General features: G+C 68.8%; 55 protein-coding genes (1 of these 55 running past the window's edge). 33 read left to right on the forward strand and 22 right to left on the reverse strand.

Features of this window, described 5'->3' with window-relative positions:
- The 8 genes in view from ABFT43_RS02845 to ABFT43_RS02880 are tightly spaced (at most 50 nt apart) and all read left to right on the forward strand, a layout consistent with a single transcriptional unit that may run on beyond the window.
- A protein-coding gene (locus ABFT43_RS02845) for a redox-sensing transcriptional repressor Rex (protein ID WP_347958877.1) crosses the window boundary here: on the forward strand, positions 1-544 show its 3' portion. It extends 296 nt beyond the left edge of the window; 544 of the gene's 840 nt are visible here — the last part of the coding sequence; its start codon lies beyond the left edge, outside the window; its stop codon occupies positions 542-544.
- Positions 541-1,914: a glutamyl-tRNA reductase gene (locus ABFT43_RS02850; RefSeq protein ID WP_347958878.1), complete on the forward strand. Its 1,374-nt coding sequence runs from the start codon at positions 541-543 to the stop codon at positions 1,912-1,914. Before ABFT43_RS02845 ends, ABFT43_RS02850 begins: the two co-directional genes overlap by 4 nt.
- Complete coding sequence (gene hemC, locus ABFT43_RS02855; protein WP_347958879.1) at positions 1,911-2,852, forward strand: hydroxymethylbilane synthase; 942 nt, start codon at positions 1,911-1,913, stop codon at positions 2,850-2,852. The genes ABFT43_RS02850 and hemC overlap by 4 nt, the downstream gene beginning before the upstream one ends.
- Positions 2,853-2,902: 50 nt before the next feature.
- Complete coding sequence (locus ABFT43_RS02860) at positions 2,903-4,570, forward strand: bifunctional uroporphyrinogen-III C-methyltransferase/uroporphyrinogen-III synthase (RefSeq protein ID WP_347958880.1); 1,668 nt, start codon at positions 2,903-2,905, stop codon at positions 4,568-4,570.
- A 14-nt stretch (positions 4,571-4,584) separates the two neighbouring features.
- Positions 4,585-5,562 carry a porphobilinogen synthase gene (hemB, locus tag ABFT43_RS02865; protein ID WP_347958881.1) on the forward strand — a complete coding sequence of 326 codons (978 nt, stop codon included), beginning with the start codon at positions 4,585-4,587 and terminating at the stop codon, positions 5,560-5,562.
- Between the two features lie 10 nt (positions 5,563-5,572).
- Entirely contained in the window at positions 5,573-6,634 is a 1,062-nt protein-coding gene (locus ABFT43_RS02870; RefSeq protein WP_347958882.1) for a hypothetical protein, read from the forward strand.
- The gene (locus ABFT43_RS02875; RefSeq protein ID WP_347958883.1) at positions 6,631-7,077 is read left to right on the forward strand and encodes a hypothetical protein; all 447 of its coding nucleotides are present in this window, start codon (positions 6,631-6,633) and stop codon (positions 7,075-7,077) included. The genes ABFT43_RS02870 and ABFT43_RS02875 overlap by 4 nt, the downstream gene beginning before the upstream one ends.
- Positions 7,078-7,111: 34 nt before the next feature.
- Positions 7,112-7,726, forward strand: coding sequence for a DUF3093 domain-containing protein (locus ABFT43_RS02880; RefSeq protein ID WP_347958884.1), 615 nt, complete (start codon positions 7,112-7,114; stop codon positions 7,724-7,726).
- On the opposite strand, the gene ABFT43_RS02885 is transcribed toward ABFT43_RS02880, so the two are convergent.
- From ABFT43_RS02885 to ABFT43_RS02895, 3 genes are all read right to left on the reverse strand, one after another.
- Positions 7,708-8,388 carry a hypothetical protein gene (locus ABFT43_RS02885; protein ID WP_347958885.1) on the reverse strand — a complete coding sequence of 227 codons (681 nt, stop codon included), beginning with the start codon at positions 8,386-8,388 and terminating at the stop codon, positions 7,708-7,710. The genes ABFT43_RS02880 and ABFT43_RS02885 overlap by 19 nt on opposite strands.
- A 137-nt stretch (positions 8,389-8,525) precedes the next feature.
- Positions 8,526-9,440 carry a manganese catalase gene (locus tag ABFT43_RS02890; RefSeq protein WP_347959255.1) on the reverse strand — a complete coding sequence of 305 codons (915 nt, stop codon included), beginning with the start codon at positions 9,438-9,440 and terminating at the stop codon, positions 8,526-8,528.
- A gap of 213 nt (positions 9,441-9,653) precedes the next feature.
- A complete protein-coding gene (locus ABFT43_RS02895; protein ID WP_347958886.1) occupies positions 9,654-11,708 on the reverse strand; it encodes an acyl-CoA dehydrogenase family protein in 2,055 nt (684 codons plus the stop codon).
- A 220-nt stretch (positions 11,709-11,928) separates the two neighbouring features.
- Between ABFT43_RS02895 and ABFT43_RS02900 the strand changes: the two genes are divergently transcribed.
- Both ABFT43_RS02900 and ABFT43_RS02905 read left to right on the forward strand, forming a co-directional pair.
- Positions 11,929-13,608, forward strand: a complete 1,680-nt coding sequence (locus tag ABFT43_RS02900; protein WP_347958887.1) for an AMP-binding protein — start codon at positions 11,929-11,931, stop codon at positions 13,606-13,608.
- Positions 13,586-13,783 (forward strand): hypothetical protein, encoded by a 198-nt coding sequence (locus ABFT43_RS02905; RefSeq protein WP_347958888.1) that lies wholly within the window; start codon positions 13,586-13,588, stop codon positions 13,781-13,783. Before ABFT43_RS02900 ends, ABFT43_RS02905 begins: the two co-directional genes overlap by 23 nt.
- A gap of 128 nt (positions 13,784-13,911) precedes the next feature.
- Here the strand turns inward: ABFT43_RS02905 and ABFT43_RS02910 are convergent, their stop codons facing one another.
- The gene (locus ABFT43_RS02910) at positions 13,912-14,445 is read right to left on the reverse strand and encodes a hypothetical protein (protein WP_347958889.1); all 534 of its coding nucleotides are present in this window, start codon (positions 14,443-14,445) and stop codon (positions 13,912-13,914) included.
- Positions 14,436-14,918 (reverse strand): hypothetical protein, encoded by a 483-nt coding sequence (locus ABFT43_RS02915; RefSeq protein ID WP_347958890.1) that lies wholly within the window; start codon positions 14,916-14,918, stop codon positions 14,436-14,438. The genes ABFT43_RS02910 and ABFT43_RS02915 overlap by 10 nt, the downstream gene beginning before the upstream one ends.
- Before the next feature lie 196 nt (positions 14,919-15,114).
- Between ABFT43_RS02915 and ABFT43_RS02920 the strand changes: the two genes are divergently transcribed.
- Positions 15,115-15,792 (forward strand): TetR family transcriptional regulator, encoded by a 678-nt coding sequence (locus ABFT43_RS02920; protein WP_347958891.1) that lies wholly within the window; start codon positions 15,115-15,117, stop codon positions 15,790-15,792.
- Positions 15,793-15,952: 160 nt separating this feature from the next.
- Positions 15,953-17,116: an acyl-CoA dehydrogenase gene (locus ABFT43_RS02925; RefSeq protein WP_347958892.1), complete on the forward strand. Its 1,164-nt coding sequence runs from the start codon at positions 15,953-15,955 to the stop codon at positions 17,114-17,116.
- 209 nt (positions 17,117-17,325) lie between these two features.
- Here ABFT43_RS02925 and ABFT43_RS02930 read toward each other — a convergent pair whose 3' ends face one another.
- The 3 genes from ABFT43_RS02930 to ABFT43_RS02940 all read right to left on the reverse strand — a co-directional run bounded on the left by ABFT43_RS02930 (position 17,326) and on the right by ABFT43_RS02940 (position 20,209).
- Positions 17,326-17,547 carry a hypothetical protein gene (locus tag ABFT43_RS02930; protein ID WP_347958893.1) on the reverse strand — a complete coding sequence of 74 codons (222 nt, stop codon included), beginning with the start codon at positions 17,545-17,547 and terminating at the stop codon, positions 17,326-17,328.
- A gap of 451 nt (positions 17,548-17,998) precedes the next feature.
- Positions 17,999-18,601 carry a YdcF family protein gene (locus ABFT43_RS02935; RefSeq protein ID WP_347958894.1) on the reverse strand — a complete coding sequence of 201 codons (603 nt, stop codon included), beginning with the start codon at positions 18,599-18,601 and terminating at the stop codon, positions 17,999-18,001.
- Between the two features lie 123 nt (positions 18,602-18,724).
- Positions 18,725-20,209: an NAD-dependent succinate-semialdehyde dehydrogenase gene (locus ABFT43_RS02940; protein WP_347958895.1), complete on the reverse strand. Its 1,485-nt coding sequence runs from the start codon at positions 20,207-20,209 to the stop codon at positions 18,725-18,727.
- 169 nt (positions 20,210-20,378) lie between these two features.
- On the opposite strand from ABFT43_RS02940, the gene ABFT43_RS02945 reads away from it, so the two are divergent.
- The 7 genes from ABFT43_RS02945 (at position 20,379) to ccsB (ending at position 27,532) form a co-directional block, all read left to right on the forward strand.
- Entirely contained in the window at positions 20,379-21,251 is an 873-nt protein-coding gene (locus ABFT43_RS02945) for an SGNH/GDSL hydrolase family protein (protein ID WP_347958896.1), read from the forward strand.
- 98 nt (positions 21,252-21,349) lie between these two features.
- Positions 21,350-22,696 (forward strand): glutamate-1-semialdehyde 2,1-aminomutase, encoded by a 1,347-nt coding sequence (gene hemL / locus ABFT43_RS02950; RefSeq protein WP_347958897.1) that lies wholly within the window; start codon positions 21,350-21,352, stop codon positions 22,694-22,696.
- Positions 22,696-23,322: a histidine phosphatase family protein gene (locus tag ABFT43_RS02955; RefSeq protein ID WP_347958898.1), complete on the forward strand. Its 627-nt coding sequence runs from the start codon at positions 22,696-22,698 to the stop codon at positions 23,320-23,322. Before hemL ends, ABFT43_RS02955 begins: the two co-directional genes overlap by 1 nt.
- 22 nt (positions 23,323-23,344) lie before the next feature.
- Positions 23,345-23,941: a TlpA family protein disulfide reductase gene (locus ABFT43_RS02960; protein ID WP_347958899.1), complete on the forward strand. Its 597-nt coding sequence runs from the start codon at positions 23,345-23,347 to the stop codon at positions 23,939-23,941.
- On the forward strand, positions 23,941-24,744 hold the full coding sequence (locus ABFT43_RS02965) for a cytochrome c biogenesis CcdA family protein (protein WP_347958900.1): 804 nt from the start codon (positions 23,941-23,943) through the stop codon (positions 24,742-24,744). Before ABFT43_RS02960 ends, ABFT43_RS02965 begins: the two co-directional genes overlap by 1 nt.
- Positions 24,745-24,758: 14 nt before the next feature.
- Positions 24,759-26,489 carry a cytochrome c biogenesis protein ResB gene (gene resB / locus ABFT43_RS02970; protein WP_347958901.1) on the forward strand — a complete coding sequence of 577 codons (1,731 nt, stop codon included), beginning with the start codon at positions 24,759-24,761 and terminating at the stop codon, positions 26,487-26,489.
- 20 nt (positions 26,490-26,509) lie between these two features.
- Positions 26,510-27,532 (forward strand): c-type cytochrome biogenesis protein CcsB, encoded by a 1,023-nt coding sequence (gene ccsB, locus ABFT43_RS02975; protein WP_347958902.1) that lies wholly within the window; start codon positions 26,510-26,512, stop codon positions 27,530-27,532.
- Between the two features lie 122 nt (positions 27,533-27,654).
- Here the strand turns inward: ccsB and ABFT43_RS02980 are convergent, their stop codons facing one another.
- The 3 genes from ABFT43_RS02980 to ABFT43_RS02990 form a co-directional block, all read right to left on the reverse strand.
- Entirely contained in the window at positions 27,655-28,185 is a 531-nt protein-coding gene (locus tag ABFT43_RS02980; protein ID WP_347959256.1) for a helix-turn-helix domain-containing protein, read from the reverse strand.
- Between the two features lie 181 nt (positions 28,186-28,366).
- Positions 28,367-28,582 carry a hypothetical protein gene (locus ABFT43_RS02985; RefSeq protein WP_347958903.1) on the reverse strand — a complete coding sequence of 72 codons (216 nt, stop codon included), beginning with the start codon at positions 28,580-28,582 and terminating at the stop codon, positions 28,367-28,369.
- Between the two features lie 254 nt (positions 28,583-28,836).
- Positions 28,837-29,061, reverse strand: coding sequence for a BldC family transcriptional regulator (locus tag ABFT43_RS02990; protein ID WP_347958904.1), 225 nt, complete (start codon positions 29,059-29,061; stop codon positions 28,837-28,839).
- A gap of 190 nt (positions 29,062-29,251) precedes the next feature.
- Between ABFT43_RS02990 and ABFT43_RS02995 the strand changes: the two genes are divergently transcribed.
- The 6 genes from ABFT43_RS02995 to ABFT43_RS03020 all read left to right on the forward strand — a co-directional run bounded on the left by ABFT43_RS02995 (position 29,252) and on the right by ABFT43_RS03020 (position 35,758).
- A complete protein-coding gene (locus ABFT43_RS02995; RefSeq protein WP_457590087.1) occupies positions 29,252-29,596 on the forward strand; it encodes a DUF4229 domain-containing protein in 345 nt (114 codons plus the stop codon).
- A gap of 22 nt (positions 29,597-29,618) precedes the next feature.
- Positions 29,619-30,740 carry an L-cysteine desulfhydrase Cds1 gene (gene cds1 / locus ABFT43_RS03000; protein ID WP_347958905.1) on the forward strand — a complete coding sequence of 374 codons (1,122 nt, stop codon included), beginning with the start codon at positions 29,619-29,621 and terminating at the stop codon, positions 30,738-30,740.
- Positions 30,741-30,794: 54 nt separating this feature from the next.
- Positions 30,795-31,487, forward strand: a complete 693-nt coding sequence (locus ABFT43_RS03005; protein WP_457590088.1) for an ABC transporter ATP-binding protein — start codon at positions 30,795-30,797, stop codon at positions 31,485-31,487.
- On the forward strand, positions 31,484-34,066 hold the full coding sequence (locus tag ABFT43_RS03010) for an ABC transporter permease (protein WP_457590089.1): 2,583 nt from the start codon (positions 31,484-31,486) through the stop codon (positions 34,064-34,066). The genes ABFT43_RS03005 and ABFT43_RS03010 overlap by 4 nt, the downstream gene beginning before the upstream one ends.
- 515 nt (positions 34,067-34,581) lie before the next feature.
- Positions 34,582-34,866, forward strand: a complete 285-nt coding sequence (locus ABFT43_RS03015; protein WP_347958906.1) for a helix-turn-helix domain-containing protein — start codon at positions 34,582-34,584, stop codon at positions 34,864-34,866.
- The gene (locus tag ABFT43_RS03020; RefSeq protein WP_347958907.1) at positions 34,859-35,758 is read left to right on the forward strand and encodes a Clp protease N-terminal domain-containing protein; all 900 of its coding nucleotides are present in this window, start codon (positions 34,859-34,861) and stop codon (positions 35,756-35,758) included. Before ABFT43_RS03015 ends, ABFT43_RS03020 begins: the two co-directional genes overlap by 8 nt.
- A gap of 85 nt (positions 35,759-35,843) precedes the next feature.
- On the opposite strand, the gene ABFT43_RS03025 is transcribed toward ABFT43_RS03020, so the two are convergent.
- The 6 genes from ABFT43_RS03025 to ABFT43_RS03050 all read right to left on the reverse strand — a co-directional run bounded on the left by ABFT43_RS03025 (position 35,844) and on the right by ABFT43_RS03050 (position 40,810).
- Positions 35,844-36,719 (reverse strand): 1,4-dihydroxy-2-naphthoate polyprenyltransferase, encoded by an 876-nt coding sequence (locus ABFT43_RS03025; protein WP_347958908.1) that lies wholly within the window; start codon positions 36,717-36,719, stop codon positions 35,844-35,846.
- A 518-nt stretch (positions 36,720-37,237) separates the two neighbouring features.
- Complete coding sequence (gene menE, locus ABFT43_RS03030; protein ID WP_347958909.1) at positions 37,238-38,353, reverse strand: o-succinylbenzoate--CoA ligase; 1,116 nt, start codon at positions 38,351-38,353, stop codon at positions 37,238-37,240.
- 41 nt (positions 38,354-38,394) lie between these two features.
- Positions 38,395-38,718 carry a DUF3349 domain-containing protein gene (locus ABFT43_RS03035; protein WP_347959260.1) on the reverse strand — a complete coding sequence of 108 codons (324 nt, stop codon included), beginning with the start codon at positions 38,716-38,718 and terminating at the stop codon, positions 38,395-38,397.
- A 130-nt stretch (positions 38,719-38,848) separates the two neighbouring features.
- Positions 38,849-39,154, reverse strand: a complete 306-nt coding sequence (locus ABFT43_RS03040; protein WP_347958910.1) for a DUF3349 domain-containing protein — start codon at positions 39,152-39,154, stop codon at positions 38,849-38,851.
- Between the two features lie 57 nt (positions 39,155-39,211).
- Entirely contained in the window at positions 39,212-39,496 is a 285-nt protein-coding gene (locus ABFT43_RS03045; protein ID WP_347958911.1) for a hypothetical protein, read from the reverse strand.
- A gap of 39 nt (positions 39,497-39,535) precedes the next feature.
- Positions 39,536-40,810: an inorganic phosphate transporter gene (locus tag ABFT43_RS03050; RefSeq protein WP_347958912.1), complete on the reverse strand. Its 1,275-nt coding sequence runs from the start codon at positions 40,808-40,810 to the stop codon at positions 39,536-39,538.
- Between the two features lie 242 nt (positions 40,811-41,052).
- Between ABFT43_RS03050 and ABFT43_RS03055 the strand changes: the two genes are divergently transcribed.
- Positions 41,053-42,117: an LLM class F420-dependent oxidoreductase gene (locus tag ABFT43_RS03055; protein ID WP_347958913.1), complete on the forward strand. Its 1,065-nt coding sequence runs from the start codon at positions 41,053-41,055 to the stop codon at positions 42,115-42,117.
- 41 nt (positions 42,118-42,158) lie between these two features.
- On the opposite strand, the gene ABFT43_RS03060 is transcribed toward ABFT43_RS03055, so the two are convergent.
- Together ABFT43_RS03060 and ABFT43_RS03065 are read right to left on the reverse strand one after the other, a co-directional pair.
- Entirely contained in the window at positions 42,159-42,713 is a 555-nt protein-coding gene (locus tag ABFT43_RS03060; RefSeq protein WP_347958914.1) for a YdcF family protein, read from the reverse strand.
- Positions 42,710-44,101: an O-antigen ligase family protein gene (locus ABFT43_RS03065; protein ID WP_347958915.1), complete on the reverse strand. Its 1,392-nt coding sequence runs from the start codon at positions 44,099-44,101 to the stop codon at positions 42,710-42,712. The genes ABFT43_RS03060 and ABFT43_RS03065 overlap by 4 nt, the downstream gene beginning before the upstream one ends.
- Positions 44,102-44,376: 275 nt before the next feature.
- Between ABFT43_RS03065 and ABFT43_RS03070 the strand changes: the two genes are divergently transcribed.
- Genes ABFT43_RS03070 through ABFT43_RS03100 form a run of 7 tightly spaced genes read left to right on the forward strand, consistent with a single transcriptional unit; the run spans position 44,377 to position 52,619 of the window.
- Entirely contained in the window at positions 44,377-45,879 is a 1,503-nt protein-coding gene (locus ABFT43_RS03070; protein ID WP_347958916.1) for a Wzz/FepE/Etk N-terminal domain-containing protein, read from the forward strand.
- Positions 45,876-47,162, forward strand: a complete 1,287-nt coding sequence (locus ABFT43_RS03075; protein ID WP_347958917.1) for an alpha/beta hydrolase — start codon at positions 45,876-45,878, stop codon at positions 47,160-47,162. The genes ABFT43_RS03070 and ABFT43_RS03075 overlap by 4 nt, the downstream gene beginning before the upstream one ends.
- On the forward strand, positions 47,159-47,944 hold the full coding sequence (locus ABFT43_RS03080; RefSeq protein WP_347958918.1) for a YveK family protein: 786 nt from the start codon (positions 47,159-47,161) through the stop codon (positions 47,942-47,944). Before ABFT43_RS03075 ends, ABFT43_RS03080 begins: the two co-directional genes overlap by 4 nt.
- Before the next feature lie 11 nt (positions 47,945-47,955).
- Positions 47,956-49,209 carry a lipase family protein gene (locus ABFT43_RS03085; protein WP_347958919.1) on the forward strand — a complete coding sequence of 418 codons (1,254 nt, stop codon included), beginning with the start codon at positions 47,956-47,958 and terminating at the stop codon, positions 49,207-49,209.
- Positions 49,206-50,489: an acyltransferase family protein gene (locus ABFT43_RS03090; protein WP_347958920.1), complete on the forward strand. Its 1,284-nt coding sequence runs from the start codon at positions 49,206-49,208 to the stop codon at positions 50,487-50,489. Before ABFT43_RS03085 ends, ABFT43_RS03090 begins: the two co-directional genes overlap by 4 nt.
- Positions 50,486-51,712 carry an alpha/beta hydrolase family protein gene (locus tag ABFT43_RS03095; protein WP_347958921.1) on the forward strand — a complete coding sequence of 409 codons (1,227 nt, stop codon included), beginning with the start codon at positions 50,486-50,488 and terminating at the stop codon, positions 51,710-51,712. Before ABFT43_RS03090 ends, ABFT43_RS03095 begins: the two co-directional genes overlap by 4 nt.
- Positions 51,713-51,728: 16 nt before the next feature.
- Complete coding sequence (locus ABFT43_RS03100; protein ID WP_347958922.1) at positions 51,729-52,619, forward strand: sialate O-acetylesterase; 891 nt, start codon at positions 51,729-51,731, stop codon at positions 52,617-52,619.
- A gap of 158 nt (positions 52,620-52,777) precedes the next feature.
- On the opposite strand, the gene ABFT43_RS03105 is transcribed toward ABFT43_RS03100, so the two are convergent.
- From ABFT43_RS03105 to ABFT43_RS03115, 3 genes are read right to left on the reverse strand one after another with little or no spacing between them, the layout of a single operon-like run.
- Positions 52,778-54,295, reverse strand: coding sequence for a sugar transferase (locus ABFT43_RS03105; protein WP_347958923.1), 1,518 nt, complete (start codon positions 54,293-54,295; stop codon positions 52,778-52,780).
- On the reverse strand, positions 54,292-55,281 hold the full coding sequence (locus ABFT43_RS03110; protein ID WP_347958924.1) for a GDP-mannose 4,6-dehydratase: 990 nt from the start codon (positions 55,279-55,281) through the stop codon (positions 54,292-54,294). The genes ABFT43_RS03105 and ABFT43_RS03110 overlap by 4 nt, the downstream gene beginning before the upstream one ends.
- A complete protein-coding gene (locus ABFT43_RS03115) occupies positions 55,278-56,273 on the reverse strand; it encodes a GDP-mannose 4,6-dehydratase (RefSeq protein ID WP_347958925.1) in 996 nt (331 codons plus the stop codon). Before ABFT43_RS03115 ends, ABFT43_RS03110 begins: the two co-directional genes overlap by 4 nt.
- Between the last annotated feature and the right edge of the window lie 220 nt (positions 56,274-56,493).

Genomic DNA, 56,493 nt, shown 5'->3' on the forward strand with positions numbered 1-56,493 from the left:
GACGCTGCACACGGACAGCGTCCACACCGTCGCGCTGGCCGGGGCCGGGCAACTCGGACACGCCCTGCTCGCGCACACCGGGTTCGGTCGCGGTTTCCAGGTGGCCGCGATGTTCGACGCCGATCCCGCCCTGGTCGGGACATCTCTCCAGGTCGGGGGGCCGGTCATCGCCCCATTGTCCGACATCGCGAAGGTCTGCGGGCGGATGCGCCCGGCGGTCGAGATCGGGGTGGTGGCCACCTCCGACGAGGACGCCCGCGACGCGTTCGACGCCTTCGTCGCGGCCGGTGTGCGACAGGTGCTCAACGTCACGCCCGTGTCCTTGACGGCAGAGGCGGATGTCGTCGTCAGACAAGTTGATCTAGCCTTGGAGCTACAGGTGTTGACGTTTCAGGCCTCCCGCGGCGCCACGCAAGCTGCGCAGACTGCACGCAACGCCCTCGAGATCTCCTCACGCGACGACGTCTCCGCGCCGCCTCGCGAGGTGAAGGCGGCCGACGGGCGCCAGGGAAACGCAATGGGTGAAGAAACGGTGACAGCGTGAGTGTTCTGTTGTTCGGGGTATCGCACCGAAGTGCGCCGGTGGAGGTGCTGGAGCGGTTGGCGGTCTCCGACCATGACCGTCCGAAGCTCGTCGACCGGCTGCTGTCATCGCGGGCGATCTCCGAGGCCATGGTCGTCTCGACCTGCAACCGCGTCGAGATCTATGCCGTCGTCGACGCGTTCCATCCGGCGCTGGAGGCGGTCGGGGAGGTCCTCGGCGACCACTCGGGGATGACCGTCAACGACATGACCCGCTTCGCCTACGTGCGCTACTCCGAGGCGGCGGTCGAGCACCTGTTCACCGTCGCCGCCGGCCTGGACTCGCTCGTCGTCGGCGAGCAGCAGATCCTCGGGCAGATCCGCAACGCCTACCTCAGTGCCGACGCCAACGACTCGGCCGGCCGTGTCCTCCACGAGCTCGCCCAGCAGGCCCTGCGGGTGGGCAAGCGCGTGCACACCGAGACCGGCATCGACCGTGCCGGTGCGTCGGTGGTCTCCGTCGCCCTGCACCGCGCGAAGGGGTTGCTCACCGATCCCGCGACCGGCGCGCACCGGTTGCGCCGCGCGGTGGTCGTGGGTGCCGGTGCGATGGGCGGCCTGGCCACCGCGCAGCTCGCACGCGAGGGCGTCACCGAGCTCTACGTCGTCAACCGCACGGTCGAGAACGCGCGCCACCTGGCCGACAGCATCGCCGCCAATCACGGCATCACCGTCCACGGCGTCGGTCTCGACGACCTGCCGCGCGTGATGGCCGCCGCCGACATCGTCGTGAGCGCGACCGGCTCCGTCGGGGCCGTGGTGACCGTGGGTGCGGTGCATTCGGCCCTCGCCGAGCGCAACCGCAACGACGACACGTCTCCGCTGGTCATCTGCGACCTGGGGCTCCCGCGCAACGTCGACCCGGCTGCCGCACGCCTGCCCGGCGTGCACGTCGTCGACATCGAGGGGTTGCGCGGGGACTCGGCGACCCAGGCCGCCGAGAACGACACCCTCGCGGCCCGCTCGATCGTCGCGTCCGAGCTCGCCGACTACCTGACCCACCAGCGACAGGCCGAGGTCACCCCGACCGTCGCCGCGCTGCGCCAGCGCGCCGCCGACGTGGTGGAGGCCGAGATCCTGCGCCTCGAGACCCGTCTGCCCGACCTCGAGAGCAGCCAGCGCGACGAGATCGCGAAGACCGTCCGCCGCGTGGTCGACAAGCTGCTGCACGCGCCGACCGTGCGCGTCAAGCAGCTCGCCTCGACCCCGAACGGCGATCATTACGCCGAGGCGCTGCGCGAGCTCTTCGAGCTGAAGCCCGGTGCGGCGGAGTCGGTTTCGGCTCCCGACCGGTTCACCACCGACGCTGCGGGCGAGCAGGGCGACCGATGAGCCCGGCATCCTCGCCGATCCGGATCGGCACCCGTGGTTCGCTGCTGGCCACCACCCAGGCGCAGACCATCGCCGACGCGCTGACGGCGGCCGGCCACCCCGCCGAACTGGTGATCATCAAGACCGAGGGCGACGCGTCGGCAAGGCCGGTCGCCGAGATCGGCGTCGGCGTGTTCACCACCGCGATCCGCGTGGCGCTGCGCAAGAACGAGGTGGACGTCGCGGTGCACTCGTACAAGGACCTGCCGACCGCCGCGGAGCCGGACCTCACCATCGCGGCCGTCCCGACCCGCGTCGATCCGCGGGACGCGCTGGTCAGCCGGGACGGACTGGTACTGGGCGAGCTGCCGCCGGGCTCGGTGGTCGGGACCTCGGCACCGCGCAGGGCCGCACAGCTTAGAGCATTGGGTCTCGGTTTGGAAATCCGCCCCCTAAGAGGCAACCTAGATTCTCGGTTGGGCAAAGTCGCCAGCGGCGAACTCGACGCAGTCGTGGTCGCCCGGGCCGGGCTCGTGCGGATCGGACGGACCGAAGTGGTCACCGAGGCGCTCGATCCGGTGGTCATGCTGCCGGCTCCGGCGCAGGGTGCTCTCGCTGTGGAGTGCCGCTCAGACGATGCCGAACTGGTGAGAATACTCGCCGAGTTGGACGACCCGTCCACCCGTGCGGCCATCGAGGCCGAACGGTCGGTGCTCGCGGCCCTCGAGGCCGGATGCACCGCACCGGTCGGTGCGATCGCCGAGGTGGTCGAGTCGATCGACGACGACGGGCGCATCTTCGCCGAACTGTCGCTACGCGCGGCGGTGGCGGCCGAGGACGGATCCGACGTGATCCGGGCCTCGGTGGTGGGCCCCGTCGATCGGGCCGTCCAGTTGGGCAAGGACCTCGCCGCCGAACTGCTGGAGCTGGGAGCGGGCGAACTCGTCAACTCTCCCTAGCAGAGAACGAACTGCAGCCCTCGAGGCAGAGGGCAGGAGAGTGCGAACCCATGAGCCGTACGAAGAAGGCAAACCCCGGACGGATCCTGTTCGTGGGGTCGGGTCCAGGTGATCCTGACCTGCTCACCGTGCGGGCACGCACCGTGATCGTGAACGCGACCACGGCCTACATTGACCCCGATGTGCCGTCGACGGTGGTCTCGCTGATCGGCAGCGCGCATCGCGAAGAACCCGCACCGAACACTCGCCGTTCGACCAAGAAGGCCGACAAGGCTGCCGACGCCAAGGGCGAGGACGCAGCCAAGGACGAGAACCAGACCGCGCCCGAGGCCGAGAAGGCCGAGGAGGAGCAAATCGTTCGCCCGGCCCTCGGCGATCCGGCCGAGGTCGCCAAGACCCTGGTCGCCGCCGCGCGCAACGGCGAGGACGTCGTGCGCGTCGTCTCCGGTGACCCGCTGACCACCGACTCGGTGCTGGCCGAGGTCAACGCAGTCGCCCGCACCTCGGTCACCTTCGAGGTGCTGCCGGGCCTGCCCGCCGCATCGGTCGTCCCGAGCTACGCCGGCATGCCGCTGGGCTCCACGCACACCGAGGCCGACGTGCGCGGCGAGGTCGACTGGGCCGCGCTGGCCGCCGCCCCGGGCCCGCTGGTGCTGCACGCGACCTCCGGCCACCTCGCCGAGACCGCGAGTGCGCTCACCGAGCACGGCATGGCGCCGCAGACCCCCGCCGCGATCACCATCAACGGCACCACCTGCGCCCAGCGCACCATCGAGGCCACCCTCGCGACCCTCAACGAGCAGGGCAATGCGCTGACCGGCCCGCTGGTCGTGACCGTCGGCAAGGTCGTCGGCGCCCGCAACAAGCTCTCGTGGTGGGAGTCGCGCGCCCTCTACGGCTGGACCGTCCTGGTGCCGCGCACCAAGGACCAGGCCGCCGACATGAGCGAGCGGCTCGTCAGCCACGGTGCCATCCCCAAGGAGGTTCCGACGATCGCCGTCGAGCCGCCGCGCAGCCCCGCGCAGATGGAGCGCGCGGTCAAGGGACTCGTCGACGGCCGCTACCAGTGGGTGGTGTTCACCTCCACCAACGCGGTGCGCGCCGTGTGGGAGAAGTTCGCCGAGTTCGGTCTCGACGCCCGCGCGTTCTCCGGCGTGAAGATCGCCTGCGTCGGCGAGGCCACTGCGGACAAGGTGCGCTCGTTCGGCATCAACCCCGAACTCGTGCCGTCCGGTGAGCAGAGCTCGCTCGGCCTGCTCGAGGACTTCCCGCCCTACGACGACGTCTTCGATCCGGTCAACCGTGTCCTGTTGCCGCGTGCCGACATCGCCACCGAGACCCTCTCCGAGGGTCTGCGCGACCGCGGCTGGGAGATCGACGACGTGACCGCGTACCGCACCGTGCGTGCCGCACCGCCGCCCGCGGAGACCCGCGAGATGATCAAGACCGGCGGCTTCGACGCGGTCTGCTTCACCTCCAGCTCGACGGTCCGCAACCTGGTCGGCATCGCCGGAAAGCCCCACGCGCGCACCATCGTTGCCTGCATCGGCCCCAAGACCGCGGAGACCGCAACGGAATTCGGCCTGCGCGTGGACGTGCAGCCGGAGAACGCCTCGGTCATCGAGCTGGTCGACGCGCTCGCCGAGCACGCGGCCCGGCTGCGTGCCGAGGGCGCACTGCCCCCGCCGCGCAAGAAGTCCCGTCGGTCGCGTTCGTGAGCGGGGCGCGTGACATGGCACCGCTGATCCGTCCCCGCCGGCTGCGCACCACCGCCGCGATGCGGCGACTGGTCGCCGAGACCACGCTCGTCCCAAGGCAACTCGTGCTGCCGATGTTCGTCGCCGACGGCATCGACGATCCCCGTCCGATCTCGTCGATGCCCGGCGTCGTGCAGCACACGATGGATTCGCTGCGCAAGGCCGCGGCGGAGGCCGTCGAGGCGGGCGTCGGCGGCCTGATGCTGTTCGGGGTGCCGAAGGAGGAGGACAAGGACGCCACCGGTTCGGCCGCGGACTCCGACGACGGCATCCTCAACCGTGCCTTGCGCGCGCTGACCGACGATCTGGGTGACTCGACCGTCCTGATGGCCGACACCTGTCTCGACGAGTTCACCGACCACGGACACTGCGGCGTTCTCGACGGCCGGGGCCGCGTCGACAACGACGAGACCCTCGACCGGTATGTCGCGATGTCGCTCGCCCAGGCCCGCGCGGGCGCCCGGTTGCTGGGTCCGAGCGGGATGATGGACGGCCAGGTCGCCGCGATCCGGGCGGTCCTCGACGCCGCGGGCTTCACCGACACCGGCATCCTCGCCTACGCGGCCAAGTACGCCTCGGCGTTCTACGGCCCGTTCCGCGAGGCCGTCGGTTCGTCGTTGCAGGGCGACCGGCGCACCTACCAGCAGGACGCGGCCAACCGCATCGAGTCCCTGCGCGAGGTCCGGCTGGACCTCGAGGAGGGCGCCGACATCGTGATGGTGAAGCCCGCGATGAGTTACCTCGACATCGTCCGCGACGTCGCCGAGATGAGCGACGTGCCGGTGGCCGCCTACCAGATCAGCGGCGAGTACTCGATGATCACCGCGGCCGCCGAACGCGGCTGGATCGACCGCGACGCCGCGATCCTGGAGTCGCTGACCTCCATCCGCCGGGCGGGTGCGTCGATCATCCTCACGTACTGGGCCACCGAGGTCGCCGAACTGCTGTCCTAGGCTGGGGACCATGTCCGCACCCATCGATCCGTCCTCCGGGGCGCCGTCCCCCGGATCGTCGTCCGTCACCGACCCGCGACCGCGTCCGTCGATCCCGGAGTCCATCGCGATCGCCCTCGAGCTGTGGATCGTGGTGGTGGTCGGCCAGATCGTCGGACGGTTCGCGCAGACCGGCAGCACCGTCGACGCCTTCCGTGAATCGGTGCGCGACAACCCGCCGGAGGGCCTGACCCCGGATCAGCTGAACACGCTGACGTCGTCGGGTTTCGTGGTGGGCGTGCTCGTGGCGATGACCGTCGTTCTCGTGGCGATCACCGCGCTCGTCGTCTGGCTCACCCGCAAGGGGTACAACTGGGCGCGCGTCCTGCTCGGCGCGATGGGCGTCTATGTCATCGTCGACATGGTGTTCTCGTTCTTCGCCGACGTCTCGCCGGCCTGGGCGATGATCCCGCTGGTGCTCTCCGGTGTGGCCGCGCTCGGCGCGACCGTGCTGCTCATGCGGGGCGAGTCGGAGCGGTACTGCCGTCGGATGGCCCAGGAGCGCAAGGCGCACAAGGCGCCGCCGGTCCCCGGGCCGTATCCGTACGGGCCCAACCCGTACGCACCGAACACCTATGCCCAGGGCCCATATGCCCAGGGCCCATACGGTCAGGGACAGCATGCGCAGAACCCCTACGCGCAGAACCCCTACGCGCAGAATCCCTACGCGCAGAACCCCTACGGGCAGCCGCCGCATGCGCAGGGTCCGTACTCGCAGGTCCCGCACGGTCAGGATCAGTACGGGCAGGATCAGTACGGTCAGGATCAGTACGGTCAGGATCAGTACGGTCAGAACCCGTACGGCGCGCAGAATCCGCACACCGAGCCGCACGGGCAGCAGCAGTACGGTCAGCCGACATCCGGCCAGGACCCGCACAGGTCTGCGTCACAGACGCCGCCGCCAACCGGCGCCACGCCGTATGGTGGCAATCGATCCGGTGATGCCCCGCACGAGGACTCGGCAGAGGCCAGTCGCGACGGTGCCGGAACCGAGAACTCCGTTCCCGACAGCGAAGGATCGAACAAGCAGTGACAAGTCCCGACCCGGCGCAGCGTCCGAAACTCGTCGTCTGGGCCTACCGATGCTGGCTCGCCTCGGGTCTGCTGCTCGGGCTCCTCGGCGCCCTCGTACTAGTCGTCTCGGTCTTCGACGACTCGGGAACCGTGGCGTCGGGTGCGCTCGGCGTCCTTGTGCTCGTGGTCGGTGTCGCGTACATCCTGCTGGGCAGCAAGGCCTTCACCGGCGACGCCCGGTGGCGGTCGTCGTTGTCCGCCCTGACGCTCGTCGTCGTGGCCATGCTGCTGTTCCTGAGCGTCGGCCTCGGTTCGCCGCTGTTCGCGCTCACGCTGGTCGCCGGCATCATCGGCCTGTTCGGCTCGCTGCTGGCCTACCGTCCGGACTCCGAACGCTGGTACACCGGCAAGGAGCCCGAACCGCGCAGGAAGCGCGGCGACGCGCGCAAGCCCAGGCCGTGACCGCGCCCCGACCTAGAATTCTGATCGAGACACCGTGACCGACGAGATCCGCGACTCCTCCGCTCCCGAGGACGATCCGGGCGAGGTGCTGTTCCACGAGCCCGGCGGCAGTTGGTGGGTCATTCTCATCGGTCCGGTCCTCGTCGGTGCCGTACTGGCCCTGGAGTTGTCGTCGCCGGGGCCGGTGCACTGGCCGGTCCTGATCGTCTTCCTCGTCCTGCTGGTCGGGTTCTCCGTCGTGCAGGTGTCCGCGGCACGCAAGCACGTCAGCGTGGAACTCACCGAGACGACGCTCCGTCAGGGCGCGGTGACGATCGAGCTGGCCGACATCGAGAAGATCTTCCCTGCGAACAACGGTCCGACCCCCGAGGACTGGGAGAGCGCGCCCGCTCTCGGCGAGCTGCACGGGGTGCCGCGGCGGCGCAAGGGCGTCGGCGTCCGGCTGAGATCGGGCAAGCTCGCGCAGGCGTGGGCGCGGGACGTCGAGCGGTTCCGGAGCGAACTCATGCAGGCGCATGCCGCCGCGCGGATGGGGCTCGGCCCGAAGAAGCGCGCCGAGCCCGCTCCGGAGCGGTCGGTGCAGCCCGGCCCGGAGGGGCGCGAGAAGGCGGCGGGCGAGCCGGAGAAAGGTCAGGACACCGCCGAGTGACGCCCCTCGCGGCTCTCGCGGTAGGCGCGCCGGCGTAGGTCGCCGAGCCACGACGGGGCGAACTCGACACCGTCGGGCCGGTTGAGGATCGGATCGAAGTCGACATCCAGACCGGTCAGCGCATGGTCGAGCTCGATGCGCGCGATGGGTACGAAGCGACCGAACCCGGCCTCGAGGATGAGGACGATCTTCCGGTTCATCCGCAGGCACGCGGCGAGGTCCTCGATCGACAGGCCCGACGGGCCGGTGGGCTCTTCGATACGGGCACGAATCCAGTACAGCTCGTTGTCGAACCGGTAGGGCGTGAGGCTGGAGACCGCGGTCGGCGCCCAGTGCGTCGACGGCAGCGGGATCGGGACGCGTCCCGACAACGGCGCCGGTCCGGCGAGCAGCAGATCCCACGCGCCGGCGCTCGACTCGGGATTGCCGCCGGTGCCGGGGAAGCGGATCGCGACCCCGACGATGTCGGGCAGGCTGCCCGGGGTGCCGATGCCCTTCGACAGACGGACGATCACGGGGCCGGTGCGGAACGGCAACGGGTGATCCCCGGACACCGACGCCTTGCCGCCGCACAGCAGGCCGTCGGGATGGAACACCCGGGCGTGGCGCAGCGCGGCGGCCCATCGGAACGGGGTCGTGAGCAGGTCGGGTAGGGCGATCATGAGCTTCCTCCGTGGTCGGCGGCCGTGGGGTTCGGACGCCGTGGGGTTCGAACGACGCCGGGCGATTCGTTGACGTGACGTGCCGCGAACCCCGGTGTGGTGCATTCGGGGTCCGCGGCGGGCGCTCGGTCGTGGATCTAGCCGGTCGGGTCCGGATCGACGGCGTCCTTGATCTTGCCGATGACGCCCTTCTCCGTGCCGAACTGCGGCTTCTGCGGCGTCCCCATGGCGCCATCGTAGGTCGCATAGAGCTTCGGATCCGGGGGCGGACCGGATTGGCGGTCGCCCAGCGGCTGCGGGTCGGTGAGGTACTTGAACTCGTGTTGGCCGTCGGGTGTCGGTCCACTGGCCCAGCCGCCCTTGGCGGCGTCCTCGCCGTCGGACAGGTGCCAGATGGTGCTCGCGTGCTCGCCGTACTCCTCGTCGAACAGGGCGTCGGGGGCGATGGTCCCCTCGAGGCCGTCCTCCTTGAGTTCCTCGATGGCCTTGAGCCACAGGTTCTGGTGGAGGGTGTCGCGGGCGAGGTTGAACCGCAGCATGTCCTTGACGCCGGGGTCGTCGGTCATGTGCCACAGGCGCGCGGTCTGCACGCGTCCCTGGGCCTCGGCGGTGACGTTGGCGTGGAAGTCGGCGAGCAGATTGCCGCTGTGCACGATGTAGCCGGCATTCCACGGCACGCCGTTGGAGTCGGCGAGACGCGGGCCGCCGCCGGAGAAAACCGCCTGGGTGGGATCGGACCCGCCGAGGACCGCGGCCACCACGGGATCGCCGAGCGCGTTGGTGGTGGAGTCGGTGACGGGCGCGCCCTCGAGCAACCGGGCCACCATCGTGGCGATCATCTCGACGTGACCGATCTCCTCGGTCGCGATGTCCATGATGAGGTCTTTGTACTTGCCCTTCATGCGACAGTTCCAGCCCTGCATGAGGTACTGCATCGTCACCGTCATCTCGCCGAAGGCTCCGCCGAGCAGCTCCTGCAGCTTGCGGGCGTAGACGGGGTCGGGCTTCTCGGGCTTGACGTCGAATTGCATGTAATCGGTGTGGCGGAACATGGATTCCCCTGCCATTCGTGGTGTTTCGCCCGTCGCCGGAGCCGGTGCGGGCAGAGCCGAGTCGTCGTGATGCGTCGCAGCGGCCTTCTACACAGCGGCGTCGCGGACAGGGTGCCCCGCCGATCGGATTTCAAACCCGCACGATCGACGGAAAACGACAGGCGCCCGGCCCATGCGGGCCGGGCGCAGGTACGCCGACGGTGTTGCGGGGGCTCAGCCGTTGACGAGCATGGGCGCGCGCAGCAGTTCCTCGGGGACGCCGAAGGCGTCGACGAGGGTGCGGGCGTGCGGCCGCAGCTCCTGACAGAGTTCGTTCACGCCGCGCCGGACCGCCTTGGCGCGCTCCACCGAGATGTGGCGGTGCATCATGAACCAGGACAGGTCCGCCTCGAGGGCGGAGTAGACGAAAAGGTCGCACACCTTGCCCAGGAGGTCTGCGGCGGAACGCGAATCGCAGTTCTCGATGGCCTCGATGAACGCCTCGAGAACCACACGTTCGATGTGTGCATGCCCGACCTTCAGCAAATGGTCCTGGGCGTTGTTGAACACGTCGAAGGCGTCGTTGTCGTCGTCGAGTGCCCGGCGCAGCCGCTGCGCACAGGTGCGGACCAGATGATCCTCGCGGTTGCGGAACAAGCGGATCTGAGTGCCTCGGTTGGTGAGCGCCGACTTCTCGGTGTCCTCGTCGGAGCTGTCGAGCAGCGTCTGCACCACCTGCCGGACCGCGGTCTTCTCGGCCACCACGTCGCGGGCCATGCCGGCGATGAACTTGACCCAACCGCCGGCCGAAAGGCCCTGCACGTCTTCGGAATACGACGACAGTAGTTCTTTGGCGATGAGCTGCATCATGACCGTGTTGTCACCTTCGAAGGTGGTGAAGACATCGATGTCGCCGCGGATGACGGAGATCTGGTTCTCGTCGAGGTACCCGGCGCCGCCGCAGGCCTCGCGGCTGACGTTGATCGCATGCGAGGCATGCCAGGTGGCGTACGCCTTGAGCCCCGCGGCCTGACCCTCGAGCTGACGCTGACGGCCGGCGTCGGAGTCGTCGGGCGCCGCCGACTGCACGTCGTGGAGCTCGGCGGTGATCTCGTTCTGGGCGAAGGCGATGGCGTAGGACTTCGCGATCAACGGCAGCAGCTTGCGCTGATGGCCGAGGTAGTCGAGTACGGTGATCTCGTCGGTGCCGTCCGGTGCCTCGAACTGCTTGCGGATCAGCCCGTACCGCGTGGCGAGGGTCAGTGCCTTGCGTCCGGCGGCGCCGGCGGTCGCGGCGACGGACACGCGGCCGCGGATCAGGGTGCCGAGCATGGTGAAGAAGCGCCGGTTCTCGTTCTCGATCGGCGAGCTGTAGGTGCCGTCCTCGGCGACGTCGGCGTACCGGTTCAGCAGGTTCTCTGCCGGGATGCGGACCTGATCGAACATGATCCGGCCGTTGTCGACGCCGGCCAGGCCGCCCTTGTACCCGCAGTCGCTCGTAGTGATGCCCGGCAGGTCGTTGCCGTCGGCGTCGCGGATCGGCACCACGAAGCAGTGCACGCCGCGGCCCGTCGGCTCCTCACCGGGCCCGCCGGTGATCAGCTGGGCGAAGACCGCGGCGTACTGCGCGTGTTTCGCGGCGCCGCCGATGTAGTCCTTGCGCGACGACGGGGTGGGGGAGTGGATGACGAACTCGCGGGTGTCGCGGTCGTAGGTCGCCGTCGTCTCGATGGCCTGCACGTTGGAGCCGTGGCCGGTCTCGGTCATCGCGAAACAACCGAGGACGTCGAGATCGATGATCCCCGGCACGTACTTCCGGTGGTGACGTTCGGTGCCGAGATTCTCCACGGCCCCGCCGAACAGGCCCCACTGCACGCCGGCCTTGACCATCAGCGAGAGATCGGCGTAGCCGAGCATCTCGATCGCGGTGATCGACGCGCCGATGTCGCCGGTACCGCCGTGGTCGGCGGCGAACCCTGCGGCCGCGAAGCCCTGCGACGCCAGTTCCCGCATGATCCCGAGGATGCGCTCGCGCGCCTCGTCGAGCGTGAGCGACGGGTCGGGCAGCAGGTCGGCGCGGTTGGAGTTCTCGCGCACGGTCTCGCGGACGCTGCGCCATCGCCCGTCGAGGACGAATCGGAGGTTGTCGACGAGGAGCGCCCGCTCGTCGGCGGACAGGTCGTCGTCGGGTTCGACGTCGGCCGGGGTGACCGGGTCGTCGACCGTCGGTTTCTCGGCGATCGGCGTGTGCGGACGAGTGGGTTCGGAGCGCTCGGTGGGAGTCGACATGAATCCACCGTACGTAGCCCTGTGACGCGCGACCCACGTTTTGTGGCTGTCCCCATCGGTTTGGACTCTGCACCGATCCGGTCACGGGTTCGGCGCCGAACCCCCTCTTCGGGGGGTGCCGGGGTTTGCCGGGCATGAGTAGCCTGATCCGCCGTCTGTGTATGGGCCGTCACATGAGCCCCGGCGAAGTGACGCGGGCGAGATAAACCCTGGAGGAGAGATGTCGGTGTCCACCCCGGATGCACCAGTGACGGGCCTGGGTTCGTCGACCAGCGATTGGGGCGGGGCCAACCGCTCCGAACTCAGCCCGCTCCGGTTCCTCGAACGCACGTCGTCGGTGTTCCCGGACCGCGACGCCATCCTCTACGGGCAGCGCCGGCACAGTTACGCCGAGTTCGCCGACCACGTGCAGCGCCTCGCCCGGGTGCTGAGGTCGAGGATCGCGCCCGGTGATCGCGTCGCGTACCTGGCCCCGAACATCCCGGAGATGCTCATCGCGCACTTCGCCGTGCCGCTCGCCGGCGGTGTGCTCGTCGCGCTGAACTCGCGCCTGGCCGGACCCGAGCTGGTCTACATCCTCGAGCACTCCGGTGCCAAGGCGCTGTACTTCGACGCCGAGTTCCGCGACACCGTCGCCGCGATCATCGGCGAAGTGCCGCAGGTGGAGACCGTCGTCGAGATCGCCGACCCCGAGTTCGGCGTGACGCCGGGTCCCGTGGCCGGGGCCGGCATCCCCGGCCTCGTCGCCTACGAGGACCATCTGACCGGGGCCGACGAGCTCGACCCGACGCCGATCCCGTGGACGGTCGACGACGAGGACGCGATCATCGCGATCAACTACACGTCGGGCACCACCGGCAAGCCAAAGGGCGTCATGTACACCCACCGAGGTGCGTACCTGAACTCCTTCGGCGAGACCTTCCACAACCAGTTCACCGGCCGGACCCGCTACCTGTGGACGCTGCCGATGTTCCACTGCAACGGCTGGTGCACCCCGTGGGCGGTCACCCACGCCGGCGGTACCCACATATGCCTGCGCGCGGTGCGGGCCGAGGCCATCTGGGACGCGATCGACGATCTCGGCGTCACCCACATGTGCGGCGCCCCGACCGTGTGCACCACCATCGTCGGCTCGCCGCGCGCCCACAAGCTCGACCGTCCGCTGCGCATCACCACGGCAGGCGCGCCGCCGTCGCCGACCGTCATCGGCGCGCTGGAGGCGATCGGCGTCACCGTCGTCCACGTCTACGGGCTCACCGAGGTGTACGGGCCGTACACCATCTGCGAGTACCAAGATGCCTGGACCGCACTGGATCCCGGCGAGCGCGCGGCCAAGCTGTCGCGGCAGGGTGTGGGCATGGTGCAGGCCGAGAATGCCCGCGTCGTGCTCCAGGACACGCTGCCGCTGACCGACGTCCCGGCCGACGGCGAGACCATGGGCGAGATCGTGTTGCGGGGCAACAACGTGATGGCCGGCTACTTCCGCGACGAGGAGGAGACGCGAAAGGCGTTCGCGGGCGGCTGGTTCCACACCGGCGACCTCGGCGTCATGCATCCCGACGGCTACATCCAGCTGCGTGACCGCGCCAAGGACATCATCATCTCGGGGGGCGAGAACATCTCCACGATCGAGGTCGAGCAGGCGCTGGTGAGCCACGACGCCGTCGTCGACGTCGCGGTGATCGGTGTCCCCGACGAGAAGTGGGGTGAGCGTCCGCGCGCCTACGTCCTGCTGCACCCGGGTGCGACGCTGACGGCCGAGGAACTCATCGAGCACGGCCGGCGTTTGCTGGCCGGTTACAAGGTGCCGCGGGACATCGTGTTCGCGGGCGACCTGCCGCGCACGCCCACCGGCAAGGTCCTGAAGGGTGAGCTGCGTGAGCGTGCCCGCACGGAGTGACGCCGCCGAGACCCTCGGGCACGACGGGCGTTCCGCGCACGACGGCGTGCCCGCGGTCCGTCGTGTCCGGGTGGGCCCGCGCCGCGGCTATGTCGCCGGCGAGGACGAGCGCGCGCCCTTGCTCTCGACGGGTGTGTTCGGGCGGGGAGATACCGGCTCGGCGACGCGGGTCTGAGCCCCGCCAGCGGAATACGCCCTGAGAACGACCTTCGGCAGGCCGACCGGTAGCCGATATGTCACTCGTGTGACTGCTGGGGTGTTTCCCGGGTGCGCTTTCTTCCCGGTCCTCGGGCGTGGGGCCGGTCAGGCCCAGAAGAACGAGCGCCTGCCGCCGAACCGCTGCCCGAGTTCGCGAGCGACCTGCGGCGGCACCAGCTCCCTCGGGAGCACGACGCGCTCGCCGTTGTTGCCTTGTTCCCTGAGGTGGATCACCGTGCGGCCCAACACGATTCCGGACACCCGGGACAGTTGGATGTCCTGTCGTCCGGTGCCGGAGATGAACGAGATGTGGTCGGGGCCGAACTCGGCACGCAGTGACGTGCCGGGAGCGTGGGCGCGTCGGATCCGGCTCGGGATGAACACGGTCACGAGCAGGGCCACGAAGACGGTGAAGAACACGAAACAGGCGATCAGTGCAGCGCGGACCCCATGGTCGTCCGGCGAGCTCCGGTATCCGGCCACGACGACGATCCCCAGACCCACCAGCACCGGGGCGATACGCGCGAGCAGGCCGCCGAGTCCGTTCTCGCGCTCGATGCGCTTCGCGAGTCCCTCGTCGGCGATCATCTCGGTTCGGATGACGGCGTCGCGCGCGGCATCGCCGTTGCTCACACCCACCGTCGGCTCCTCTCGTCGTCGAAGCGTTGCCGCAACCCGAGGGCGACGTGTGGGGGAACCAGTTCCAGCGGGATGACGATCCGCTCCGCGAAGTGCCCGTTTCCCCGGATACGGATCACACTCCGGTCCACCACGACTCGGTCGATCTGGGAGGTGCGGATGATCTGCCGGGTCGAACCCGTCGTGAAGGCGACGAAATCGGGCCCGAACTCCGCTGCCAGGCGGGTTCCGGGTCCGTAGTGACGCCGCAGCATCGCCGGCCTGATCACCGTGAAGATGAGGACGCTCGCGACCCCACCGGCGACGAGCAGGCACGACAGCAGCAGCAGCGTGTCGCGGTCACGGGATCCGGTGAGCCAGGAGGTGGCCAGGAACAAGATCTGCGCGCCGACGAACAACGCCGCCCACGCCGCGATGGAGCGCCCGCCGTCGTCGCGTCGTATCCGCTTCGCGAGCCCTTCATCGGCGATCATCTCGGTCCGGAGGACGGGAGGGTGCGCGGGCTGCGGCGGGGTGGGATTCCACACCTGTGGGCATTGCGGGTGTCGTCCGTGGGTGCCGGGATTCCCTTGGGGCCATTGGGTCATCGTCGTCAGATCCTATTCGGCGCCGGACACCGCCCGCGAGGACTGTACGAATGACGGCCGTCGTGTGGTTGATACTTGACCCATGTCAGTTGCCGATGTCGACAGTGCGAGCTTCCGCATGCTCGTCGTCGCAGAGTCGATCCGTCTGTTCAGCGAGCACGGATACGAGTCGACGACGGTCGAGCAGATCGCGTCGGCGGCCGGTATGTCGCGCCGGACGTTCTTCCGCCAGTTCGGGTCCAAGGAAGACGTCATCTTCGCCGACCACGAATCCCTGCTCGCGCAGGTCGGCGAGGCCCTCGCGTCGTACGAGGGTGACCCGTGGTCGGCGGTGTGCGCGGCGGCCGAGGTGGTGTTCAGCCACTTCGAGCGGGACCGCGACCTGGCGGTGCGCCGCGCCCAGGTGGTCCAGGAGGTCCCTGCGCTCCGTGATCGCGAGCTGGTGACCAGTTATCGGTACCAGGGCGCCTTCGAGGAGTTCCTGCGACGGGAGCTGCCCGACGAGCCGCCGGTGCACATCGTCGCCTATGTCGCGGCGATCACCGGCACCCACAATTTCCTGCTGCGGCAGATGATCCGCGGCGACGAGGAGGCGACCCTCGAACGGCTGCGGATCGAGTTGGCGCGTGTCCGTGCGGCACTCGGTGCCGGACGCGGGCCGGGTGTCGACGAGCGACAGGTCACGGTGGTGACCTATCCGGCCGGGACATCGCCCGACGAGATCGCGCTCCGGGTACAGGAGCAACTCCGGAAACCGTGACGGGTTTTCGCAGGTCTCGGACACGGCGGGACCTGGCGAGGACAATCGGTGGCGTGGGTGGCCGTCCCGCCGGGGCGCAGCACATTGACATGGCACTCAGTGCCGTGTTGCACTGGTAGTCAACCACCGATATTGGCACCCCGTGCCGTGAGGAGTTGTCATGGGTTACGGAAATCCCGACTTCGACGTCTTCCAGCTCCCCGAGGAGCATGTGGCGCTGCGCGAGGCGATCCGCTCGCTCGCCGAGAAGGAGATCGAGCCGCACGCCGCCGACGTCGACGAGAAGTCGCGCTTCCCGGAGGAGGCGCTCGCCGCGCTGAACGCCTCGGGCTTCAACGCCATCCACGTCCCCGAGGAGTACGGCGGCCAGGGTGGCGATTCGATCGCCGCCTGCATCGTGATCGAAGAGGTCGCCCGCGTGTGCGCCTCGTCGTCGCTGATCCCCGCCGTGAACAAGCTCGGCACCATGGGCCTGATCCTCAACGGCTCCGAGGAGCTGAAGCAGAAGGTCCTGCCGTCGATCGCCTCGGGTGAGGCCATGGCCTCCTATGCGCTCTCCGAGCGTGAGGCCGGCTCGGACGCTGCGAGCATGAAGACCCGCGCCCGCAAGGACGGCAACAACTGGGTCCTCAACGGCTCCAAGTGCTGGATCACCAACGGCGGCAAGTCGACCTGGTACACCGTCATGGCCGTCACCGACCCGGAGAAGGGTGCCAACGGCATCTCGGCGTTCATGGTCCACAAGGACGATCCCGGCTTCACCGTCGGCCCGCTGGAGAAGAAACTCGGCATCAAGGGTTCGCCCACCGCGGAGCTGTACTTCGAGGACTGCACCATCCCGCTCGACCGCATCATCGGCGACGAGGGCACCGGCTTCAAGACCGCCCTGCAGACCCTCGACCACACCCGCCCGACCATCGGCGCCCAGGCCGTCGGCATTGCGCAGGGTGCGCTCGACAAGGCCATCGAATACGTCAAGGACCGCAAGCAGTTCGGCAAGCCGATCGCCTCGTTCCAGGGTGTCGAGTTCATGATCGCCGACATGGCGATGAAGGTCGAGGCCGCGCGCCTCATGGTCTACACCGCCGCCGCCCGCGCCGAGCGCGGCGAGAAGAACCTCGGCTTCATCTCGTCGGCCTCGAAGTGCCTGGCCTCGGATGTGGCCATGGAGGTCACCACCGACGCCGTCCAGCTCTTCGGCGGCGCCGGCTACACCCGCGACTTCCCGGTCGAGCGCATGATGCGCGACGCCAAGATCACTCAGATCTACGAGGGAACCAACCAGATCCAGCGCGTCGTCATGAGCCGCGCGTTGCTTCGATGAGCACGGTCTAGCTCACCAGCTCACCAAGGGAATTCGCCCCGCCGACCACCGTCGGCGGGGCGAATTGTTCTCGGGAGGGTCGGGTTCGATGCACCGGGCGAGCTGCCGAGGGGCGTTCCCTTCGGCATGCGCGAGACGGAGCCGCCACTGAAGAGACTCGTTGCGCAGATCTCGTTGCTGTTCGACTCCGACGAGCTTCATTCACTCGGTCAAAAGGGTGGTGGGTTGTTGCGGTCCCACTCGTCTTGTTGGCGACGATGCGCGTCGGTGCGGTTGGCGCGTTCATCGGCGAGCCGTTGTCGGGCGGGGTGGTCGGGTGATTGGGTTTTCAACGCCGCGAACAGGTCTCGTCCGGTGAACGGGTTGCCGGGGTAGGTGTGGCCGGTGGGTGCGTCGAACCAGATCGACATGTAGGCGTCCTGGGTGTCCATTCACCGTCCGAAGGTCTTGACGCGGTGGTGGAACCGGCACAGCGGTTACCTCTCGGCGTTCGTGGGTCAACGAGGCGGCGATCAGCACGTTGCACATGCCGGCCGCGTTCATCGACCACGCATATACCGCGGTGTCGACCCACTGTTGCGGGGAGAGCTCGGCGAGGGGTGCGAATGCGTCGAACCCCAACTCCGCGGACCCTGCGCCGGGGTGGTCCCCGGCGGGGTCGAGGGTGCCGAACTCGAAAGCCATACCCACATTCCAGAAGAGGGGAATGACAATCCCGGTTCGTAATCTACAGTCGAATTGTCATGCACAGCAACTACTTTCGGTAGTAGTCGCTCGACGAATCGACAAACCCGGACTTCCTGGTGGTGGTGTCCTCATGCAATCGAAGATCTCGAACCGCCCCCGGGGAGTCCTCTCACCGGGCTCCGGCCGCAGTGGTTCCTACGCGTACGCCGGCCGGAACACCAGCCTCGCGCCCTGGGCCTTCGCGGCGTCGCGGAAGTTCTTCATGGCGCGTTCCATGTGGAAGCCGTTGGTCACGATCAGCGCGCCGGTGGCGCCCAGGCGCTTGAGCATACGCACGGTGTTCTGCGCGTTCTGGACGGTGGAGGTCGAGGCTCCCTCGTTGACCATCTGCCACACCGGGATTCCGCGTCGGATCATGCCGATGTTCATGAACTGGGCCTCGGTGATCGGCAGCCAGTGGGTGTCGCCGCCGGACAGGATGACCCGGTTGAACGGGTGCTGCTTGGCCAGCTTCGCCGCGACATTCAGGCGTCGGTTCATGATCTCCGGCGTCTCGCCCCAGGTGCCGAATTTGGCGCCCAGCACGACGATGTAGCGGGTCGGCGGGCTCTCCCACAGGAACATGCTGTTCGGGGTGCCGAGCTCCGAGCTGCCGAGGTCGACGCTGCCGAAATCGGTGCTGACCGCTGCCGTTTCGATCTTCGTGACGTTGACGTCGCCCGCTGCGGACACGGCCACACCGCCGGTGAGCACCGCCGCGGTCAGGGCGACCGTGGACATGATTCTTCGCAGACGCATGACCTCGAAGTCTAGAGGCGATGACCGACTCGCGCCGCCCCAGGAGATAACATCTGAATCACCAGTCACTCACGTAACTGCAACAAACCGCCTCGACCCACCGGAAAGGTGCCTTCGCGCGGTTCAGGTCAGTGCGACGTACTTGACGTTCAGGTACTCCTCGATGCCTTCGCTGCCACCCTCGCGGCCGATGCCGGACTGCTTGATCCCGCCGAACGGCGCTGCCGCGTCGGAGATCACGCCGCGGTTCACCCCGACCATGCCCGACTCCAGGCGCGCGGCCACCCGCATGCAGCGCTCCAGGTCGCGGCTGTAGAAGTACGACGCCAGGCCGTACTCGGTGGAATTCGCCGCGGCGATCCCGTCGTCCTCGGAGTCGAACGCGCTGATCACCGCGACCGGGCCGAAGATCTCCTCGCGGGTTACCGGCGCATACGGGTCGACGTTGTCGAGAACCGTTGCCGGATAGAAGAACCCGGGGCCCGACGGTCGTTCGCCGCCCAGCCGCACGCGGGCGCCGTCGGCCACCGCCTGCTCGACCGCGGCGGCGACCTTGTCCCGCTGGTCGGCGTTGACCAGCGGCCCGAGCGTGACACCTTCCCGATAGCCGGGACCCATCACGACCTGTGACATCTTCTCGGTGAGCTTGGCGGTGAACTCCTCGACAATGCCGGACTGCACCAGGAACCGGTTGGCGGCGGTGCAGGCCTCGCCGCCGTTGCGCATCTTCGCCAGATACGCGCCTTCGACAGCGGCGTCGACGTCGGCGTCGTCGAACACCAGGAACGGGGCGTTCCCGCCCAGCTCCATCGAGGTTCGCTGCACACGTTCGGCGGCCTGTCCCAACAGAATCCGGCCGACCGGCGTCGACCCGGTGAAGCTGATCTTCTTGATCCGGTCGTCGGAGATCAGCGCCGACGACACCTTGCCGCTCGAACTGGTCGGCAGCACCGACAACACACCCGGAGGCAGGCCCGCCTCGGCGAACGCCTCGGCCAGCGCGAGCATCGTCAGCGGCGTCTCGCGCGCCGGCTTTACGATCATGACGCTGCCCGCCGCCAGCGCCGGGCCGATCTTGCGGGTTCCCATGGCCAACGGGAAGTTCCACGGTGTGATCGCCAGGCATGCGCCGACGGGCTGGTGTGCCACCAGGATTCGGCCGTTGCCCGCAGGTGCCTGTGTGAAGCGGCCGTCGATGCGCACCGCCTCCTCGGCGAACCAGCGCAGGAACTCGTTGCCGTACTTGGTCTCTGCACGACTGTCCGGCAGTGCGCGGCCGAGTTCGAGCGTCATCAGCATGGCGATGTCGTCGGCACGGTCGGTGAGCAGCTCGAAGGTGCGGCGCAGGATCTCGCTGCGCTCGCGCGCCGGTGTCGCGGCCCAGTCGTCGGCCGCACCGGCGGCGGAGTCCAGCGCGGCGATCGCGTCGTCGGCCCCCGCGTCGGCCACCGACGTCAGGACTTCTTCGGTGGCCGGATCGAACACCTCGAACGTCTTGCCCGAGGCGGCCGGCGTCGACCGCCCGTCGATCCACAGGCCGGTCGGCACGCCGTCGAGAATCGCCTGCGGATCGAGCACGTCCTTGCTGTCGGCTTCGCTGGAGCTCATGCGGCCTCACATCCTCGTCGTCGGTTGTCGCCTGCGGTTGACGCCTTTCCCACGCTACCGGCGCCGGGTGTGGTTGCCGACCGGCTTCGCGCACACGCACGATGGCGGTGTGGACGAACGACGAACCGCCCGAGTCGGTCGCAGGAGAGCTGCCCTACGCGGGTTCGCAATGCTCGCGGCGGTTGCGACCCTCGCGGTCGGATGCTCGGCCGACGACGGGCGGTCCGAGACCGACGACACCGTCACGTCCTCGGCCGCGGAGAGCAGCGCGCGCGAACCCGGCCGCGTGCGCCTGGTGAACCTCGGCGACAGCTTCGCGTCGGGGACAGGCGTGCGGCCGCTGGTCGAGGACTCGCCGATCTTCTGCCTGCGGTCGAGCCGGAACTTCGCCCACATCGTCGCCGCGGAGGACGACTACGACCTCGTCGACGTCAGCTGCGCCGGCGCCGACACCGGCGACCTCACCGAAGCACAGTACGAAGGGGTCCTGCCGCAACTCGACGCGCTCGACGGGTACGCCGACGTCGTCACCGTGATGATCGGCGGCAACAACGAGGGCACCTACGGTCGCGCCATCGATCTGTGCGGGCAGGCCGCCGAGGCCGATCCGCTCGGGGCGCCGTGCACCGAACGTCATGGCCGTGACCTGATCGACCCCGTGGACCGCGACATCTACCCGGCCGTGCGCGAGGCATTGCGTCAGGTGAGATCGAAGGCGCCGAGCGCGGACGTGCTGCTGATCGGCTATCCGTGGCTGGTGCCCGAGGACGGGGGCTGCTACCCGGAGATGAAGGTCGCGGCAGGCGACCTCGCGCTGCTGCGCCGGTTGCAGGTCGCGGTCAACGACGCCGGACGTCGCGCGGCCGACGAGGAGGGCGTGCGGTTCGTCGACATGCTCCCGCCGAGCGCCGGGCACGACGCCTGCGCCGGTCCGCAGCGGTGGATCGAGCCGATGACCGCATCGGGTCCGGGCAGGCTGCACCCCAACGCCGCGGGGCAGGAGGCGATCGCCGAACAGGTCCGAAAGGCCCTCGCCGGATGACGCCCGGGGAGGCGTCCCTGCACACCGACCAGTGACCGGTCACACCTTTGACCAGCGGCGATTTGGGTCACCCGGTGCCGTTTGGAACACTGTAGGCCGTGACTGGTACCGCTGACGCCCCCAAGGTCGAACACACCGAAGCCTCCGCAGCGCTGTTCGCACGCGCGAGCGAGGCGACCCCGGGCGGCGTCAACTCCCCGGTCCGTGCGTTCTCCGCGGTCGGCGGGACCCCGCGCTTCATCGTCAGCGCCGAGGGATGCCGACTCCGTGACGCAGACGGCAACACGTACGTCGATCTCGTCGCGTCGTGGGGCCCGATGATCCTCGGCCACGCCCACCCGGCCGTCGTCGAGGCCGTGCAGCGCGCCGCGTCGAGCGGCCTGTCGTTCGGCGCGCCCACCGAGGGCGAGGTGGAACTCGCCGAGGAGATCATCGGCCGCGTCGACCCCGTGGAACGGGTCCGCCTGGTCAACTCCGGCACCGAGGCCACCATGTCCGCGATCCGTCTCGCCCGCGGCCACACCGGACGCTCCAAGATCATCAAGTTCGCCGGCTGCTACCACGGCCACGTCGACGCCCTGCTCGCCTCCGCGGGCTCGGGTGTCGCGACCCTCGGCCTGCCGACCAGTCCCGGCGTCACCGGCGCGTCGGCCCACGACACCCTGGTGCTGCCGTACAACGACCTCGGCGCCGTCGCGTCGGCCTTCGCCGAGCACGGCGACGACATCGCCGCCGTCATCACCGAGGCGGCCGCAGGCAACATGGGCGCCGTCGCGCCGGTCGACGGCTTCAACGCCGGCCTGCGCGAACTCACCCGCCGTCACGGCGCGCTGCTGATCATGGACGAGGTCATGACCGGATTCCGCGTCAGCCCGAGCGGTTGGTACGGACTCGAGGGCGTAGCCGGCGACCTCTACACCTTCGGCAAGGTGATGAGCGGTGGCCTGCCCGCCGCCGCGTTCGGCGGTCGCGCCGACGTGATGGAGCGCCTCGCGCCCACCGGACCCGTCTACCAGGCGGGCACCCTGTCGGGTAACCCCGTCGCGGTCGCCGCCGGCCTCGCGAACCTGCGCAACGCCGACGTCGAGGTCTACCGGAGGCTCGACGCCAACGCCGACCGTCTCGCAGCGCTGCTCACCGACGCCCTCATGGCCGCCGGCGTGAGCCACCGGGTGCAGAAGGCGGGCAACCTGCTCAGTGTGTTCTTCACGACGGACCCGCAGACCCCGATCGTCGACTACGCGGGCGTGAACGCGACCGAGACCTGGCGATTCGCGCCGTTCTTCCACGCTCTCCTCGAACGAGGGGTGTACGCACCGCCGAGCGCCTTCGAGGCCTGGTTTGTGTCCGCCGCACTCGACGAGGATGCTTTCTCGCAGATCGCCGACGCGCTGCCCGCCGCAGCGCAGGCAGCAGCCACAGCCACCGCGGGGGACAACGCCTGATGCACACGATCGTCCACATGATGCGCCACGGAGAGGTTCACAACCCGGAGGGCATCCTCTACGGCCGCCTCCCGGGTTTCCACCTCTCCGCCGACGGCCGCGCCCAGGCCCAGAAGGTCGCCGACGCACTCGCCGACCACGACATCAAGGCCGTCTTCGCGTCGCCGCTGCAGCGCGCGCAGGAGACCGCGACCCCGATCGCCGCGGCCCACGGACTCGAGATCCAGACCAACGACGACCTCATCGAGGCCGACAACGTCTTCGAGGGCCTCAAGGTCTCCGTCGGCGACGGCGCACTCAGCAAGCCCCGGCACTGGCCCAAGCTGCGCGACCCGTTCACGCCGTCGTGGGGTGAGCCCTACATCCAGCTCGCCCACCGCATGCTGGCGGCGGCCAACAGGGCCCGCGATGCCGCGCGCGGTCACGAGGCGGTGTGCGTCAGCCACCAGCTGCCCGTCTACACGCTGCGCCGGTTCCTCGAAGGTCAGCGGCTGTGGCACGACCCGCGTCGGCGGCAGTGCTCGCTGGCGTCGCTGACCAGCCTGATCTACGACGACGACGCGCTCGTCGACATCATCTACTCCGAGCCGGCCGGGGCGTCCGACCCGCTGGCCACCGGTGCCTGAACCGAAGGTCTGAGAAGTCAAAGTGCGAAAGTTCCTCCTGCCGGCCGTGCTGTCGGCCGCCCTGATCCTGCTGGTCGGCGGCTGCAGCACCGGTGACGACGCCGTCGCGCAGGGGAACACCTTCCAGTTCGTGTCGCCGGGTGGGCAGACGGTCATCACCTACGAGCCCGCCGACCGCAAGCCCATCGCCGGTCTCGAGGGCGAGAACCTGGTGACCGGGGAGCCGCTGTCGCTGTCCGACGAGCAGTTCGACGACAAGGTCGTGGTCATCAACGTGTGGGGTTCGTGGTGCGGACCCTGCCGCGGTGAGGCCGACGACCTCGAACGCGTCTACGAGCGCAACCGCGCCGACGGCGTCGAGTTCCTGGGCATCAACCTGCGCGACGACCGGAATTCCGCCAGGGACTTCGTCATCGACCGCAACGTCGGGTTCCCGTCGATCTACGACTTCCCGGGTCTGTCGCTGGCGTCGTTGACCACCCCGACCTCGGTGGTCCCGACGACGATCGTGCTCGACCGGCAGCACCGCCCGGCCGCGGTCTTCCTCAAGGCCGTCTCCGAGTCCGAACTGAACGAGGTCGTCGAGCGGGTGGCGGCGGAACCGGCGGGGCAGCCCTGATGGAAACCGTCCTCGCCGCGTCGATCGGAGACACCTTCGCCGACACCGTGACCAGCGGCCCGCTGCTGCTCGCCCTCGCTGCGTGCCTGCTGGCCGGCCTGGTCTCGTTCGCGTCGCCCTGCGTGGTGCCGCTCGTTCCCGGCTATCTGTCCTACCTTGCCGGACTCGTCGGCGCCGAGGCCCCGGCCGTCCGGCCGGGGGAGGGCACCAAGAAGGGCCGCTCCCGGGTCGCGTTCGCGGCCGGCCTGTTCGTACTCGGCTTCACCGTCGTCTTCGTCGCCGCGACCGCCACCGTCCTGGGTGTGACCAGCACCTTCGTGGTGAATCGAGAACTGCTGCAACGCCTCGGTGGGGTGGTCACCATCGCGATGGGCCTGGTGTTCATCGGCCTGGTGCGGCCGCTGCAGCGAGAGGTCCGGTTCGAGCCGGTGCGCGTGTCCAATCTCGTCGGCGCCCCGCTGCTCGGCGCGGTGTTCGCGCTCGGCTGGACGCCGTGCCTGGGGCCGACCCTCGCGTCGGTCATCGCGACCGTCAGCGGCACCGAGGGCGCGACCGCGGCGAAGGGCGTGACCCTGATCATCGCGTACTGCCTGGGTCTGGGGCTGCCGTTCGTGGTCCTCGCCTTCTCGTCGGCGTGGGCACTGCGCAGCCTGGGTTGGCTGCGCCGCAACGCCCGGACCATCCAGATCATCGGTGGTGTCCTGCTCATCGCGGTCGGCGTCGCGTTGCTGACCGGCTGGTGGGACCAGTTCATCGTCTGGATCCAGGTGCACTTCGTCACCGACACCGAGCTACCGATCTGAGTGTGTAGGAACCCATGGCAGATGTGACCGACACCGGCGTCACCGACCCTCCGCGGGCGGAGACCGCAGCCTCCGCGCCACCCACCGCGCACTGGACCCGACGCCGGGTCCTCTGGCCGCTGCGCAACCTGTGGCGATCGCTCACCTCGATGCGCACCGCGCTGCTGTTGCTGTTCCTACTGGCGCTCGCCGCCATCCCCGGCGCCCTGCTGCCGCAGCGGGACCTGAACGAGCAGAAGACGCTCGAGTACATCGCCGAACGCGGCAGGCTCGGCACGCTGATGGACAAACTGCAGCTGTTCGACGTCTTCTCCAGCGCCTGGTTCACCGCGATCTACGTCCTGCTGTTCGTCTCGCTGGTCGGCTGCCTCACGCCCCGAATGGTGGAGCACTTCAAGAGCCTGCGCGCCAAGCCGGTCGCCACCCCGCGCAACCTGTCGCGCCTGCCGCGGCACGTCACCCGGACCGTCGACGGCACCCCCGAGGAGATCGCCGAGCGGATCAGCACCCGACTGCGCGGCTGGCGTCGCGAGGTCACCGTCCGCGAGCCGAGCAAGGCATACCCGGACGGTTGCGTGGAGGTCTCGGCAGAGAAGGGCTACCTGCGCGAGTTCGGCAACCTGGTCTTCCACTTCGCGCTGCTGGCGCTGCTGGTGTCCATCGCGGTCGGCAAGCTGTACGGCTACGAGGGCACCCGCAGCCTCGTCGCCGACGGCGAGCAGGGTATGTGCAACACCTCCACCGCGGTCTACGACTCGTTCCGCGCCGGCAACCTCGTCGACGGCACCGACCTGTCGCCGTTCTGCTTCCGCGTCGACGACTTCTCGGCGACCTTCCTGCCGAGCGGTCAGCCGGACATGTACGACGCGACGATCAGCTACGCCGAAGGCGACGCCGTGCGCGACCCCGCCGCCTGGAAGACCACGTCGGTCAAGGTCAACGAGCCGCTGCGAGTCGCGGGCGACCGCGTCTACGTGCTCGGCAACGGTTTCGCGCCGACCTTCACCGTGGCCTTCCCGAACGGGGAGAAGCGTACGCAGACCACGCCGTTCGTCCCCGACGAACTCCAGACGATGCTGTCGTCGGGCGCGGTGCGCTTCGACACCCCGGCCGGCATGTATCCCGACGCCGACGAACGCCGCAAGAACCAGATCGCGCTCGAGGGCCTGTTCGCCCCGACCGCCCTCTACCACGGGACCCTGCTGACGTCGTCGTCTCCCGAACCGAAGGACCCGGCGGTCGCGATCCGCATCTTCAAGGGCGACACGGGCCTCGACACCGGAAAACCGCAGAACGCCTACTCCCTCGACCAAGACCTCGTCGAGCAGGGACGTCTACAGCGCCAGGCGCAGGTGAACCTGGCGGTGGGCCAGAGCCATACGCTCGCGGACGGCACGACGATCACCTTCGACGGCTACCAGCGCTGGGTGTCGGTGCAGGTCTCGCACGATCCGGCACAGGTCTGGGTGCTCGTCAGCGCCATCACGATGCTCGCCGGCCTGCTGGTGTCCCTGCTGATCCGCCGTCGCCGGATCTGGGCACGCCTGGTCCCCGCCCCGGCCGGGGAAACGGCCGGTCAGACGGGTGCCGTGGAACCCGCCGCCGCGAAACGACGTACTGTAGTAGAGATTGCCGGGCTGGCGCGCACCGACCAGGCCGGCTGGGGTGAGGGCTTCGACGAGCAGGCGGCCGCCCTCGTGGCCGACGACGCACCCGCCTCACGGCGCACGACCCGGCGGCTCTAGGCCGCGAAAGGAACCTGGTGATGAACGGATCCACCCAGATCGACGAGACGCTGGCGCGGTACTCGGATCTGCTCTTCGGCACGGCGATGGCCGTGTACGTGGTCGCGGCCCTGCTGTTCCTCGGTGCGCTGGCCGCGGTCCGCGGACGCAAGCTCGAGGAGCGCGAACTGGTTCGCGCGGGCGTCGGTGCACCGGGCACGGACTCCGAGGCACGCGTTCCCGGCCGCGTCGACGGTCCGCAGCAGCGCCGCAGCCTGGGCGACAAGCTCGGCAACATGGGCCTGCCGGTGGCGATCGTCGGCCTGATCGCCCACGTCGCGTCGATCGTGCTGCGCGCCATGGCCACCGACCGGGTGCCGTGGGGCAACATGTACGAGTTCGTGTCGATGACCTGCGCCGCGGGAGTCATCGCCGCACTGGTCATCCTGCGCAAGTCGGAACACCGTCCGCTGATGTCGTTCGTGCTCCTGCCCGTCGTCCTGCTGATGTTCATCGCGGGCCGCTGGCTCTACACGCAGGCCGCGCCCGTGGTCCCGGCGCTCAAGTCGTACTGGCTCGCCGTCCACGTGTCGATCATCTCGGTGTCGTCGGGCATCCTCATGGTCTCCGGCGTCGCCAGCATCCTGTACCTGATGAAGCTGCGCTGGGCGTCGAACCCCGCCGACGACACATCGCCGGCGACCCGCCCCGGTTTCGCCGGTGCGATGCGCCGGATCATCGACCACATCCCGGCCGCGGAGAACCTCGATCGTCTCGCCTATCGGTCCGTGGTCGTCGGCTTCCCGCTGTTCGGTCTCGGCGTCATCTGCGGCGCCATCTGGGCCGAGGCGGCGTGGGGTCGCTTCTGGGGCTGGGATCCGAAGGAGACCGTGTCCTTCATCGCGTGGGTGATCTACGCGGCCTACCTGCACGCCCGCGCGACCGCCGGCTGGCGCAACACCGCCGCCGCGTGGATCAACGTCGCCGGCTTCGTGGCGATGCTGTTCAACCTGTTCATCATCAACCTGGTGGTCTCCGGCCTGCACTCGTACGCGGGCCTCTGAGCAGGCCTTCGAGCAGGGCGACGCGCGTAGGGGTTCGCGGGGCGCACGCGGCCGGGCGCAGCGGGCCCACCGGGAGCGTGCGACCGCGACGGCGTCGGCGTTCCTGTGACCGCGACCCGGAGCTAGTCGCCGGACGCTGCACCCGGGGACGGACCGGGATTCTCGGTCGTCTCCGGGTCGGATCCTGCCTTCTCGGCCGCGTCCGTCTCCGCCCGCTTGGCGATCGCCTGCGCCTTCACCAGCTTCAACAGGTCGATCAGGGCATCGATGGTGTCGGGACACAGTGACGCCAGGTCGATCCCGGCGAGGTGGCTGCCGGTGACCTCGAGCATTTCGACGTAGTGCTGCTGCTGTCGGACCCGTTCGAGGTCCTCGTCGGGATTCGACAGAAAGTACGTGACGCTCACCTCGAAGGCGCGCGCGATCGCCTCGACCGTGCGGAACGAGGGGGTGCGGGCCTTGCCGGTGCGCAGCTGGGAGATGTACGCGTCCGACAGCGAGTAGCCGAGGCGGTTCGCCTTCTCGGCGATCTTCTTGCCCGTATAACGGACGCCGTTCTCGTCACGGCTGTGTTCGAACAGGTAACCGATCTTGTCGGCGAAGCTCAGGTCGTCAACGGTCGACGCCCCTTGCGGAGATCGTCCCGGATTCAACGGCGCCTTCTCTCGGATCATTCATCGTCGGGTCGATGATGAGGAGACCTTACCCTACCGTGAGGTATGTTACGTGGCTCTCATGAGCCAGGTCAGACCGTTCGTATACGAAACCGGCCGGACACCTTGGATAACCGGCCGGAGGCCGACCCGTGGGCGACACCGTTCGACTTCTCCGCGATCAGAGGTCGTCCGCGTCGCCACCGTTGGGACCGCGGGTCCGGTTGTCGAGGTCACGAAGGAAATCGGGGTCGTCGTCCGGTCCCACCGGGCGACGGTTGCGGCCGCGCGAGCCGACCGATGAGGGGGAGTTGCCGGCGTCGGACTGGGGTCCGAACGCGCGCCACAGCAGAAAACCGATGGCGAGCAGGCCGATAACCGCGAACAGATATGTCATGACAACCTCCCTGACCCAGCGTACGTCAGTTCGACGCGCGCACCGTGAGGGTCGGCCGAGCGGTGGACAGTCGACGCAGCCGGGCCCAGCCCCGAGGCCGTGGAGTTCCCCGGGTGGCGTCAGCGCCTGTTCGGATGCGCCGGTTCGGATGCGCCGGTTGGAACCGAAGCCGCGGCGGGGCCGGCGCAGGAGGTTTCGACGCCGGCTGCCGCGGCCCGTGGACTGCGACTACTTCGTCCCGACCGTGTACGCGATCAGTGCGTACGACGGTTCAGGAGCGCCACCACGTCCTCTTCACGGAAGCGTCGGTGGCCGCCCGGGGTGCGGATCGATCCGAGGATGCCCGAGCTGGCCCAGCGAGCGACGGTCTTGGGATTCACGTTGAACATCGCCGCCACCTGGCCGGGCGTCAAGGTGTGCTGGCTCGCGATTCCCGGGGTGATGTAGGTGTTCGACGTGGTTTCTTCGGTGCTTGTCACGTTTCCCCCTGAAACGGATGGTTCCCTGTCGGAATACCGCCGGAATGCGGATCGGCCGGGACGCGTCGATGACGCGTAATCCATGAATACACGCAAATCGCCCAGGTACTCGAACCTTCAGCCGGAGGTAAAGAGAGAGCAAAGGCCTGCGACCTGCAGGTCCTCGTTCTCCGATGAGTACTCTGGGAGGGTGAGCAAAGCGCAGAACAACGCACGCGGACCCGCACACGAGACCCCGGCCGACCTGCCGCCGGCCAGCCCGGCGAAGCTCGCGCTCGCGCTGTTCGGGTACACCGTCGCGCGCATGTTCCTCGTCGTCGTGGTCGGCGCGCTGGTCTTCTTCGGCGGTCGCCTCGTCGGCGTCGACGTCCCGTTCCTCGTCGCGGCCGTCTTCGGCGTGTTGATCGCGCTGCCGCTCGGCATGTTCCTGTTCAAGTCGCTGCGGGTCACCGTCAACACCCAGATCGCCGCCATCGACGCAGAACGCAAGGCCAGGCACGAGGACCTGCAGGCCCGCCTGCGCGGCAACAAGTGAGCGACCGGGTGGGGCGGGGCGAGTGAAGCCGACGAGGGTCGTCGACCGCCGGGCCGACCGCGCCTGGGTGCAGAACGCGGTCCGCCTGATCGAGGCCGACGCACGACGCAGCGCCGACACCCACCTGCTGCGGGTTCCGTTGCCCGCATGGTCGCGGTGGCAGGGCGCCGACGGGGAGACCGGCGTCGACCTGTACCTCAAAGACGAGTCGACCCATCCGACCGGATCGCTCAAGCATCGGCTCGCGCGGTCGCTGTTCCTGTACGCCCTGTGCAACGGCTGGGTCACCGAGGGAACGCCGGTCATCGAGGCCTCGTCCGGTTCGACGGCGGTCAGCGAGGCATACTTCGCCGAACTCATCGGCGTCCCGTTCATCGCGGTGATGACGTCGAGCACCTCGCCCGCGAAGACCGCGCTCATCGAACGGCACGGCGGGCGTTGCCATTTCGTCGAGCATGCCGGCGACGTGTATGCAGAGGCGCTGCGTTTGGAGAAGGAACTGGGCGGCCATTTCATCGACCAGTTCACGATGGCCGAGCGCGCCACCGACTGGCGTGGCAACAACAACATCGCCGAGTCGATCTTCGCGCAGCTCGCCGAGGAGGAGCACCCGATCCCGACGTGGATCGTCGTCGGCGCGGGCACCGGCGGAACGTCGGCGACGCTGGGCCGCTACGTGCGCTACCGGCGGCATGACACCTGGCTGGCCGTCGTCGACCCGGAGAACTCGGTGTTCCTGCCCGCCTACGAAGCCGCCGACGGGTCGCTGACCTCCGATGAGGGGTCCCGCATCGAGGGCATCGGCCGTCCGCGCGTGGAGCCGTCGTTCGTCTCGCAGGTCGTCGACCGCATGATCGGGGTGCCCGACGAGGCGTCGATCGCCACCACGCGCCGGGTCTCGGACATGCTCGGTCGCCGCGTCGGCGGGTCCACCGGCACCAACATGTGGGGCGCGTTCTCGCTGGTCGCCGAGATGGTCGCCGAACGCCGGGCAGGCAGCATCGTCACGCTGCTCTGCGACCCCGGTGACCGCTACTCCAACACGTACTTCGACGAATCCTGGATCGCCGCACAGTCTTTCGACCTCGACGCGGCGAACGCCGTGCTCGACGAGTTCTTCGCGACCGGTCGCTGGACCGCCTAGGTCGACCGCTTCGGCCCCTGGGGCGCCGGTGACCGCTGGGCTACGATCCATCGGGTGCCGACCGAAACCGAGCGCCCACTCGTAGAAGCCGTCGACCTGGTGCGGGAGTACCAGATGGGACAGGAACGGGTCCGCGCCCTCGACGGCCTGAACCTGACCATCGACGGCGGCCAGTTCGCCTCGATCGTCGGTCCCTCGGGCGCCGGTAAGTCGACGCTGCTGCACATCCTCGGCGCTCTCGACACACCGACGTCGGGGCGGATCACCGTCGGCGGGGTGGACCTGGGGAGTCTCGACGACGCCGCGGCCTCCGAGTTCCGCCGTCATCGCGTCGGTTTCGTGTTCCAGTTCTTCAACCTCGTACCGACGATGTCGGCGTGGGAGAACGTTGCGCTGCCGCGACTGCTCGACAACCAGTCGCTGCGCAAGGCCAGGCCGCGCGCGGTGGAGTTGCTGGAGCAGGTCGGACTCGGCGACCGGGTCGATCACCGGCCGAACGAGCTGTCCGGCGGCCAGATGCAGCGCGTGGCCATCGCGCGGTCGCTGATCATGGACCCGACGATCCTGCTCGCCGACGAACCCACCGGCAACCTCGACTCCAAGACCGGCGAAGCGGTGCTGGAACTGCTCGCCGACGTCGCGCACGCCGCCGAGGACCGCCTGGTGGTCATGGTCACCCACGACCCCAAGGCGGCCGCCCACGCCGACACCACGATCACGGTGCGCGACGGGAAGATCGCGGAGTGATCGGCGTCCCGCCCGACGAGGGGCCGACTCGAGGAGCGAGGAGGTACGTCGACGCCTTCCTCGCGGGTCTCACCCGCATCCGCCTGCTCAACCTCCGGGAGATCCGGACGCATCGGCTACGCCTGTTCACCTCGCTGGCGGTGGTGGTCGTGTCGTCGGCTCTGCTGATCGCGGTGCTCGGGACATTCGGGTCGACGTCGGAATCGGTGCGCGCGTTCAACAACGCGGTGTCGGGCAACGCCGACCTCGAGGTGGCGGCGATCGCCGACACCGGCATCGACGCCTCCCTGGCGGGTGCGATTCGTCGCGACGTCGACGGCGCGAGAGCCGTCGTCCCGATGATCCGCGGATCCGTCGTCGTCGACGACTCGGCGGTGCCGCTCATCGGCTCCGACCAGCGTGTGACCGCGCTGTCGGGCGGACTGCGTGCCGCGGTGCAGCAGGAAAACGCGGGCAGCATCGACTTCGACAAGCTGCGCACCGGCGTCTTCGCGGGACCCGGACTCGGTCTGACACCCGGGGACGCGCTGACCGTCAACGGCATCGAGGTGGAGGTCCTCGAGGTCGTCGACAACCGCCAGGCGTCGCAGCTCAACAACGGCCGCTTCATGTTCGCCTACCTCGACCTCGCGCAACGGCTCGTCGGACTCGAGGGCCGGCTGGACTCGATCCTCATCGTCACCGAGTCGGGCGTGAACGTCGGTGCTGTGCGGTCACAGGTCGAGAAGATCGTCGACGGCCGCGCGGTGGTCGTGAACCCGGACTTCCGCGCCAAGCAGGCCGAGGTCTCGAGTTCGGTGACCCGCGACGCGACGCTCCTCGTCTCGCTGGTATCGCTGGTGATCGCGGCGTTCCTGATCTTCAACACGATGAACATGGCCGTGGCGTCGCGGCGGGGTTCGCTCGCGATGATCCGGGCGTTGGGCGGAAAGCGAACCCACCTCGTCGGGGACATGCTCGGTGAGGCCGCCATCATGGGGATCGCCGGCGGCGTCATCGGCATCCCGATCGGCATCCTGGCGGGGCGAGCGGTGATCGCGAGCCTGCCCGATCCGCCACCGGACACCGTCGGAACGGTGATCGACTACCACCTGCCGTGGTACGCGCCGATGGTCGCGGTCCTCGCCTGCATCATCGCGTGCGTGGCCGCGACGGCACTGGCCGCACGCGCGGTGTTCTCGGTGTCGCCGGTGGAGGCGATGGCCCCGGTGGAGGTGTCCGACTCGATGGTGCGACGGGGACCGCTGATCGCGATCTCCGCCGTCGTCGGCCTCGCCGGCCTGATCGCGTCCTGGGTGATCGTCGCGACCGTGCCCGGGCGCCCCGCGATCCTGGCGGGCGTCGTCTACCTGATCGGCGCGCTGCTGGTGTGCTTCGCACTGTCGAAACCGCTGTCGTGGCTCGTGGTTCGGGTCGCACGGTGGTTCGGCGGACCGGGTGCGCTGGCCTCGGTGAACACCGAGCGGGCGCCGCGCCGGGCGTGGGCGACGCTGATGACGGTCGCGGTGGCGATCGCGGTCGGCATGGGTACCTCGGGTGCGCTGGACAACCTGGTGTCATCGATGTCGAAGTCCCTCGACGGACTCGGCGACCCGGACTTCTACGTGTCGTCCTCCTCGGAGTCGAGCCTCCCACTCGGTCCGATCCTGCCCTCGTCGCTGCGCGGCGAGGTCGCGCGGATCCCGGGGGTCACGGAGGTCGTCGGCGGCCAGTGGGCAGCGGTCAACATCGGCGAGAGCCGCGCGAACATCCAAGGACTGGAGCCGGGTTCGCGGGCGCCGTTCATGCGCAAGGCATCGCCGGAGGCCGTCGCCCGGGTCCTCGACGGCGACGGGATCCTGCTGTCGAATGTGCTTGCACGCGTGCTGGATGCGAAGACGGGCGACACCGTCACGCTGTCGACGCCAACGGGTCCGCACGACGTGGTGGTGCGTGACACCGTCGACTACGTGGCGGTCGATTCCGGTGTCGCCGCGATGTCGCAGGAGTTGCTGGGGGAGTGGTTCGAACGCGACGGCGACACCTATCTCCAGGTGATCACCGCGCCCGACGCCGACCCCGCCGCCGTGCAGGGTTCGCTGGAGGCGCTCGTCGCCGACGTACCGACGACCGGCAACAAACCGATCAACGTCTACACCGGTGCCGCCGCGCTCGCCGCGACGCAGGCGGTGGTCGAACAGGCCGGTTCGTTCACCGTCGCGATCCAGTGGATCGTCGCCGGTGCGGCGGCGATCGCGCTGCTGAACACCCTGCTGTTGTCGGTGATAGAACGGCGCCGCGAGCTCGGTGTGCTGCGTGCGATGGGCGCGTCGCGGAAGTTCATCTCCCGCATGGTGCTCGCCGAGGCCGCCGCGGTCGCGATCGTCGGTGCGCTGGTCGGGATCGTGCTCGGCGCGACGATGCATCTGCTGAGCGACGAGATCCTCTCGGTCACAACGTCGTTGACGGTCATCTACTCGCCGCGACCGTCAGTGGCGATGTTCGTCGCGATCGCGGTCGCGCTGTGCCTGGTGGGTGCGTTCCTTCCTGCGGTGCGTGCGTCGCGGATGAACATCAGTGAGTCGATCCAGGCGGAGTGACCCGTCGTCCCCCCTGGGGTACGACAACCGACAGGGTTTCGGCCCGAGACGGGGAACCGCCCCACCGGATTGCTGTCGCGCGCGACAGCACCCCCCAGAATCGGAACCCGGTGGCCGGGGCATGTGCGCAGCGGTTCGGCACCAGGTCACGCTCGGCGAGACCTGGTGCGCAACGTCGATCCGGCGATCCCCGGCCTGTCAGGCTCTTCACGGCCGGAAGCATCGTCAGACCACCTCCGACGCAGGCGGTCCGGCGTCGTCCGCCGGGGCCAACCAGCATGCTTCCCAGCCGCGAGTCGAGAGCTGAGTTGCCATGTCGCCGAGACGATCAGCAACCCGCCGACGAATGCGATCCCGGCCGTTGCGGTGCGCTCACCGGCCGAACCGCCGGCGATGAGCGCCAAAGTACATGAGGGTTGTCGGATTGATCGGCCGTGTCCCTCCCATTCGTGTCCACAGCGGTCGCATGTCAATAATTCTTGACACAGTTCAATCGTCAACATAACCTGACAACCATGCACGACGACCAGAACACCGAACAGCAGCCCGACGCCACCGGCGCCGATCTGGCGGGAGCCGCCGCGAGCGACGATCCCGCGAAGGGGCTGGCTGCGGTACGGGCGTTGCGGACACTGGCCGACCGGCTCGAAGAAGTGCAGGTCGCCAACGCCCGCGCACACGGATGGAGCTGGCAGTCGATCGCAGACGTGCTGCAGATCAGCCGCCAGGCCGTGCATCAGAAGCATTCACAACGTGAGGTCCGCGACCGCGGACACGGAGGGGAGAAGAGTGATGTTTGAACGAATCACTCGCGACGACAAGATGCTGCTGGCATTCGCCACGCAGGAAGCCGCCGACCTGGGGCACACCCGGGTCGGCAACGAACACCTGATCCTGGGCATGCTCTGCAACGCCCGGAGTCCGCTGTTCTCGGTCCTCGCCGACCAGGGGCTCACCCTGGCGCCGGCGCGTGAGGTGGTCCGCAGGTTCCACGACGAGAAGGCCGAGGAGGCCGCCGACGGCGACGTCGACGCCGAGTCGGCCCGGCAACGATACGAAGAAGACCGGGAAGCCCTGCGCTCCATCGGGATCGACCTCGACAAGGTTCGCGAGGCCGTGCGCGGACGGTTCGGTGAGGATCTCACCGAGGGTTGGGGCGAGCGTCCCGGCCGACGCGGCCGGCCCGATGGCGGACGTGGGCGGGGTCGCGGACACCGGCACGGCCCGCATCGTGGTCGTGGACCGCGTCCCGATTGCGGCCCACGGGGATTCGAGCCCGGTCAGTGGGGGCCCGGTCCGTGGGGCCCCACAGGTCCCGAAGGTCCGGACGGTCCTGACGAGATCTTCCGTGGCCGGTTCGGCACCCGCGTCTATGGTCCGGGTTTCGGACCTGGTGGTCCCGGCGGGCCGTTCGCCGGCGAGGGGCCGTGGGAACCCGGTCGCGGCCGTCGCGGTCCACGCGGTCGGGGAGTACGGCCCCGCTTCGCGTCGAGCACCCGTGATGTCTTCGCCCGCGCCGTCGAGATCGCCCGCGAGCGCGGCGACCGTCGGCTCCGCGCGGAGTACCTGCTCCTCGCGATCATCGACATCGACGACGCGGCATCACGCAGCCTGATCGAATCGGCAACCGCCCGAGACGAATTGAAGGCAGCCATCCTGGCGAGCCTGCCCGAGGTCGACGCCGGGGTGTGACCCCGACGGACACCGAGCAGCCCGTCCCGGGACATCCGTTCCGGGGCGGGCGGTCTTCACAGAAGGCGGGGGTCCCCCGTGCCGGCTATCCCAGTGCCAGCGTCACCGCGGTGACGACCGCCCACGCGAGCATCGCCTTGCCGGTGGAGCCGATGGACGGGATCAGTTCCGGCCCGTGTGCACCCGTGCGCACCGGCGTGTACGCCTGCCACAACAGTGGAGCGGCGACGAGTCCGACGAGCGCCCACGGCGTCGCGAGCGCCAGGACGAGACTCATCACCAGCGGCGTCGCGAGCAGGATCGCGAACAGGATTCGGGTGCGTGCGTCGCCGAGCCGGACCGCGAGGGTGATCTTGCCGCTCTCGGCGTCGGTCGGGATGTCGCGCAGGTTGTTCACCACCAGCACCGCACTCGACACCGCGCCCACGCCCGCTGCGCAGGCCAGGCCAACCCCGTCGACGCGGTCCGACGTCACGAACTGGGTGCCGAGGACCGCCACCAGCCCGAAGAACGTGAACACGGCGACCTCGCCCCACCCCGCGTAACCGTAGGGACGCTTTCCGCCGGTGTAGAACCAGGCGCCCGCGATGCACAGCGCGCCGACCAGGACCAGCCACCACGCCGTCGCGATCGCCAGCACCAGACCGCACACCGCGCCGACGCCGAAACAGGCGAACGCCGCGGCCTTCACCGAACCCGGCGACGCCAGCCCCGACCCCACCAGCCGCAACGGCCCGATCCGGTCGTCGTCGGTGCCGCGAATGCCGTCGGAGTAATCGTTCGCGAAGTTCACACCGATGATCAGGGCAATCGAGACCGCCAGTGCGAGCACGGCCTTCCACCACGAGAAGTCGTCCCACGACGCGTGCAGCGCGGCCCCGGCGCCGGCCACCACCGGCGCCACGGCGTTGGGAAGCGTTCGCGGACGAGCGCCCTGAATCCACTGCGATGCGGTAGCCACGGCTTCGATCCTGCCACGACACCGCATCGCCACCGACCACCGCATCAGACGTCGCGGGTCGTTGCGGCGAGCGACACGATGGCCGACATCGCGCGTCGGCCACACATCGACGGAACCGCATCGACCTGGGGATACGTCCGATGCACCTGCGAATTCCCCGGACCTGAGGTCCCTCGCCTCGCCCACGCCCACGCCCACGCCGGTGTCCTCACCGCTGCCGACGCGCGGACGCACGGACTCGATCGCTCCGCGGTGCACAGGCGGGTGACCGCCGGCGAGGGGTCGAGGTGCGACCGCGGCTCCACCGACTCGCCGACCATCCGGTCACCGACGCGACCACCGTCCGCATCGCCACACTGTCCGTCGGACCGTCCGCGATCCTTTCCGGGCCGGCGGCCGCGTGGTGACCCGATCGAGCGCGCCGACCATGTCGTCGCGACCATCCGCCAGGCGCTCGCCGCCGCCTCCTGACCGCAGATGTGGCGAAACGTATTGTCGCCCGACACGATCAGCGACACCTACGACGAGAAACGCTCCCGCAGTGCCCGCCGGTCTGGCTTGCCCGGACCCCGCAGCGGCAACCGGTCTAGTTCGATGACCTCCCGCGGCGCCGCATACCGGTCCAGTCGTTCGGCGACCAGACCACGAATCCGATTGGCGTCGAGCCGTTCTCCGTTCTTCGGCACGACGACGGCGACGACCTTCTCGCCGAGCCGCTCGTCGGGCAGGCCGATCACCACGCACTCGGCGACCGCCGGGTCCTCGACGACGACGGCCTCGACGACCTGCGGCACCACGGTCAGGCCGCCGGTGGAGATCGCCTCGTCCGCGCGTCCCACGATCCGCAGCACCCCGTCGTCCAACCGGCCCAGGTCGTCGGTGCGGAACCGGCCCGGCTCCGCGAACGCCGGATGATCGGGCAGGTTGCGATAGCCCTTCGCCACCATGGGGCCACCGAGTACGACACGTCCCACGCCCTCCGGGTTCGGCTGGTCGATGTGGAGCTCGACGCCGTCGAGCGGCACGCCGTCGTAGACGCAGCCGCCGGCGGTCTCGCTCATCCCGTACGTGCGGATGATCGGGATCCCGGCGTCGACGGCGCGCCGGAGCAGGGGAGCGGGGGTCGCCGCGCCCCCGACCAGCAGGCCGTCGCAGGTGGCCAGGGCGGCGGTTGCCCGTGGCGAGTCGAGCGCCTTGATCAGCTGGGTGGGCACCAACGACGTGTAGCGGCGTGGTCCGTCGAGCCGCTCCAGCGCGTCGGCGAATGCGTCGGCGTCGAACCCTTCGGAGAGATCCAGGGCGACCGGGGTGTACCCGGAGGCCAGGGCGCGCAACAGGACCTGCAGTCCGGCGATGTGGTGTGGCGCCAGCGCGAGCAGCCAGTTGCCGGGCCCGCCGAGTCGTGCCCGCGTCGCCCGCGCCGATGCCGACAGCGTCTCCGGTGTGTGCTGCGCGCCCTTCGGGGTACCCGTCGACCCCGACGTCGAGATCACCAGGCTGATCGCGTCATCGATCTCCCCGCCGACGGCCAGGGCGTCGCTCAACAGCGAGACCTCCTGCGGCTCACCGGATGTCGGGACCACCGCATACGACGACCCGTCCAGGATCGCGAGCAGCTCGTCGCGCCGGTCCACGACCTCGGGTCGCGCCGGAAGTTCGAGCGTGCGGAGTGTTTTCAGGATTGGTCCCGATTCTCGTCCGGGGCGTCGAACGGCCAGCCCGCCGACTCGAGCCGACGCCGAACGCGGGCGATGTCGTCCTCGTGGGCGAGCTCGTTGGTGACCTTGGTGATCGCGACCGCGGCGTCGATCTTGGTGATGGGCTCAGGCGGGGGAGGCGACTGCCGGATGAGGCGCGAGGACACCTCCTGCACCTCGTCGTCGCTCAACTGGCGACGCAACAGGGCGACCAGCGGGATGTAGTCGCCTTGCGGTACGCCGTCCGGATACCCGGCACGGAGCCACTCGATGATGCGGAAGAGCAACTGCGGGCGATCCACACTCCTCACCCCCTCTCCTGTCGCGAGCACACCGGTGCGGGCCGGACACGACGCGGCCGCGTCGCACACACAACGATTCTAGGTTCGGACCCCGACGCCACCGGCCACGGCCGTCGTCGCCGGGGCGCGGTCACTCCCGGTTGCGCAACGGCCAGCCCACCGCGGTCAGCCGGTCGGCGACCTGCTCGACCTCCTCGGCCGTGGGCGGCGAACTCGTCACGCGCTTGATGGCCGCGGCGATCTGCTGCCTGGTCACCGGTTCGCGGGGCCCGTACAGCTTGACGAGCTCCATCGCCACATCGGTGACCTCCTCTTCGCTGAGCACGCGCGTGAGGAGTGCCATCAGCGGCGGGAAATCGGTGCGCGAGACACCCTCCGGATAGCCCTTGCGTATCCAGTTGATCACTGATTCGAAGAACGGTGTCTCGTTGCCCATGGGGTGTGTCTCCGACCGGATCGACAGTGGCGGGATGGCCGGGTACCCGGGTCGCCGTCACTTGTAACCGAACGGGAAGAGTTTGACGTCGGTGTAGTAGTAGATCGTCTGCCGCGTGATCCACAGCAATGCGACCACGATGACCAGCGCGACCAGTCCGAAGATGGCGTAGCTCAGCACCCGCATCGCCGGATTCCCGTGCGAGACGATCGTGCCGTCGGCGGCCGCCTCGTCGGAACCGAGCGAGTGGACACGCATCCCGATGGCGAACAGCGCGGGCAGGCCGGCGCCGAAGACGAGCCCGACGAGCAGCACCTTGCCGATCGCCTCGACGATGTCCATCCGCTTTTCCTCTCGTGTCTCGCGCTGCCCGACCGGTCCTCAGGCCGAACGCGCGGTCGGTCCCGCGGTGGTTCCCGGAGTGGACTCGGGAGCGATCGCCGTGGGCGTGATGGTCAGGTCGGCCGGGAGGACCGGGCCGCTGGGGTCGTCCCAGTCGTCGTTGACGTTCCCGGCGTCGACCTTGTTCTGCTGGGCGCGCCAGTACATGTAGCCCGACGCGGCGACCAGCAGGATGAAGATGGCGATGCCACCTGCGACGTTGCCGAGCAGGTGGGCGATGTAGAACGACGCGGCGCCGACGAGGCCGGCGGCCGGCAGCGTGGTCAGCCAGGCGACGGCCATGCGTCCCGCGACGCCCCAGCGCACCTGGGCGCCGCGCTTGCCGACGCCGGAACCCAGGATCGAGCCGGTCGCGACCTGCGTCGTCGACAGCGCCATGCCGGCGGCGCTCGAGGTCAGGATGATCGCGGCGGAGGAGGCCTCGGCGGCCATGCCCTGCGGCGAGCTGATCTCCACGAGGCCCTTGCCTAGGGTGCGGATGATGCGCCAGCCGCCCAGATACGTGCCGACCGCGATCGCGGTCGCGCAGCTCGCGACCACCCACAACGGCAGGCCGTGGCTGACCGTCGACGCGTCGAGGTGGCCGGTCACGATCAGGGCCATCGCGATCACGCCCATGGTCTTCTGCGCGTCACCGGTGCCGTGCGCCAGCGACACCAGCGACGCGCTGGCGACCTGGCCGTAGCGGAAGCCCTGCTCCTTGCGGCCCTCGGCGACGCGACGGGTGATGGCGAACACCAGCCAGGTGCCGCAGGCGGCGACGACGCACGCGATCACCGGCGCGAGCAGCGCGGGGACGATGATCTTGGCGAAGACTCCGTGCCAGTTCACCCCGGACAGTCCGATGGCCGCGATCCCGGAGCCGATGAGGCCGCCGAAGAGGGCGTGCGACGAGCTCGACGGAAGGCCGAACAGCCAGGTGAAGAGATTCCAGAGGATTCCGCCGATGAGGCCGGCGAAGATGATGAGCAGCGCGGTGGTGGGCGTCAGGCCAAAGACGATCTCGCCGGCTCCCTCGCCGCTGGTCTGCTGGATGTTCAGGACGTCTTTGGTGATGGTGGCGGCGACCTCTACGGAGAGGAAGGCGCCCACGAGATTCAGAACGGCGGAGAGGGCAACCGCGACCTTGGGTTTCAGGGCTCCGGTGGCGATCGACGTCGCCATGGCGTTGCCGGTGTCGTGGAAACCGTTGGTGAAATCGAAGCCGAGGGCCGTGATCACCAACAGCACCAGGATCAGCGTCTCGCCGCTCATACCTTTCATCATGAGGGCTGGGGTTCGAATTTCCTAAACGCCTGGGCACGGTTTCGTGGGGATTTGCGGGTGCCTCGGCGTGTCATGTTCGTCACGCCTTCATCACGCCGGGGTGCCGACCGGTGTGGGATGGGTCTCATTCCGCTGTGGACCATGAGGTTTCGCCGTCGGGAGAACCGGGCGATCGAACGCTCGGCCAAGCCATGGTCGAACCGCCGGTCCCTGTGGAAGAATCCGACGCCATGACATCGATCAAGCTGGGGATGCCCATCAACTACGCGGGTGACTTCCGCGAGACCATCGACAACCTCGCCGACTACGAGGCGGCGGGTGTGGAGCGGATCGCAGTTCCCGAGGCATACAGCTTCGACGCGGTCTCCCAGCTCGGCTACATCGCCGCGAAGACCGAGAAGATGGAGCTGCAGACCGCGATCCTGCCCATGTACTCGCGCACCCCGACCAACCTCGCGATGACGGCGGCCGGCCTGGACTACATCAGTGGCGGCCGCGCGGTCCTCGGCATCGGTGCGTCGGGTCCTCAGGTCATCGAGGGCTTCCATGGCGTCAAGTACGACTACCCGCTGGGCCGCGCCCGCGAGCACGCGGAGATCTGCCGCATGGTGTGGCGCCGCGAGAAGCTCAACTACCAGGGCAAGCACTACACGCTGCCGCTCGACAAGGAACACGGCGGTTCGGGCCTGGGCAAGTCGCTGAAGATCATCAACCACCCGGTGCGCGAGAACATCCCGTTGCTGCTCGCCGCGATCGGCCCGAAGAACGTCGAACTCGCCGCCGAGGTGTTCGACGAATTGCAGCCGATCCTGTTCCACCCCGAACACATCGACGCCGCGTTCGGCGAATCGCTGGCCGCGGGCAAGGCCAAGCGCGATCCGAAGCTGGGTGACCTGGGCATCGTCGTCCAGGCGACCGCCCGTGTCACCGAGGATGCCGAACAGCTCGACAACGCGCGGGAGCTCGTGCGTCACCACGCGGCGCTGTACATCGGCGGCATGGGCGCGCGCGACAAGAACTTCTACAACCAGCTCGCGATCCGGTACGGCTACGAGAAAGAGGCCAAGCTCATCCAGGACCTCTACCTGGACGGCAAGAAGATCGAGGCCGCCGCGGCCGTGCCGGACGACCTCGTCGACGGCATGTCGCTGATCGGTCCCAAGTCGCATGTCGCCGAACGCGTCGCCGCCTTCAAGGAGGCGGGCGTCACGTGCCTGCTGGCCTCGCCGGTCGCCCCGACCCACGCCGAGCGCGTTGCCGAGATCGAGCTCCTGCGCGACATCTTCAACGGCTGAGCTGATCGGCGGCCGGGAGCCGTGATCGACAACCCGATATGTCAACACCCCAGTACGGCGGCCTTCGCGAGGCCGCCGTACTGGTATGCGTAGACAGCGCCCCACAAGACGGGGTTCGGGCTGTAGTCACGCGGGACGGCGTGCATGATCACATCGCCGTCGAAACACTGGCCGAAGATGTAGCGGGCCCGCACCAGGTGGTAGCTCCAGGTGACGACGATGACGCTCTGCCAGCCGTGACGGCGCGCCATGTCCCGGACGAACATCGCCTCGCCGCGCGTCGTCGACGGGTCGGGTTCGAAGCACGTCACCGTGATCTCCCGCGTGCCCGACGCGCACACCCGCGGCATCATCGCGTCGGCGTCCGTGTACGGGCGGTACGGGTCGGAAATGAGTACATGATCGGCATATCCCTTGCGCGCCAGCTCGATTCCATGGTCCTCGCGCCCGTCGTGTTCGCCGCCGAGCACGACGATCACATCCGCGGGACGCAGCGGATCGTCGTGGACCCGGGTGAACAACTGGAATCCGAGCGCGCCGCCTCCGACCACCACGACGACGAGCACGCACAGCGCCACCCGGACAGCACGTCTCACCGCAGCGAACGCACCTTGTCGCCGGAATCGGCGGGACGGCCCAGAACCGTTGGCGCGTAGAGGAATCCCACATGACCGACGGTGCTCGGATCGGCGGTTCGACGCAGCGCCACCACGAGGAACACCAGCATGAGCGTCAGGTCGGTCACCGACACCGGGATGGACACCGTCGAGAAGTCGAGCTGCATGCCGAGGGCGAAGAAGGCGATGAACAGGCCTCCGTACAGGGCGACCTCGAAGCGCCGTGACCGCATGCAGCGATAGGCGAGATAGCAGGCGTAGAGCATGATCCCGGTGAACAGGATGCCCACCAGGATGCCGCCGCGATATACCGACAGCAGTGGGGCGTTGGCCACGTAGTTGATGTTGAAGGCCTTCTCGGGATCCTTGAATTCCGGGATACCCCAACCATGTCCGAACAACCAGGAGCCGCTCATCTTCTCCGGGAACTCGCGCAGCGCCTCACCGCGTGCCGACGATCCGGTGTCTTCGTCACCGAACGACGAGAAGATGCGGTTGCGGGACGCGGGGATCGCCAGGAGGGTCGCCATTCCGGCGACCAGGCTGCCGATGATCGCGGTGCGGTTGCGAGTGGACATGGTGTGGAAGGCGAGCACCAGCAGCAGCGCGAGGACGACCGAGAAGATCGCCGCGCGGCTCAGGGTCATCGCGACCGCACCGAAGAGCACGACCGCGAAACCCCAGCGCCAGTAACCCTCGAAGACCAGCAGGCTGATCATCAGGGCGGCGAGGAACCCGATCCCCGCGGCATTCGGATCGATGTAGGTGCCCGACAGGCGTGCGGTGACCGACGCCCCGGAGAAGACGAAGCGTCCACCGAATGACGAGTCATATCCGAAGGGGGACAACAGATCAAAGGTCTTGGCGCCCTTGTCCACGGTGAGCATCGCGGCACCGACCGCGGCCTGGATGGCCGACGTCACGACGAACACCCGGCCGAAGGTGCGCAGCTGATCGGCGCGCAACCGCAGCAACGCGATGACGAGCAGGGTCGCGCTCGTCCACTTCACGTACTCGAGGACGTCGTCGACGGGTCGGCGCATCGTCGCCACCACCGACAGTGCGGCCACGCCGATGAAGACCATCAACGCGTATTCGAGCGGAGTGAAAGACGTCACCTCGCGAGGGTGCACAACAGTGGCGAGCAGCACGGCCATCGTCAGCGTGAAGATCAATGGTACGGGCGTACCGGGAACGTACCCGGCCGGGAGAATGGCCACGACGACCGCCAGTGCCCACACCAACCACGTCGGATGCTGCAGTCCGACATAGGCTCCGATGATCAGCACGATTCCCAGAAAAGCCGCGGTCACGACCGAACCGCCGGCGAGAAGGCAGCCGAATGTGCCGGCCGTCACGATGGCCACGATCGCAAGTGAACGAACAAACCCCACGCGCAGAATCATTGCACGAAGTTCCGCGCGCCATCGGGTTGAGCAGTGGGGGACAGAAAGACACGCGGCCGCAACGAGTTCGACATCACAGCTCTCGAAGCGCGCAAACCGGCCGCAATGGTTAAAGTTGTCGGGTCGGGGAAAGGCCAGAGGTCGAATGCTCTGGCGTGAAAACGTGTAACACGCATTTCACGTCGGATTGTTCGATGTTGAGGCCTGCTCCGCCATCGCCGGAAGGAGTAGGTTTCGTGCCATTCAATGAATATGTCCGCATCGTGGTCCGTTATTGGTGGGCCATCGTCGCGTGCATTCTCGTGGGCGCACTGGTCGGGTTCGGCTATGGCATGTTCTTCAAGTCGGTCGACTACGTCTCGTCGGCCCGCCTGTTCGTCACCGCGGAGGGTGGCACGTCGGTGGGCGAGTCCTACCAGAACAACCTGTTCGCCGAGGGGCGCGTGAACTCGTACGCGCAGATCGCGACGAGCGAGCAGGTCGCGATCCGCGCCTCGGAAGCACTCGGCGGCGCCATCAGCCCCGGTGACCTGCGCTCCCGCACCACCGCGCTGCCCGTCGAGGACACCGTGATCCTCGACATCTCGGTGTCGGGCCCGAGTCCGCAACGCGCACAGTCGTATGCGGCTGCCATCGCCCAGCAGACCGTGGAGGTGGTCCAGGAGCTCGAGACCTCGCGCCGTGGTGGCGTGCAGGCGGCGTCGGCGATCCTGTACGACGAGCCGGGCCTGCCGGGGTCGAAGGGCAAGCCATGGATCCTGTGGACCGGCGTCGGCGCAGGCGCCGGACTCGCCGTCGGTGTCGTGGTCGCGCTCCTGCTCGGCTGGCGACGTCGGGAGACCGTCGTCGACGAGGTGACCGCGGTCGACACCACCCACCATCCGGTGCTGGCCGAACTGTCGCCCCGGACGGTCGATCCCGCCGAGCTCGGCTCGGCGGACCACGTCGACGACGACGCGGCCTCGATTCATCGCCTGCACAACCTGATCCGTTTTCTCGGTGGACGTCGTGACCGGCACGTCCGCGCACCCCGGGTTCTCGGTTTCACCGCGGTCGGCAAGGATGCGAACGCCGACCAGGTCGCCGCGCGCTTCGCCCGCACCGTCGCCGAGACCGGCAACACCGTCCTGCTGATCGACGGCGACCTGTCCGGCAAGGGTCTGACCGGCGGCACCGCGCTGTCGGCCGATCACGGTCTGTCCACGCTCCTCACCGACAGCGTCGGAAGCGTCGACCCGTTCATCGAGCAAGAGCGGCTCACGATCCTTCCGGTCGGCCCGGCGGCGCCGGATTCCGGTGTGCTGGTGAGCGGTCCGCGGTTGCAGACGATCCTCGACGACCTGCGGGATCAGTACGACTACGTCGTGATCGCCTGCCCGCCCATGGGGCCGACCTCCGATTCCATCGTGTACTCGGCGCTCGCCGACGCCATGGTCGTCGTCGTACGTTCGGGCTCGGCGACCCGGAGGTCGCTGCGCGACAACGTGGCGGCGATCGAGCTGGTCGGCTCCGTGGTCGGCACCGTGCTGGTCAGCGGCAGGCCGAAGACCGCAGATGTTTCGTCATCGGATGAATCCATCGACGTTGCAGTCGAAGCCGACGAGGATGTCCCCGCCGAGGACGTCCTCTCGGTAGGTGCTTCCGAAGACGACCCGATCCGCACTGTCGTGCATGGTTCGCGCAACGGTTCCGGGCCGGCCGCACCGGTCGGGAGCCCATCCGACGGGCGGGGTCGTTGACGGGGCGCTCGACCCGGAGGCGGCTGGCCGCCGTCGCCGCAGCCGTCACGATGACGGTGACCGCGGTGAGCGGTTGCGGGGCACATGGATTCGGTGACGACGAGTCCGAGCGACTTCCGGGGATCCCGTTGTCGCTGCAGCCCGAACCCGAGCTGGTCACCCCCTATCCGGAACCGGTGATGCGCGGACCCGCCGACACCGGCAGGCCCGGTGCGGTCCTGAGGGTCATGGAACCCCCGCGCGGGCCGATCCCGGTGATCACCGAACTGGGCGCGATCGTCAAGCGGGTCGAATACCGGTCGAGGTCGGGTATCGACAACTCTCCGACCGTGGTGTCCGGCATCGTCGTGACCCCGAAAGGTCCGCCGCCGCCCGGTGGCTGGACGACGATCGCCTTCGGTCACGGCACCACCGGCGTCCTCGACAACTGCGGTCCGTCGGAGTACGTGAACCTCATCGGCAGCGACGAGATCATCGCCGCGCTTGTGCTCAACGGGTTCGCGGTCGCGATGAGCGACTACCAAGGACTCGGTATCCGTGGTACTCACCACCCGTTTCTCGACGCGCGCACGTACGGCTACAACATGGTCGACGCGGTTCGCGCCGCCCGAAACGTCTTCCCGTTGTTGAGTGAGAGATGGATCTCCTACGGGGTGTCGCTCGGCGGCATGGCCGCATGGGCGGCCGGCGAGATCGCCACCACCTACGGCGGCGGGCTCGACCTGCTGGGAACCGTTGCGCTCGTGCCGGTGTCGGACATGACCGGGTTGGTCGAGCGTGCGCAGAAGGGAACGCTCACCTTCGACCAGGTGCCGATGATGGCCTACCTCATCGACTCGCTGGCCCGGGTGAGGCCCGGTCAGTTCGATCGCGACGACTACCGGTCGGAGTATCTGAAGGCCAACTGGGACGAGGTCCTGCGCTGTATCCCGGTCGATGCCGAGAAGACCCAGCGCATCCTGAACTCGATCGGCGTCGAAGACGTGAAGCCGCACAGCCGGGAGGCCGCGGAGAAGCTGCGCGCACACCTCGCGTCGACGGCTCTGCCGGTCGGGGTGTCGAAGAAGCCGATGCTGATCATGTACGGCACCGACGACCCGCTCATCGCCGCGCCGTGGACCGAACGCGCGATCCGGCGGGCCTGCGCCGCCGGGTCCCCGATCATGGCGTTGCGCCGCGTCGGTGAGACCCACGCCGATCTCGACTCGGGCCAGTCCGTGGCCTGGATGAAGTCGCTCGCCGACGGATGGAAGCCGGCGCAGAACTGCGGGGACCTGTCATGATGTCGCCGTCGACGCGTGGTCCGCTGGACTACGTCGCGATCCTCCGGCGAAATCTCGCGGTGATCGTCGTCTCGGTGCTCGCCGCGGTCGGCGTCGGCTGGGTGGCATACGTGATGACGCCGAAAACCTATGAGGCGCACGCCAGCGCGCTGATCCTGGCCGGCGGGCCGGCGAGTGTCAACGCCGAACGGGCCAGCGACCTGGCCGGACAGCTGCGATCCGCGTCGTACGTGCAACTGGCCGCGTCCGATCAGGTGCTCGCCCGTGTCGCCCTCGCCGACAAGCAGGGCGTGCTCGGCGATGGCGTCGGTGTGGAGGAACTACGCGAGCGGCTCACCGTGACCTCGCCGATCGACAGCGCGGTCCTCGACGTGGTCGCCACCGGTGACACCGGTCAGGCCGCAGCGCACCTCGCCAATGCGGTGGTGAACCAGCTGAAGACCCTCGCGGTGGAGATCGAGTGGAGCGACCATCCGATTCCGCGCCCGCGTCACGAGATCGACGTCATCGACCCCGCCCGCAGCCCGGATTCTCCGGTGGCGCCGGACTTCTGGGACACCATGACCAAGGCCGCTGCCCTCGGGGCGCTGCTGGCGCTGGTCCTCGTGATCGGCATCGAGGTCGCCCGCGACCGGATCGTCGAACCACGGGAGGCGCTGGTGCGGCGCGCGGTGATCCCGGCCGTGGGCGACGGTGCGGGTGTCGCCGCATACGGCGCGGGGGACGCCCGGCCGGGACGCGAGGGGGCAGATCTGACCGGGGCTCCGGGAGGGAGGGCGTGATGGAGAAGAACGTGACGAGACGACAGGATGCCGGTCGGGGCCGGCTGACCGGCGTGCTGGTGGCCGTCGCCATGGCCGGCACGGTGGCGCTCGCGGGATGCTCCTCCGACGGACCCGCGACACCGACCGGCGGCGTGGGCGGCGTCGAGTACCAGGTGGACACCGGGGCCGTGGGCCCGGGTGCGCTGCGCGCGGCGGAGACGATGCCGCTGCTCGACCGCCGCGTTCGCGCGAACGCGCACCTGGCGCTTCGGGTCAGATACGTGTCCACCGACGGCCGCACCGGTCGCGAGACCGAGACCTGGGCCGCGATCCTCGCCCCGAAGGGACCGGCGCCGAAGGACGGCCGCCCGGTCATCGTGCTCGCGCACGGAACCAGCGGTGTCCTCGGTGAGTGCGGCGTCACCCTGCAGTCGAGCCTGGGCGACCTCGCGGTCACCGCGGCGAGCTGGCTGCAACTGGGTTACGTCGTCGTCATCCCGGACTATCAGGGACTGGGCGACCCCGGCGAGACCCGGCCGACGCATCCTTACCTCGACGCCCGGACGTCGGGGCGCAATGTGATCGACTCGGTGCGCGCCGCGCGGAACCTGCTGCCGCAGACCGGGAACCGGTGGGGAGCCCTCGGTGGTTCCCAGGGCGGACAGGCGGTCTGGGCGGCGAACGCCCTGTCGGAGACCTACGGTGGTGAGCTCGAACTCGTCGGCGTGGCCGCGTTGTCGCCGGCGTCGGATGTGTCCGGACTCGCCGATCTCGCCGCACACGGCAAGATGACCGCCGAGCAGTACGGCCTCTACAACTGGCTGTTGCTCGCGTTGAGCGCGGAGAACCCGCAGCTCGACCTGAGTGACTACGTCGGCCCCGAGGTCATCGCACACTGGGACGAACTCTCGCAGTGCACCGCGCTCAAGGGTGCGCAGCGCGGAGAGGTGCTCGGGACGCTGACCGCGGACAACCTGAGGCCGTCCTCCCCGGAGGCGACCTCCCGTCTGCGGAAGTTGCTGAAAGAACGATCGATTCCCGATCTGCGCGCGTCGGCGCCGACGATCGTGATCTACGGCGGCAAGGACGAGCTGATCCCGGCGCAGTGGACCGCCGCGACCGTCCGCCGCAGTTGCGCCCGGGGTGATGAGGTGCACACCCAGTTCCAGCCCGCGGCCGATCACGGCGGCGTCGACGGCCGCCAGGTGGTGGGGTGGCTGACCGCCCGCTTCGCCGGAGACCCGAGCTACAACCGCTGCGCAGAGATCGAGAGGGCCGGATGACGGAGAACCTGGAACGTCGGGGCGGCGCCCCCGAGAACCTCCCCACACCGGAGTCCGGAGCCCCTGCGCCGGTGAGGCCGGCGGGCGGGCGCATCGCCGGACTCGACGGTCCGCGCGGCATCGCGTGCTGGGCGGTGCTGATCGTCCACGTGGCGGTGCAGAATTCGCCCGACACGATGGCGCAGGGCGGCCTCCAACTGCTCGGCCAGGCGTTGATCTTCTTCTTCGCGCTGTCCGGCTTCCTCCTGTACCTGCCCTACGTCAAGGGCATCGTGCGGGGCCGGCCGTCGCCGCCGGACGTCCGCTCCTACGCGACTCATCGCCTGCTGCGGGTGTTCCCGGCGTACCTGCTGATCTTCCTGGTCGCCAACTACATCCTGCGGGCGTGCTTCGTGGTCAACGAGTGGCTCGCCGGCGAGGTCGGCACCGATGCGGGCACCGGGATGATCACCGACCCCGGACAATTGCTCGCCAACCTCACCCTCACGCAGACGTACTTCCCGCAGTATCTGCAGACCGGCATCAGCCCGTCGTGGTCGCTGACACTGGAATTCGGCTTCTACCTCAGCCTGCCGCTGTTCGGCTGGGCGATGTGGTGGCTGCGTCGCCGCTTCGGGACACACGCCGCGGTTCTGGTCCTGACGCCGCCGGTGATCCTCATCGTGATCGGCACGATCGGCAAGATCGTGGCCGCCCAGGTGGCCGAGGCCGAGGGGATCACCGAGGTGCCGGAACAGAACTGGGGCCCCAACGCGGTCGCGGTGATCCTGCGCAGCTTCTTCGCCGCCGCCGACAACTTCGCCTTCGGCATGTTCGCCACCGCCGCCTTCGTCGCGGTCGGCGCCGGACACATCTCGGTGGGCACCGCCCGCAGGATGCGGATCGGAGCGACCATCGCGCTGGCGCCGTCGTTGCTGGTGATGCTGGTGCTCATCGCGTCCGGCTCGTCGTTCCAGTCGACCTTCACCGCGATCGCGTCGGCGCTGGTCATCCTGATCATCGTGCTGCCGCCAGCCGCTGGACAGGACAGCAAGCTCGCACGGGCGCTGGACTGGAAGCCCCTCGACTACAGCGGCCGGGTGTCGCTCAGCATCTACCTGTGGCACTTCCCACTGATGATCGTGCTCGGCAGAATGGATCTGCTGCAGGGTGATTCGTGGGCCGGATTGATCGCCAACGTCATGCTCGTCGGCGCCGTCACCCTGGTCTTCGCCGGCCTCACCTACCGCTGTGTCGAACAGCCGGCGATGGCGGTGGCGCGGAGGATGCGCCGTCGATGATCGGCTTCGTCCGCCGTCATCCCTTTCTCGTCGCCGTGCCGTTCGCGCTGGTGACCACCGCGGTCATGCTGTTCGCCGGGGTCATCGCCATCCGACTCGGCAAGGTGATGATCGTCGACCCCGACTCCGGACCTGTTCCGTTCACGGTCGTCGAGGGGCCCGGCCGGGTGATCGCCGCGGAGTACGCCGATTCCCTGCCGATCTCGGCACGTCTCGACGACGTCAAGGCCGTCAGGGTGAGATATCAGTCCACCGACGCGACCACCGGGCTGCCCACCGTGGTCAGCGGCGTCGTGGTCACCGGGCCGCCGCCGGAGCACGGCGAGACCCGGCCGGTCGTGGCATTCGCCCACGGCACCACCGGGATCGACGAGCCGTGCGCACCGTCGGTGCAACCCGGCATGTACGGGCTCGGGGCGCTGGCGCAGGCGCTGACCAAGGCCGGATTCGTGGTGGCGCTACCCGACTATCAAGGCCTCGGCAGTCCCGGGGTGCACCCGTATCTCGACGCCCGCACCGCGGGAATGAACGTCATCGACTCCGTGCGCGCACTGCGAGCCGTGTTCCCCTACGCCCGGGACAGATGGGTCGCCTACGGCGGATCCCAGGGTGGGGGAGCGGTTCTCGCGGCCGCCATGGCGGCCCCCGTATACGGCAGCGGACTGACCATGCTCGGCGCTGCGGCCATGGTGCCGGCCGCCGATGTCTCCGGGGTGGTGCAGAAGTCACAGGACGGGACGATCACCCGAGACCAACAACTGATGCTGCAGTGGATCATCGAGGCCTGGTCGCGCAGTGACCGGTCGGTGCGGCTCGACGACTACCGGCGCGGTGCGGCGCTCACCGGATGGGACACCCTGTCGGCGTGCACCGGGCCGAAGGTCTCCGGTCGCGACGACGCCGCAGATCGACTGCATCCGCGCGACATCGGGCCCGGCACCCCGGAGGCCGCGACGGCGCTGACCGAACGCCTCACCGCATACGCGGTCCCCGTCGAGCGCACGCCGGTTCCGATGTACGTGCTCTACGGCGGGAAGGACACCTTCATCGACGCCGCCTGGACCGCCGCATTCGTCGACCGGGCCTGCGCCGCGGGTGATTCGGTCACCGTCGAGTTCCAGCCCGATCGCGGGCACGGCGACGTCGACGGGGCGGCGCTACTGCCGTGGATCTCGGGGCGATTCCTCGACGAACCGGTGTCGTCCGACTGTCCGGAGAGATGAGAACGAGAGGAACGCCGTGAAAACCGATCCCGCACCGCGGCTCCCGTGGGCGCAGACGCCGGAGGAGTTGCGCCGACACGGTGATGCACCGGTTCACGTGCAATTGAAGATCCGGGCGAAGGACGTGGTGAAGCGTCTGCTGGCCTCGGGAACCATCGTCGAACCTGCCGAGCGGTACGCGGTGGTCGCGGTGCTCGGACAGTCGAACGCGCACGGCGCGGGAATGCCCTCACCCGCAGACCCGCCGGCACGTCCCGACCCGAGAGTGCACCAATGGCCCGGTTGCGGACGCAATCGTGGACGCATCCTCCTGGCCGAGGACCCGCTCCTGCATGAGATCCCGGGTGCCGGTGTCGGATTCGCCACGACCTTCGGATCCCTCCTGGCCGACCACACCGGTGAGGCCGTTCTGTTGGTTCCGTCGGCACGTGGCGACACCGCCTTCCACCCCAAGAACGGCTATAGCTGGGACCCGGACGATCGCACGGCGCGAACCAACCTCTACGAGCTGGCGGTCAAGCAGATCACCAACGCCCTTTCCGCCGCCGGGACGGGATCGAGACTCGCCGCGATCCTCTGGCATCAGGGGGAGAGCGATGTTCCGCTGACCGCGCCGGAGGACTACCGGCGAAAACTCGACCGGCTGATCGCCGGGCTTCGCGAACGATTCGGCGATGTCCCGTTCATCATCGGGCAGATGGTGCCCGAGGAGATCGCGGGAGGCCACCCCGGGTATCCGGGCATCGATGCGGTGCATGCCGACACACCCGCCCGCCACACCTGTTGCGCCTATGTCCCGGGCCCGGAGGGCATGCACAACCCGGGCGAACGGATCCACTACGACGCCGCCGGGCAGCGTGCGCTCGGACGGGCGATGTTCCGGGCATACCGGGGCCTCGCTCCCTGAGGCGAGGAGCGTCCTCGTCCCTCGCAACCCCGGACCGTCGAACCCGGCCGACCCACCGCGATCGCCACTTCGGCTCGCCGAGAGGGCATTTCGACGGGGTCGCGAGCCGAAGTGGCGATCTACGGGGTCGCCGGTTGGTCTTTGGGGGCTGTGGCGTCCTAGTAGGCGCCGTCCTTGGCGACGACGGCGCGGGCGGTCCGCCAGAGGATCGTCAGATCCTGCATGATGGACCAGTTCTCGACGTACGAGAGGTCGAGGCGGACGGACTCCTCCCACGACAGGTCGGAGCGTCCCGATACCTGCCACAGTCCGGTCATCCCGGGTTTGACCAGCATTCGCCGGGCGACGCGTCCGTCGTACTTGGCGACCTCTTCCGGCAGCGGCGGACGAGGACCGACGAGGCTCATCTGGCCGGTCAGCACGTTGAACAGCTGCGGGAGCTCGTCGAGGCTGTAGCGACGGATGAACCTGCCCACCCGGGTGACGCGGGGATCGTCGCGGACCTTGAACAGCAGGCCGGCGCCCTCGTCGAGATCGCTGAGCCGGCCGCGCATCCTGTCCGCGCCGTTGACCATCGACCGGAACTTCCACATCCGGAACGGTTTGTTCTGCAGCCCGACCCGCTCGGCGCGGTAGAACACGGGGAACCCGGAGTCGACCACGACCGCGATGCCGACGACCACGAAGACCGGCATCAGTGCGACCAGCAGAAGCGCCGCGCCGCACCGGTCGAGGACGGCCTTGCGGAACTGGTTGGCGGCCTCGTAGCGAGGATGGTCGATGTGCAGCAGGGGTAGTCCTGCAACCGGCCGCAGCATCATGCGCGGGCCGGTGACGTCGGTGACCCCCGGCGCGACGACCATGTCGACGTCGAGACCGTGGAGGTTCCACGAGAGGTCCTGCATCGCCTGATGTCCGAGCGCCTCGGCCGAGGTGACCGCGACGGTCGTCGCACCCGACGCCCCGACCGCGGCGAGCACGTCGTCGAAGTCACCGAGAACCGGGATTCGCATGTCGTCGACGGTGATCTCTGGATCGGTGCTACTGCGGCCCGGTTGCAGGCATACCCCGACCACCTCGTAGCCCAGGGGGGCGGCAGCGGCCAGGCGGCGGATAGTCGGCCGCACCGAGTCCGGGCCACCCACCAGCAGAACCGACTCGCGGTGGCGTCCGCGCACCCGCGCCCGGGCGAGACCGCGTCGGAAGAGGTTGCGGCTCACCACCAGCGCGACGGTGCCGACGGGCAGCGCGACGGCGAGATACCCGCGGGCGATCTCCAGGCGGCACAGCAGGTCGACGATCGCGAGCGTGCCGAACACGGCGAAACACGCGGTGGCGACGCGGCTGTACTCCTGCGGGCCCGATGCATAGATCCGGCGGTCGTAGGTCTGGAAGACGGTCAGCGCGAGCATCCAGACGACGACCAGGAAGACCGACACCCCGATCGCCGGGATGTGCACCCCGGCGGCGGATTCGAGATGGCCTTCGGGGCCGAAGCGCACCCGCTGGGCGAGTGCCACCGACCCCACGACGACGAGGAAGTCGGTGAGCCGCACCCAACGGGTGTACCGGGGGACCCACGAGCGGGAGCGGGAGGGCCTGCGGCGCACCGCGACCAAGCCGTGCCTGCGGTGGTGTCCCGGGCCGGCGGTCATCGATTCGCGGGCGGAGGTCATGCGATCGCCGCCGATCGGTCGTCGGTGGTCCTGGCGATCTCCAGATCGTGTCGGACCATCGCGCCGACCACGCCGGCGAACCGGACCGTGGGCCGCCACCCGAATTCGGTGGTGATCTTGGTGTGATCACCGACCAGGTCGACCCCGTCGGCCGGTCGCACGAAGGACGGATCCGTGGTGACCAGTTCCTCCCAGGAGGTGATCCCCGCCGCCTCGAATGCGGTCGCGACGAACTCGCCGACGCTGTGCGACTCGCCGGTGGCGATCACATAGTCGTCGTTGGCGCGGTTGGTCGCCAGGGTGATCATCGCCTCGACATAGTCCGGCGCCCAACCCCAGTCACGCCGTGCGTCGAGATTGCCGAGGACGAGCCGTTCACCGGTTCCCGCAGCGATCGCCGCCACCCCGGCGGTGATCTTGCGGGTCACGAACCGCGTCGGCCGGAGCGTGGATTCGTGGGGATAGAGGATGGCGTTGGCCACCTCGAGCCCCTTGGCGCGTCCGACCGCGGCCATCGTGTGGCCGTACGCCTTGGCCGCGCCGTAGGGCGAGGCCGGTGAGATCGGCGTGGTCTCGTCCTGCGGGGTGACCCCGGAGCCGGCGAAGATCTCGGCGCTCGAGGCATTCACGACGTGGGTCCGCTGCCCGCGCTCGGCGAGGGCGGACACCGCGTCGAGGATCGCGACGGTGGACATCGCGGTCACCCGGGCCGTGGTGAGCGGATCCCGCCAGCTCTCCGCCACCGAGGACACGGCCCCGAGATGGAAGATGTGGTCTGGTGCGTGATCGGTGATCACGCGGCGCGTCGATTCCGGGTCGGCCAGGTCGACGGAGGCAACCGTCACCGGACGTTCGGGGACGAACGACGGTTCGGTCCCCGGACGTACCACGGCGATGACTTCCCAACCGCGGCCGACCAATTCCTCGGTCAGCAGGTGCCCGTCCTGCCCGTTCGCGCCGGTGACGAGGGCGCGCGGCGGGGTCATGCGACCTTGCCGGCCAGCTTCTTCGATTCGGCGTCGACGTCGGCCTCCACCATCATGGTGACCAGCTCGGAGAAGCCGACCTCCGGCTTCCAGCCGAGGACCTCACGGGCCTTGGAGGCATCGCCGATCAGCAGGTCCACCTCGGCGGGGCGGAAGAAGCGGGGATCGATCGTCACGTACGGTTCCCAGTCGTCGATGTTCACGGCCCCGAACGCGACGTCGAGGAGCTCGCGGATGGAATGCGTCTCACCGGTGGCGATAACGTAGTCGTCGGCGGTCTCCTGCTGCAGCATCATCCACATCGCACGGACGTAGTCGCCGGCGAAACCCCAGTCGCGCTGCGCGTCCAGGTTGCCGAGCGACACCGACTCCTGGGTGCCCAGGGCGATACGGGCGACCGCCTGGGTCACCTTGCGGGTGACGAATTCAGGGCCGCGACGCGGGGATTCGTGATTGAAGAGGATGCCGGAGCTGGCGTGCATGCCGTAGGACTCGCGGTAGTTGATGGTCATGTAGTGGCCGAAGACCTTGGCGACGCCGTAGGGGCTGCGTGGCCACAGCAGGGTCGACTCGCGCTGCGGCACCTCCTGGACCTTGCCGAACATCTCCGAGCTCGAGGCCTGATAGAAGTGGATCTGCTTGCCCGACATCTCCTGGTGCAGCCGAACGGCTTCGAGCATGTTCAGTACGCCCGTACCAGTGACGTCGCTGGTCAGCCGGGCGTTCTGCCAGGAGTAGGCGACGAAGGAGACCGCGCCGAGGTTGTAGACCTCGTCCGGGTTCGCGATGGTCATCGCCCGCATCAGGCTCGACAGATCGAGCAGATTCCCGCTGACGATCTCGACGAACGGATGGGACTCGGCGAGGCGTGCCGCCTTCGGATTGTTCTGTCCGCGAACCAGACCCACGACCCGGTAACCCTTTGAGTGGAGGAGTTCGGCGAGGTAGAGGCCATCCTGACCGGTGATCCCGGTGATCAGCGCAGATTTCATGAACATTTCTCCCAGTGCGAGGTGAAAGACACCGGTGCCAGGAGGCATCGGCATCGATCGACCGGATTCGAACACGCACTGATTCCCCGACCAGAGCATGCATGTAAATCAGGCGAACACAGCCTCGACCGGAACCGCCACCCATGTGGGTCCCCGATCTTGGCGGTATTCTCTGCGCCATGAGAATACGATCATTCCGGCATTTCCGCCCATCGAAATC

The organism is Gordonia aurantiaca (assembly GCF_039939235.1).
GTDB lineage: Bacteria > Actinomycetota > Actinomycetes > Mycobacteriales > Mycobacteriaceae > Gordonia.

What these genes read in the sequence shown, in the direction of transcription:
- ABFT43_RS03045 (WP_347958911.1), bottom strand. Translation starts at nt 39,496, where the DNA reads ATGGACATCGTCGAGGCGATCGGCAAGGTGCTGCTCGTCGGGCTCGTC.
- ABFT43_RS02900 (WP_347958887.1), top strand. Translation starts at nt 11,929, where the DNA reads ATGTCGGTGTCCACCCCGGATGCACCAGTGACGGGCCTGGGTTCGTCG.
- hemC (WP_347958879.1), top strand. Translation starts at nt 1,911, where the DNA reads ATGAGCCCGGCATCCTCGCCGATCCGGATCGGCACCCGTGGTTCGCTG.
- ABFT43_RS03080 (WP_347958918.1), top strand. Translation starts at nt 47,159, where the DNA reads ATGATGTCGCCGTCGACGCGTGGTCCGCTGGACTACGTCGCGATCCTC.
- ABFT43_RS03015 (WP_347958906.1), top strand. Translation starts at nt 34,582, where the DNA reads ATGCACGACGACCAGAACACCGAACAGCAGCCCGACGCCACCGGCGCC.
- resB (WP_347958901.1), top strand. Translation starts at nt 24,759, where the DNA reads ATGGCAGATGTGACCGACACCGGCGTCACCGACCCTCCGCGGGCGGAG.
- ABFT43_RS02945 (WP_347958896.1), top strand. Translation starts at nt 20,379, where the DNA reads ATGCTCGCGGCGGTTGCGACCCTCGCGGTCGGATGCTCGGCCGACGAC.
- ABFT43_RS02985 (WP_347958903.1), bottom strand. Translation starts at nt 28,582, where the DNA reads ATGACATATCTGTTCGCGGTTATCGGCCTGCTCGCCATCGGTTTTCTG.
- ABFT43_RS03095 (WP_347958921.1), top strand. Translation starts at nt 50,486, where the DNA reads ATGATCGGCTTCGTCCGCCGTCATCCCTTTCTCGTCGCCGTGCCGTTC.
- ABFT43_RS02915 (WP_347958890.1), bottom strand. Translation starts at nt 14,918, where the DNA reads ATGATCGCCGATGAAGGGCTCGCGAAGCGGATACGACGCGACGACGGC.
- hemB (WP_347958881.1), top strand. Translation starts at nt 4,585, where the DNA reads ATGGCACCGCTGATCCGTCCCCGCCGGCTGCGCACCACCGCCGCGATG.
- ABFT43_RS03110 (WP_347958924.1), bottom strand. Translation starts at nt 55,281, where the DNA reads ATGACCCCGCCGCGCGCCCTCGTCACCGGCGCGAACGGGCAGGACGGG.
- ABFT43_RS02860 (WP_347958880.1), top strand. Translation starts at nt 2,903, where the DNA reads ATGAGCCGTACGAAGAAGGCAAACCCCGGACGGATCCTGTTCGTGGGG.
- ABFT43_RS02930 (WP_347958893.1), bottom strand. Translation starts at nt 17,547, where the DNA reads ATGGACACCCAGGACGCCTACATGTCGATCTGGTTCGACGCACCCACC.
- ABFT43_RS02935 (WP_347958894.1), bottom strand. Translation starts at nt 18,601, where the DNA reads ATGCGTCTGCGAAGAATCATGTCCACGGTCGCCCTGACCGCGGCGGTG.
- ABFT43_RS02965 (WP_347958900.1), top strand. Translation starts at nt 23,941, where the DNA reads ATGGAAACCGTCCTCGCCGCGTCGATCGGAGACACCTTCGCCGACACC.
- ABFT43_RS03115 (WP_347958925.1), bottom strand. Translation starts at nt 56,273, where the DNA reads ATGAAATCTGCGCTGATCACCGGGATCACCGGTCAGGATGGCCTCTAC.
- ccsB (WP_347958902.1), top strand. Translation starts at nt 26,510, where the DNA reads ATGAACGGATCCACCCAGATCGACGAGACGCTGGCGCGGTACTCGGAT.
- ABFT43_RS03055 (WP_347958913.1), top strand. Translation starts at nt 41,053, where the DNA reads ATGACATCGATCAAGCTGGGGATGCCCATCAACTACGCGGGTGACTTC.
- ABFT43_RS02890 (WP_347959255.1), bottom strand. Translation starts at nt 9,440, where the DNA reads ATGTTCCGCCACACCGATTACATGCAATTCGACGTCAAGCCCGAGAAG.
- ABFT43_RS03050 (WP_347958912.1), bottom strand. Translation starts at nt 40,810, where the DNA reads ATGAGCGGCGAGACGCTGATCCTGGTGCTGTTGGTGATCACGGCCCTC.
- ABFT43_RS03105 (WP_347958923.1), bottom strand. Translation starts at nt 54,295, where the DNA reads ATGACCTCCGCCCGCGAATCGATGACCGCCGGCCCGGGACACCACCGC.
- ABFT43_RS03040 (WP_347958910.1), bottom strand. Translation starts at nt 39,154, where the DNA reads ATGGGCAACGAGACACCGTTCTTCGAATCAGTGATCAACTGGATACGC.
- ABFT43_RS03020 (WP_347958907.1), top strand. Translation starts at nt 34,859, where the DNA reads ATGTTTGAACGAATCACTCGCGACGACAAGATGCTGCTGGCATTCGCC.
- ABFT43_RS02955 (WP_347958898.1), top strand. Translation starts at nt 22,696, where the DNA reads ATGCACACGATCGTCCACATGATGCGCCACGGAGAGGTTCACAACCCG.
- ABFT43_RS02925 (WP_347958892.1), top strand. Translation starts at nt 15,953, where the DNA reads ATGGGTTACGGAAATCCCGACTTCGACGTCTTCCAGCTCCCCGAGGAG.
- ABFT43_RS02940 (WP_347958895.1), bottom strand. Translation starts at nt 20,209, where the DNA reads ATGAGCTCCAGCGAAGCCGACAGCAAGGACGTGCTCGATCCGCAGGCG.
- ABFT43_RS02885 (WP_347958885.1), bottom strand. Translation starts at nt 8,388, where the DNA reads ATGATCGCCCTACCCGACCTGCTCACGACCCCGTTCCGATGGGCCGCC.
- ABFT43_RS02870 (WP_347958882.1), top strand. Translation starts at nt 5,573, where the DNA reads ATGTCCGCACCCATCGATCCGTCCTCCGGGGCGCCGTCCCCCGGATCG.
- ABFT43_RS02895 (WP_347958886.1), bottom strand. Translation starts at nt 11,708, where the DNA reads ATGTCGACTCCCACCGAGCGCTCCGAACCCACTCGTCCGCACACGCCG.
- ABFT43_RS02920 (WP_347958891.1), top strand. Translation starts at nt 15,115, where the DNA reads ATGTCAGTTGCCGATGTCGACAGTGCGAGCTTCCGCATGCTCGTCGTC.
- ABFT43_RS03090 (WP_347958920.1), top strand. Translation starts at nt 49,206, where the DNA reads ATGACGGAGAACCTGGAACGTCGGGGCGGCGCCCCCGAGAACCTCCCC.